This window comes from Pseudomonas sp. GNP012, from assembly GCF_054343835.1.
In genome coordinates this window covers 2,957,703-3,013,682 of sequence record NZ_JBTGUU010000001.1, presented here as the reverse complement: position 1 = coordinate 3,013,682, position 55,980 = coordinate 2,957,703, and the positions used below count along the sequence as shown (strand labels likewise).

General features: G+C 61.7%; 51 protein-coding genes and 1 pseudogene (2 of these 52 running past the window's edge). 24 read left to right on the top strand and 28 right to left on the bottom strand.

Annotated elements, in window-relative coordinates:
- The 5 genes from ACXX83_RS13420 to ACXX83_RS13400 all read right to left on the bottom strand — a co-directional run.
- Window positions 1-981: the 5' portion of an NAD-dependent succinate-semialdehyde dehydrogenase gene (locus ACXX83_RS13420; RefSeq protein WP_458548728.1), read on the bottom strand. Its footprint begins 471 nt before the window's first position; the window shows 981 of its 1,452 coding nt (coding positions 1-981); its start codon is at window positions 979-981; the stop codon falls past the left edge of the window.
- 163 nt (window positions 982-1,144) lie between these two features.
- Window positions 1,145-1,630 carry a flavin reductase family protein gene (locus tag ACXX83_RS13415; protein WP_458548727.1) on the bottom strand — a complete coding sequence of 162 codons (486 nt, stop codon included), beginning with the start codon at window positions 1,628-1,630 and terminating at the stop codon, window positions 1,145-1,147.
- Between the two features lie 12 nt (window positions 1,631-1,642).
- Window positions 1,643-3,124 carry an aldehyde dehydrogenase gene (locus tag ACXX83_RS13410; RefSeq protein WP_458548726.1) on the bottom strand — a complete coding sequence of 494 codons (1,482 nt, stop codon included), beginning with the start codon at window positions 3,122-3,124 and terminating at the stop codon, window positions 1,643-1,645.
- A complete protein-coding gene (locus ACXX83_RS13405; RefSeq protein ID WP_015095663.1) occupies window positions 3,121-3,954 on the bottom strand; it encodes an alpha/beta fold hydrolase in 834 nt (277 codons plus the stop codon). Before ACXX83_RS13405 ends, ACXX83_RS13410 begins: the two co-directional genes overlap by 4 nt.
- A 44-nt stretch (window positions 3,955-3,998) precedes the next feature.
- Window positions 3,999-4,589 carry an amino acid synthesis family protein gene (locus ACXX83_RS13400; RefSeq protein ID WP_007978708.1) on the bottom strand — a complete coding sequence of 197 codons (591 nt, stop codon included), beginning with the start codon at window positions 4,587-4,589 and terminating at the stop codon, window positions 3,999-4,001.
- 509 nt (window positions 4,590-5,098) lie between these two features.
- Between ACXX83_RS13400 and ACXX83_RS13395 the strand changes: the two genes are divergently transcribed.
- Window positions 5,099-5,608, top strand: a complete 510-nt coding sequence (locus ACXX83_RS13395; protein WP_458548725.1) for a hypothetical protein — start codon at window positions 5,099-5,101, stop codon at window positions 5,606-5,608.
- A gap of 123 nt (window positions 5,609-5,731) precedes the next feature.
- On the opposite strand, the gene ACXX83_RS13390 is transcribed toward ACXX83_RS13395, so the two are convergent.
- The 5 genes from ACXX83_RS13390 to ACXX83_RS13370 form a co-directional block, all read right to left on the bottom strand.
- The gene (locus ACXX83_RS13390; RefSeq protein ID WP_162130295.1) at window positions 5,732-6,322 is read right to left on the bottom strand and encodes a helix-turn-helix domain-containing protein; all 591 of its coding nucleotides are present in this window, start codon (window positions 6,320-6,322) and stop codon (window positions 5,732-5,734) included.
- Window positions 6,323-6,375: 53 nt separating this feature from the next.
- A complete protein-coding gene (locus ACXX83_RS13385) occupies window positions 6,376-6,537 on the bottom strand; it encodes a hypothetical protein (RefSeq protein WP_217835582.1) in 162 nt (53 codons plus the stop codon).
- A gap of 863 nt (window positions 6,538-7,400) precedes the next feature.
- On the bottom strand, window positions 7,401-7,841 hold the full coding sequence (locus ACXX83_RS13380; protein ID WP_458548724.1) for a phage infection protein: 441 nt from the start codon (window positions 7,839-7,841) through the stop codon (window positions 7,401-7,403).
- A 242-nt stretch (window positions 7,842-8,083) separates the two neighbouring features.
- Entirely contained in the window at window positions 8,084-8,716 is a 633-nt protein-coding gene (locus tag ACXX83_RS13375) for a response regulator (RefSeq protein ID WP_458548723.1), read from the bottom strand.
- A gap of 34 nt (window positions 8,717-8,750) precedes the next feature.
- A complete protein-coding gene (locus tag ACXX83_RS13370; RefSeq protein ID WP_458548722.1) occupies window positions 8,751-10,115 on the bottom strand; it encodes a cache domain-containing protein in 1,365 nt (454 codons plus the stop codon).
- Between the two features lie 357 nt (window positions 10,116-10,472).
- Between ACXX83_RS13370 and ACXX83_RS13365 the strand changes: the two genes are divergently transcribed.
- Together ACXX83_RS13365 and ACXX83_RS13360 are read left to right on the top strand one after the other, a co-directional pair.
- Complete coding sequence (locus tag ACXX83_RS13365) at window positions 10,473-12,530, top strand: carbon starvation CstA family protein (protein ID WP_015095657.1); 2,058 nt, start codon at window positions 10,473-10,475, stop codon at window positions 12,528-12,530.
- Between the two features lie 14 nt (window positions 12,531-12,544).
- Complete coding sequence (locus ACXX83_RS13360) at window positions 12,545-12,742, top strand: YbdD/YjiX family protein (protein WP_007976534.1); 198 nt, start codon at window positions 12,545-12,547, stop codon at window positions 12,740-12,742.
- A 124-nt stretch (window positions 12,743-12,866) separates the two neighbouring features.
- Here the strand turns inward: ACXX83_RS13360 and ACXX83_RS13355 are convergent, their stop codons facing one another.
- Entirely contained in the window at window positions 12,867-13,025 is a 159-nt protein-coding gene (locus tag ACXX83_RS13355; RefSeq protein ID WP_217835579.1) for a hypothetical protein, read from the bottom strand.
- A 310-nt stretch (window positions 13,026-13,335) separates the two neighbouring features.
- Here ACXX83_RS13355 and katG point away from each other — a divergent pair, with 310 nt between their 5' ends.
- From katG to ACXX83_RS13340, 3 genes are all read left to right on the top strand, one after another.
- Window positions 13,336-15,591, top strand: a complete 2,256-nt coding sequence (katG, locus tag ACXX83_RS13350; protein ID WP_217835578.1) for a catalase/peroxidase HPI — start codon at window positions 13,336-13,338, stop codon at window positions 15,589-15,591.
- Window positions 15,592-15,850: 259 nt separating this feature from the next.
- Entirely contained in the window at window positions 15,851-16,153 is a 303-nt protein-coding gene (locus ACXX83_RS13345) for a transposase (RefSeq protein ID WP_458548453.1), read from the top strand.
- Complete coding sequence (locus ACXX83_RS13340; protein WP_371916226.1) at window positions 16,150-16,986, top strand: IS3 family transposase; 837 nt, start codon at window positions 16,150-16,152, stop codon at window positions 16,984-16,986. Before ACXX83_RS13345 ends, ACXX83_RS13340 begins: the two co-directional genes overlap by 4 nt.
- A gap of 68 nt (window positions 16,987-17,054) precedes the next feature.
- On the opposite strand, the gene ACXX83_RS13335 is transcribed toward ACXX83_RS13340, so the two are convergent.
- The gene (locus ACXX83_RS13335; RefSeq protein WP_458550200.1) at window positions 17,055-18,620 is read right to left on the bottom strand and encodes an aldehyde dehydrogenase (NADP(+)); all 1,566 of its coding nucleotides are present in this window, start codon (window positions 18,618-18,620) and stop codon (window positions 17,055-17,057) included.
- On the bottom strand, window positions 18,620-19,252 hold the full coding sequence (locus ACXX83_RS13330; RefSeq protein WP_458548721.1) for a cysteine hydrolase family protein: 633 nt from the start codon (window positions 19,250-19,252) through the stop codon (window positions 18,620-18,622). The genes ACXX83_RS13335 and ACXX83_RS13330 overlap by 1 nt, the downstream gene beginning before the upstream one ends.
- 99 nt (window positions 19,253-19,351) lie before the next feature.
- On the opposite strand from ACXX83_RS13330, the gene ACXX83_RS13325 reads away from it, so the two are divergent.
- Together ACXX83_RS13325 and ACXX83_RS13320 are read left to right on the top strand one after the other, a co-directional pair.
- Window positions 19,352-19,846, top strand: coding sequence for a winged helix-turn-helix transcriptional regulator (locus ACXX83_RS13325; RefSeq protein WP_458548720.1), 495 nt, complete (start codon window positions 19,352-19,354; stop codon window positions 19,844-19,846).
- 163 nt (window positions 19,847-20,009) lie between these two features.
- The gene (locus ACXX83_RS13320) at window positions 20,010-20,462 is read left to right on the top strand and encodes a cupin domain-containing protein (protein ID WP_015095650.1); all 453 of its coding nucleotides are present in this window, start codon (window positions 20,010-20,012) and stop codon (window positions 20,460-20,462) included.
- A gap of 140 nt (window positions 20,463-20,602) precedes the next feature.
- On the opposite strand, the gene ACXX83_RS13315 is transcribed toward ACXX83_RS13320, so the two are convergent.
- Together ACXX83_RS13315 and ACXX83_RS13310 are read right to left on the bottom strand one after the other, a co-directional pair.
- On the bottom strand, window positions 20,603-21,022 hold the full coding sequence (locus ACXX83_RS13315; protein WP_015095649.1) for an organic hydroperoxide resistance protein: 420 nt from the start codon (window positions 21,020-21,022) through the stop codon (window positions 20,603-20,605).
- Window positions 21,023-21,207: 185 nt separating this feature from the next.
- Complete coding sequence (locus ACXX83_RS13310) at window positions 21,208-22,092, bottom strand: LysR family transcriptional regulator (protein ID WP_458548719.1); 885 nt, start codon at window positions 22,090-22,092, stop codon at window positions 21,208-21,210.
- 214 nt (window positions 22,093-22,306) lie between these two features.
- Here ACXX83_RS13310 and ACXX83_RS13305 point away from each other — a divergent pair, with 214 nt between their 5' ends.
- The 6 genes from ACXX83_RS13305 (at window position 22,307) to ACXX83_RS13280 (ending at window position 29,254) form a co-directional block, all read left to right on the top strand.
- Window positions 22,307-23,707, top strand: coding sequence for an MFS transporter (locus ACXX83_RS13305; protein ID WP_458548718.1), 1,401 nt, complete (start codon window positions 22,307-22,309; stop codon window positions 23,705-23,707).
- A gap of 157 nt (window positions 23,708-23,864) precedes the next feature.
- The gene (locus ACXX83_RS13300; RefSeq protein ID WP_458548717.1) at window positions 23,865-25,868 is read left to right on the top strand and encodes an aminotransferase class I/II-fold pyridoxal phosphate-dependent enzyme; all 2,004 of its coding nucleotides are present in this window, start codon (window positions 23,865-23,867) and stop codon (window positions 25,866-25,868) included.
- A 27-nt stretch (window positions 25,869-25,895) separates the two neighbouring features.
- Window positions 25,896-26,678, top strand: a complete 783-nt coding sequence (locus ACXX83_RS13295) for a transporter substrate-binding domain-containing protein (RefSeq protein ID WP_458548716.1) — start codon at window positions 25,896-25,898, stop codon at window positions 26,676-26,678.
- A gap of 141 nt (window positions 26,679-26,819) precedes the next feature.
- Entirely contained in the window at window positions 26,820-27,533 is a 714-nt protein-coding gene (locus tag ACXX83_RS13290) for an ABC transporter permease (protein WP_007977785.1), read from the top strand.
- Window positions 27,534-27,551: 18 nt separating this feature from the next.
- Window positions 27,552-28,250, top strand: coding sequence for an ABC transporter permease subunit (locus ACXX83_RS13285; RefSeq protein WP_458548715.1), 699 nt, complete (start codon window positions 27,552-27,554; stop codon window positions 28,248-28,250).
- Window positions 28,250-29,254: a DMT family transporter gene (locus ACXX83_RS13280; RefSeq protein WP_458548714.1), complete on the top strand. Its 1,005-nt coding sequence runs from the start codon at window positions 28,250-28,252 to the stop codon at window positions 29,252-29,254. The genes ACXX83_RS13285 and ACXX83_RS13280 overlap by 1 nt, the downstream gene beginning before the upstream one ends.
- On the opposite strand, the pseudogene ACXX83_RS13275 reads toward ACXX83_RS13280, so the two are convergent.
- Window positions 29,210-29,695, bottom strand: a pseudogene (locus tag ACXX83_RS13275) (TetR family transcriptional regulator C-terminal domain-containing protein); the annotation flags it as partial. The gene ACXX83_RS13280 and the pseudogene ACXX83_RS13275 overlap by 45 nt on opposite strands.
- 171 nt (window positions 29,696-29,866) lie before the next feature.
- Here ACXX83_RS13275 and ACXX83_RS13270 point away from each other — a divergent pair.
- Window positions 29,867-30,883: a M14 family metallopeptidase gene (locus ACXX83_RS13270; protein ID WP_458548713.1), complete on the top strand. Its 1,017-nt coding sequence runs from the start codon at window positions 29,867-29,869 to the stop codon at window positions 30,881-30,883.
- Between the two features lie 191 nt (window positions 30,884-31,074).
- Here ACXX83_RS13270 and ACXX83_RS13265 read toward each other — a convergent pair whose 3' ends face one another.
- A complete protein-coding gene (locus ACXX83_RS13265; protein ID WP_458548712.1) occupies window positions 31,075-31,428 on the bottom strand; it encodes a DUF6124 family protein in 354 nt (117 codons plus the stop codon).
- Window positions 31,429-32,043: 615 nt separating this feature from the next.
- On the opposite strand from ACXX83_RS13265, the gene ACXX83_RS13260 reads away from it, so the two are divergent.
- Window positions 32,044-32,520, top strand: coding sequence for an HvfA family oxazolone/thioamide-modified RiPP metallophore (locus tag ACXX83_RS13260; protein WP_217835569.1), 477 nt, complete (start codon window positions 32,044-32,046; stop codon window positions 32,518-32,520).
- 116 nt (window positions 32,521-32,636) lie between these two features.
- Here the strand turns inward: ACXX83_RS13260 and ACXX83_RS13255 are convergent, their stop codons facing one another.
- The 6 genes from ACXX83_RS13255 to ACXX83_RS13230 form a co-directional block, all read right to left on the bottom strand.
- A complete protein-coding gene (locus ACXX83_RS13255) occupies window positions 32,637-36,356 on the bottom strand; it encodes a beta strand repeat-containing protein (protein WP_217835568.1) in 3,720 nt (1,239 codons plus the stop codon).
- Between the two features lie 130 nt (window positions 36,357-36,486).
- The gene (locus tag ACXX83_RS13250; protein ID WP_217835567.1) at window positions 36,487-37,845 is read right to left on the bottom strand and encodes a Wzz/FepE/Etk N-terminal domain-containing protein; all 1,359 of its coding nucleotides are present in this window, start codon (window positions 37,843-37,845) and stop codon (window positions 36,487-36,489) included.
- 162 nt (window positions 37,846-38,007) lie between these two features.
- Window positions 38,008-38,775 (bottom strand): phosphonate ABC transporter, permease protein PhnE, encoded by a 768-nt coding sequence (gene phnE, locus ACXX83_RS13245; protein WP_458548711.1) that lies wholly within the window; start codon window positions 38,773-38,775, stop codon window positions 38,008-38,010.
- Complete coding sequence (locus ACXX83_RS13240) at window positions 38,772-39,599, bottom strand: PhnE/PtxC family ABC transporter permease (RefSeq protein ID WP_458548710.1); 828 nt, start codon at window positions 39,597-39,599, stop codon at window positions 38,772-38,774. The genes phnE and ACXX83_RS13240 overlap by 4 nt, the downstream gene beginning before the upstream one ends.
- On the bottom strand, window positions 39,593-40,390 hold the full coding sequence (locus ACXX83_RS13235) for a phosphonate ABC transporter ATP-binding protein (RefSeq protein WP_458548709.1): 798 nt from the start codon (window positions 40,388-40,390) through the stop codon (window positions 39,593-39,595). The genes ACXX83_RS13240 and ACXX83_RS13235 overlap by 7 nt, the downstream gene beginning before the upstream one ends.
- Window positions 40,387-41,238, bottom strand: coding sequence for a putative selenate ABC transporter substrate-binding protein (locus ACXX83_RS13230; RefSeq protein ID WP_458548708.1), 852 nt, complete (start codon window positions 41,236-41,238; stop codon window positions 40,387-40,389). Before ACXX83_RS13230 ends, ACXX83_RS13235 begins: the two co-directional genes overlap by 4 nt.
- 406 nt (window positions 41,239-41,644) lie before the next feature.
- On the opposite strand from ACXX83_RS13230, the gene ACXX83_RS13225 reads away from it, so the two are divergent.
- Together ACXX83_RS13225 and ACXX83_RS13220 are read left to right on the top strand one after the other, a co-directional pair.
- Complete coding sequence (locus ACXX83_RS13225) at window positions 41,645-43,105, top strand: PAAR domain-containing protein (RefSeq protein WP_458548707.1); 1,461 nt, start codon at window positions 41,645-41,647, stop codon at window positions 43,103-43,105.
- Window positions 43,102-43,716 carry a hypothetical protein gene (locus ACXX83_RS13220; protein ID WP_458548706.1) on the top strand — a complete coding sequence of 205 codons (615 nt, stop codon included), beginning with the start codon at window positions 43,102-43,104 and terminating at the stop codon, window positions 43,714-43,716. The genes ACXX83_RS13225 and ACXX83_RS13220 overlap by 4 nt, the downstream gene beginning before the upstream one ends.
- Window positions 43,717-44,043: 327 nt before the next feature.
- Here the strand turns inward: ACXX83_RS13220 and ACXX83_RS13215 are convergent, their stop codons facing one another.
- Both ACXX83_RS13215 and ACXX83_RS13210 read right to left on the bottom strand, forming a co-directional pair.
- Complete coding sequence (locus ACXX83_RS13215) at window positions 44,044-45,222, bottom strand: trans-sulfuration enzyme family protein (protein WP_102675830.1); 1,179 nt, start codon at window positions 45,220-45,222, stop codon at window positions 44,044-44,046.
- Window positions 45,219-46,595: a pyridoxal-phosphate dependent enzyme gene (locus tag ACXX83_RS13210; protein ID WP_015095633.1), complete on the bottom strand. Its 1,377-nt coding sequence runs from the start codon at window positions 46,593-46,595 to the stop codon at window positions 45,219-45,221. The genes ACXX83_RS13215 and ACXX83_RS13210 overlap by 4 nt, the downstream gene beginning before the upstream one ends.
- Before the next feature lie 274 nt (window positions 46,596-46,869).
- On the opposite strand from ACXX83_RS13210, the gene ACXX83_RS13205 reads away from it, so the two are divergent.
- The 6 genes from ACXX83_RS13205 to ACXX83_RS13180 all read left to right on the top strand — a co-directional run bounded on the left by ACXX83_RS13205 (window position 46,870) and on the right by ACXX83_RS13180 (window position 54,010).
- Window positions 46,870-48,231: a flavin-containing monooxygenase gene (locus ACXX83_RS13205; RefSeq protein ID WP_458548705.1), complete on the top strand. Its 1,362-nt coding sequence runs from the start codon at window positions 46,870-46,872 to the stop codon at window positions 48,229-48,231.
- Window positions 48,231-48,641: a RidA family protein gene (locus ACXX83_RS13200; RefSeq protein ID WP_003201555.1), complete on the top strand. Its 411-nt coding sequence runs from the start codon at window positions 48,231-48,233 to the stop codon at window positions 48,639-48,641. Before ACXX83_RS13205 ends, ACXX83_RS13200 begins: the two co-directional genes overlap by 1 nt.
- Window positions 48,642-48,651: 10 nt before the next feature.
- A complete protein-coding gene (locus tag ACXX83_RS13195) occupies window positions 48,652-49,326 on the top strand; it encodes a DUF1028 domain-containing protein (protein ID WP_458548704.1) in 675 nt (224 codons plus the stop codon).
- On the top strand, window positions 49,319-50,488 hold the full coding sequence (gene argE / locus ACXX83_RS13190) for an acetylornithine deacetylase (RefSeq protein WP_458548703.1): 1,170 nt from the start codon (window positions 49,319-49,321) through the stop codon (window positions 50,486-50,488). The genes ACXX83_RS13195 and argE overlap by 8 nt, the downstream gene beginning before the upstream one ends.
- 35 nt (window positions 50,489-50,523) lie before the next feature.
- On the top strand, window positions 50,524-51,564 hold the full coding sequence (locus tag ACXX83_RS13185; protein WP_102675832.1) for a gamma-aminobutyric acid-binding protein: 1,041 nt from the start codon (window positions 50,524-50,526) through the stop codon (window positions 51,562-51,564).
- A 1,405-nt stretch (window positions 51,565-52,969) separates the two neighbouring features.
- Window positions 52,970-54,010 (top strand): GGDEF domain-containing protein, encoded by a 1,041-nt coding sequence (locus ACXX83_RS13180; protein ID WP_458548702.1) that lies wholly within the window; start codon window positions 52,970-52,972, stop codon window positions 54,008-54,010.
- Window positions 54,011-54,097: 87 nt separating this feature from the next.
- Here the strand turns inward: ACXX83_RS13180 and ACXX83_RS13175 are convergent, their stop codons facing one another.
- The 3 genes from ACXX83_RS13175 to ACXX83_RS13165 all read right to left on the bottom strand — a co-directional run.
- Entirely contained in the window at window positions 54,098-54,457 is a 360-nt protein-coding gene (locus ACXX83_RS13175; RefSeq protein ID WP_015095627.1) for a cupin domain-containing protein, read from the bottom strand.
- Window positions 54,458-54,470: 13 nt separating this feature from the next.
- Window positions 54,471-55,868 carry an NAD(P)/FAD-dependent oxidoreductase gene (locus ACXX83_RS13170; RefSeq protein ID WP_458548701.1) on the bottom strand — a complete coding sequence of 466 codons (1,398 nt, stop codon included), beginning with the start codon at window positions 55,866-55,868 and terminating at the stop codon, window positions 54,471-54,473.
- Window positions 55,869-55,938: 70 nt separating this feature from the next.
- Window positions 55,939-55,980, bottom strand: the 3' end of a protein-coding gene (locus ACXX83_RS13165) for a nucleotide disphospho-sugar-binding domain-containing protein (protein WP_458548700.1). 1,233 nt of this gene lie beyond the right edge of the window; 42 of the gene's 1,275 nt are visible here — the last part of the coding sequence; its start codon lies off the right edge, out of view; its stop codon occupies window positions 55,939-55,941.

Genomic DNA, 55,980 nt, shown 5'->3' with positions numbered 1-55,980 from the left:
GGTGACACCTTCTTCGAAACCGCTGCCGACCTTGAGCTGCGAAACCCGTTCGGCCAGTCGAGCGACAAAGGCATCGTGGATGCCGGCCTGCACCAGGAAGCGATTGACGCAGACGCAGGTCTGCCCGGCGTTGCGGAATTTGGCGATCAGCGCACCGTCGACTGCGCGCTCCAGATCGGCGTCGTCGAAGACAATGAATGGCGCGTTGCCGCCCAGTTCCAGCGAGACCTTTTTAAGCGTCGGCGCGCACTGGGCCATCAGCAGTTTGCCGATGGCGGTGGAGCCGGTGAACGACAATTTGCGCACCTGCGCACTGGCGGTCAGCTCGGCGCCGATGGCGATGGCGTCGCCGGTGATCACGTTGAAAATACCCGCTGGAATGCCGGCCTGTTCCGCCAGCGCAGCCATGGCCAGTGCCGAGAAAGGTGTTTCCGGAGCCGGCTTTACGATGCACGGGCAGCCGGCGGCCAGCGCCGGGCCGGCCTTGCGGGTGATCATCGCCGCCGGGAAATTCCACGGCGTGATGGCCGCGACCACACCAATCGGCTCCTTGCTGACCACGATGCGCGCATCGCCCTTGTGGCTGGGAATGGTGTCGCCGTAGATGCGCTTGGCTTCCTCGGCGAACCACTCGATGAAGCTCGCGGCGTAGAGGATTTCGCCTTTGGCCTCGGCCAGTGGCTTGCCTTGTTCGAGGGTGAGAATGTGTGCCAGGGCGTCGGCATTTTCCAGCATCAGGGCATGCCAGCGCTTGATCGTATTGCTGCGCTCTTTGGCGGTCAGCGCGCGCCAGGCCGGCCAGGCCTTGTTGGCGGCCTCGATAGCCAGGCGCGCATGCTCGGCACCGAGGTTCGGCACCTGGCCGATCAACTCGCCGGTGGCCGGGTTGAAGATGTCCTGTTGCGCACCATCGGGTGCATCCAGCCATTGGCCATTGATGTAGGCCTGCTGGCGGAACAGTAACGAGGCTGCTGGGCTCATGCCGGCTCCTGAATAAATAAAGAAAGTGGCTGCTCTGCTTTACCTGTAGGAGCGAGCCTGCTCGCGAAAAACCCGAGAACGCCAAGGGCTGTCAGGCAGCACGCGTTATCGTTCACGACCATCGCGAGCAAGCTCGCTCCTACAGGGGGATTGTGTAGATCCATCAGGCCAGGGCAGGCAGCGGGCCCAGCTTGCCTTTGTGGTAGATCATCGGCGTCACCGGTTGCTCGGGCAGGATCAGGTTCTTCACCGCGCCGACGATGATCGCGTGATCACCGCCGTCGTATTCGCGCCATAGTTCGCACTCGATGATGGCCGTGGCCTTGCCCAGGATCGGGTTGCCCCGTTCGCTCAGGTGCCACTTGATGCCTTTGGCCTTGTCCTTGCCTTTACCGGCGAAGGCATAGGCTTCGGCGGTCTGCTCGGCGGACAGCAAATGGATCGCGAACTGCTTGCTGTCGCGCAGCACCGGGTAGGTGTCGGAGCCGTAGTTGGGGCAGAACAGCACCAGTGCCGGGTCGATCGACAACGCACTGAAGGCGCTGGCGGTGATGCCGACGATGCCGCCGTCCGGGTCCAGGGTGGTGACCACCGTGACCCCGGAGGGGAACGAGCTCATCACGTCTTTGTAAATGCCGGGTTCGATCATTTTCCAGGACTCCTAGCGCATCACGAAGGGATCAGGCATCGGTGCCTGGGACAGGTTGATCCACACCGTTTTCAGCTCGGTGTAGGCCAGCACCGAATCGATGCCGCTTTCGCGTCCATAGCCGCTGTTCTTGAAACCGCCGATCGGCGCCATGGCCGAGACCGCGCGGTAGGTGTTGACCCAGATGATCCCGGAGCGCACGTCCCGGGCCAGGCGGTGGGCACGGCCCAGGTCGCGGGTCCAGATGCCGGCGGCGAGGCCGAACTGCGAGTCGTTGGCGATCGCCAGGGCTTCGGCTTCGTCCTTGAAACGGATGACCGAAGCCACCGGGCCAAAGACTTCTTCCTGCATGATCTTCATCGAGTTGCGGTCGCACTCGAACAGCGTCGGTTCGTAGAACCAGCCATCGCCCAGGTTCTGCGGACGCTTGCCGCCCAGGCGCAGGCGCGCACCTTCGGCGATGGCATCGGCCACCAGGCCTTCGACCACGGCCAGTTGCTGCGCGGTGGCCATCGGGCCCATTTCGCTGCTGTCTTCCTGGGGATTGCCGATGCGAATGCGCTGGGCGCGCTCCACCAGACGACCGACGAAATCGTCGTAGATTTCATCCTGCACCAGCAGGCGCGAACCGGAGACACAGCTCTGCCCGGAGGCAGCGTAGATCCCGGCGATGGCGCCGTTGATCGCGCTGTCGAGGTCGGCGTCGGCGAAGATGATGTTCGGCGATTTGCCGCCCAGTTCCAGCGACAGCTTGGCGAAGTTCTCCGCGCTGCTGCGCACCACATGCCGCGCCGTGGCCGCGCCGCCGGTGAAGGCGATCTTGCGCACCAGCGGATGGCGGGTGAGGGCGGCACCGGTGCTCGGGCCATAACCGGTGACGACGTTGACCACCCCCGGCGGAATCCCGGCTTGCAGGGCCAGGCGCGCCAGTTCGAGGATGGTCGCCGAGGCGTGCTCCGACGGCTTGATCACGATGGTGTTGCCCGCGGCGAGGGCCGGAGCGAGTTTGATCGCGGTCAGGTACAGCGGGCTGTTCCACGGGATGATCGCGGCAACCACACCCATGGCTTCGTGCACGGTGTAGGCAAACAGGTCCGGCTTGTCCAGCGGCAGGGTGCCGCCTTCGAGCTTGTCCGCCAGGCCTGCGGTGTAGTGGAAGAACTCCGGCAGATAACCGACCTGGCCACGGGTTTCGCGGATCAGCTTGCCGTTGTCGCGGCTTTCCAGCTGCGCCAGTTGTTCCTTGTTTTCGGCGATCAGGTCGCCCAGGCGTCGCAGCAATTTGCCGCGCGCGGTGGCGGTCAAGCCGCGCCAGGCTGGGCTGTCGAAAGCGGTTTGCGCGGCTTGTACGGCGCGCTCGACATCGGCTTCGTCGGCATCGGGCAATTCGGCCCAAGGCTCGGCCAGCGCCGGGTTGAGGCTTTCGAAGGTCTTGCCGGACAGGGCATCGACCCATTCACCACCGATGCACATCTGGAAGCGTGCGAGTGTCATGCAACGATCCCCTTGATCTGGTTTTGTTGGGAGTGCGCGGCCTGCAGAAACTCCAGCAACAGCTGGTTGACCAAGCGCGGCGATTCTACGGGCATCATATGCCGTTGCTCGGCGAGCACGGCAACGCTCGCGCCGGGAATGCGTTCGGCCAGTTGCCGGGCCATTTCCGGGGTCGAACCGGGGTCCAGTTCGCCGGTGGCGATCAGCGTCGGCACGCGGATGCTGCCCAGGTCGTCGGCGCGGTACATGTCCTGGGTGGCGAACAGTTCATAAGTGGTCAGGTAACCCTGAGGGTCATTGCCGGCCAGGGTCTGGCGAATCGCGGCGATCTGCGCCGGGTTCGCCGCCTGGTATTCGCGGCTGAACCAGCGAGACAGCGCCGCTTCGGCATTGGCGTCCGGCCCGTGTTCGGCAGCCTGGCTGGTGCGGGCGATGACCCCCGCGCGCTGTTCGGCGCTGCGGTTGAACACACTGTTGAGCACCACCAGGCCTTCCAGGCGTTGCGCGTAGTGCAGGGCAAACGCCCGCGCCACCAGCCCGCCCATGGAAAAGCCGATCACCGTTGCCTTGGGCAATTGCAGGTGGTCGAGCAGCTCCAGCAACTGGTCGGCATAGCCGAGCAGCGGTGTGCCACTCTCTGGCCGCGGACTGGCGCCATGGCCGAGCATGTCGTAGGCGATGACGCGGTACTTCGTGGCCAGGCCAACGATCTGACCGCCCCACATTTCTTTGTTCAGGCCCACGCCGTGGATCAAGACCACGGGCTGGCCTTGGCCGGTCGCCAGGTAACTGGTGCCAGCCGGGGTGAGTTCAGCGGTGAGCCGAATCATGGAGCGCTCCTGCAATGCCTTCTTGTTGTCGTTCTGCTGGCCGGTTACTGGGCTTTTTCGGCGGCCAGTTCTTCCAGGTCGATGTAGCGGTTGCCGATGCGCGGGTGCAGGCGGCCGCCGTCGGCGCAACCCAGGACCACGACGATTTCGTCGGCACGCGGGGCGTCTTCGATCTGCATTTCCAGGGTGATGTAGTGCGAACGCAAGCCTTCGTCGTCCTTGTGCATCATCGGGATCTGGATCGAAGTGCCCGGGCCGCCGCGCTTGTTGGTGAAGCTCAGGTAGCTCTTGGCCTTGACCGCTTCGCGGTAGTGGTTGCCGAAGCGCAGGGTGTGGATCACCGCCGAAGCGTGCTCGATTTCGCCATCGGCACCGACCACCGCAGCCTTGCCGTAAGCCTCGATCTTCTCGGCGCCGCCGATGATGCCCACCAGGCGCTCAACCATCAGTGCGCCGAGGTCGGAGCAGTTGGCGCGGATCTGTGGTTTCAGGTCTTCGACGAAACCGTTGCCCAGCCAGGGGTTTTTCATCACCACGGCCAGACCGACCATGGTCACGGGCTTATCGGTGGCTTTGCCGCCTTCAATAAAGGTTTCTTCGACATAGCTGACGATCTTGCGAATTTCGAAACTCATGAGCTGCTCCGTAGAGGTTTTGGGTGTCTGTGCGTCTGATGGTATACCATAATACCGATAGCACAAGTCCCCGAACGGAGTTTCTGGCTGGATGGCGTGCAAAAGTGTGCGCCACCGGTCGCAGCGGACAAACGGCAGGCACGGGGTTGCTTCGGGCACAGGCCCAACATCGGGAGAGAAAGGCAGAAGGGGATCAGCGGTGAAGCGGCGTGTCGGTGCACCTGGAGAGAAAGATTGTGGCACCGGTTAGAACGATTATTTCTTTCCGCTATTTATATAGATGCAATCTGCATATCCATAACCGAATAATCAGCGTCATGGTTTTCATCTTGTCCGTGATCGAATCCGATTGTTTGTCACAGCAGAAACAATCGTCCTGCCTGCCTCGTTAAGCCTGCCCTGACATCGACTTTGGCTGTTCGATCGCCAGCTTGTTGCGCTCGGCCGATTCCCTAGAATCGGCCTCCATCAGCTTCGCCCAACTATCCAGTCCTTCAGGGAGCAACACCATGATGAATGCCATGCAGATGCAAATGCCGATGAACGCCACCATGCCAATGATGCCGATGATGGGCATGCCGATGATGATGGCGACCATGTCCTGCGACCTGATGGACGACGGGATGATGTGCAAGATGATGCCGGCCGCTGGCATGGACATGGCCATGTTCAAGAACAGCGCTGAAATGATGCAGATGATGATGAACTGCGGCATGCCGATGATGATGCACTGCGGCAACATGAGCATGATGTGCATGTCCCGGGCGAGCATGGCCATGCCGATGATGAACATGATGATGCCAATGCCGATGATGGGCATGCCGATGCCGTCGATGAAGTGCGTGATGGAATGCACCATGATGGCTGACGGCATGATGTGCAAAATCATGCCGATGGCCGGCATGAACATGGACATGATGAAAAACTGCTGCGCCCTGATGATGAAAATGATGAACGACTGCAGCATGCCGATGATGATGAGCTGCAACGGCATGCCGCTGATGTGCTGCACCTGCTAAATCCTGCAACGTACCTGTAGGAGCGAGCTTGCTCGCGATGGACTCAAGGCTGACGCGTTTTTTCAGGAAGCCCGCGTTATCGTTGACGTCCATCGCGAGCAGGCTCGCTCCTACAAGGTCGTTTCAGTCCAGGCGTTCTGGGTAGGTCACTACAAGATAAGCCACCGCTTCACTGTCGGCGGGGTTGCGATAGCGGTGGGGCTGGTCGGCATAAAACAGGATCGAATCCCCCGTGGACAGCAGGTAACGCTCGTCGTTGACGCTGATTTCCAGTACACCCTGCGCCACTACCAGGTTTTCCTGGACGCCTGGGCCATGGCCCTGCGAATGGTCTTCTCCCAACGGGCTCAGGCGCAGCTCGTAGAATTCCGATTGGCGCGCCACGTCAAAGGGGAACAGGGCGCGGCTGACAAAAGCGCCGTTGGCACTGACCAGGCGTTTGCTCTGGCTCGCCGACAGCACGGCCACACCTTCGAAGGCCCGATGCTCCAGAAACGCAGCCACCGATACCTTCAAGCCTTTGGCGATTTTGCACAGCACCTTGATGGACGGCACACTACGCCCCGATTCGATTTGCGCCAGCATGGCACGGCTCACGCCGCACTGTCGGGCCAGGGCATCGAGGGACAGATGGCGCTTGCCCCGCAGGCGCAGCAGGTTTTGAGCTACCCGTTCGCAGATCGGGTCCTCTTCAGGGGCATCCGGATTGTTCAGGTCCAGCACAGGCTCGCCCGCGCTTATCAGAAAGCGCGAGGGTTCGTGCGCGTTCACGCCTGACGTGTCTCGGCAGACCGAGACGCTTGAACCCACTGGAATGCCTGAAATCCGGCGTTGCGTGCGTACATCTCCCACATGGCCCGTGCCCGTTGCTGAGCTTGTTTGCGTTTGCGGTAGCTGGTGAAATCGATGAGGTTGTCAGTCGGATTCATGGGGCACTTCACTGTGGTGATCAATGACGGGATGACTGGAGAGTACGCTTCTACTTTTATAACTATAAATACTTAATTTTTATTTGTTAATTCCTTTTAGTTCTTTATGCGGGTGGTTTCACAAGGGGCCGTGCCCACGCGGAAACTGTAGGAGCCAGCCTGCTGGCGATGGACTCCAGTGCACCGCGTTTATCCGGTTCACACGCGTTATCGTTAACGACCATCGCAGGCAAGCCAGCTCCCACAAAGGAACGTGCCCACGCTAAAACTGTAGGAGCCAACCTGCTGGCGATGGACTCCAGTGCACCGCGTTTATCCGGTTCACACGCGTTATCGTTAACGACCATCGCAGGCAAGCCAGCTCCCACAAGGGGCCATGCCCACCGGGAAATTGTAGGAGCCAGCTTGCTGGCGATGGACTCCAGTGCACCGCGTTTATCCGGTTCACACGCGTTATCGTTAACGACCATCGCTGGCAGGCCAGCTCCCACAAGGGACCGTGCCCACGCAGAAATTGTAGGAGCCAGCCTGCTGGCGATGGACTCCAGTGCACCGCGTTTATCCGGTTCACACGCGTCATCGTTAACGACCATCGCTGGCAGGCCAGCTCCCACAAGGGAACGTGCCCACGCAGAAACTGTAGGAGCCAGCCTGCTGGCGATGGACTCCAGTGCGCCGCGTTCATCCAGTTCACACGCGTTATCGTTAACGACCATCGCTGGCAGGCCAGCTCCCACAAGGGAACGTGCCCACGCAGAAAATGAAGTGACCTCCAAGCCAGTGAAAGCCCCCCCAAAAAAACCATGAAAAAACCCGGCTGATCAGGCCGGGTTTTTTGTTGGGCGTTGTGGTGCAGCGATTAGTTATGCCGCACGGTTCTGGATCAGACGATCCGAGCCACCTTCGGCAACGCGGTTCTGCATCAACTTGTCAGAGCCACCTTCAGCCACGCGGTTCTGCAGCAATTTGTCAGAGCCACCTTCAGCCACGCGGTTCTGCATCAACTTGTCCGAGCCACCTTCAGCAACGCGGTTCTGCATCAACTTGTCAGAGCCACCTTCAGCCACGCGGTTCTGCAGCAATTTGTCGGAGCCACCTTCAGCCACGCGGTTCTGCATCAACTTGTCGGAACCATCGGCTGCAACACGGTTTTCGATCAGACGATCGGAACCACCTTCAGCCACACGGCTTTCAATCAGACGATCCGAGCCGCCTTCAGCGACCACAGGTTGAGCAGAAGTAGCGGCAAAAGCGTTAACTGCGAAAACCGAGAAAGCGATGCTGAGGAGGGTCTGGCGTTTCATGATCGTGTGCTCCGGGGTGCTTATGGGTTGGTATGGAGCAGATGTTACGCCGTGGATTTTTTAAGAGAACTTCATTGAGTTGATGGTGACTATTGATGCAGTCAATGGTGGGGAGCGGGCTTGCTCCGGGCGGCGTTCCGACGAAAGCGTTGTGTCAGTCGACAGCATTGCTGGCAATGCCGACGCCTTCGCGAGCAAGCCCGCTCCCACAGGTTTTTGCAGTGGCCACAGTGGGCGGGGGGTTAGCGGGAAATGAGGCCGTGATCGATGGCGTATTTGACCAGCGCCGCCGGTTTGTCGATGTTGAGCTTGCGCCGGATGCTCAGGCGGTGTGTTTCCACCGTGCGCACGCTGATGTCCAGTTCCCGGGCCATTTCCTTGTTGTTCAGCCCTTGCGCCATCTTCGACAGCACCTGACTTTCCCTCGGGGTCAGTTCGTTGTCGGTGTTCCTGTCGGCGATCAGCCGTTGGGCGATGTCGGCGCTGTAGAAGGTTCCGCCGCTGGTGATGGCTTCGATGGCGGCGATGATTTCCCGTGACGGGGCGTTTTTCAGTACGTAGCCGCTGGCGCCGGAGCGCACCGACTCACTGACGTATTCGTAATTGTCGTACATGCTCAGCACCAGCACCTTGAGCGACGGGTACTGGCTGCGCAGCACGCGGGTCAGTTCCAGGCCGTTCATGTCCGGCAGGCTGATGTCGACCAGCAGCAGGTCCGGCTGGCAGCGCCCGACCATTTCGATGGCGTCGGCGCCGTTTTCCGCTTCGCCGACCATTTCCAGCGGCGACATCACGGCCAGCAGCGCCTTGATGCCGTCACGCACCAGGGAGTGATCGTCGACCAGGGCGATGCGGATCGGGGAGGGCAGGTTCATCGCAGCTATTCACTCTTGTAGTTGTGGGGCCGGCTCAGCGTTTTGCGCCAGGTTTCATCGGCAGTCGTACGTCCAGCTCACTTCTGCCCGGCATCGAGATCAAATCGAAGCGCCCGCCATAATGTTCGACGCGTTCGCGGATGTTACGCAAGCCAATGCCGGCCTGACGACGTTCGACCTGGGCGACGTTGAAACCGATGCCGTCATCGACCAGCGTCAGCCGCACGGACTCGTCGCAGCCGCGCAGTGTAATGGACACGTGCTTCGCCTGGGCGTGGCGTTCGATATTGGTCAGGCCTTCCTGGACGATGCGAAACAGCGACACCGCCGCGCCGTCGACCAGTTGGCAGTCGAATTCATTTTCGTCATAGGTCACGGTCAGCCCGCTGCGCTGCTCGAATTCGGCCGCCAATTGACCGATGGCCGCCGGCAGGCCGAGGGTGTCGAGCAAGGATGAGCGCAGGTCATGGGAGAGGCTGCGCACTTCACCGATGGCATCGCCCAGACGTTCGGTGGCGTCCTTCAGGGTGTTCAGGCCCTTGTCTTGGGCTTGTCCGCTTTCCAGCAGATGGCTGGCCAGTTCGAACTGGAACTTGATCGAGACCAACACCTGGCTGACGCCATCGTGCAACTCGCGGGACACCCGGGATCGTTCCTCTTCCTGCAGGCTGACGATGCGCTGGGTCAGGCGCTGCAGTTTCTTGTCCGCCAGGCGATGCTCGCTGACGTTGAGGGTCATGCCCGTGGCGAAGACAAACAGCACCGCGACCAGTGCAACCACGGCAATCGCCATCATGGTCTTGCGGATGCCCATGGCCACTTCAGCACGGGCCTGCTGGGTGGCGCGCTCGACGTCTTCGAGGTAGATGCCGGTGCCGAGCATCCAGCCCCAGCGGTCGAGCATCACCACGTAGGCGAGCTTGTCGGTCACCTGGCCGGAGGATGGCTTGTTCCAGGCATAGCGTTGGAAGCCTTCACCGGACTGCGCGCTTTTGAGCAACGCCTGAATCACCGGCAGGCCATGGGGATCCTTCATGTCCCACAGGTACTGGCCCACCAGGTCCGACTGGCGCGCATGCATCAGGCTGCGGCCTTCGTGGTCGTAGACGAAGAAGTAGCCGTTGATGCCGAAGCTGAGCTTGCGCAGTTCCTCCAACACTTGCTGCTGGGCACGGGCGTCGCCATGGCCGTCGTCGTACAGCGGGGCGATCAGGCTCTGGGCCATTTCCACGTAGTTTTTCAGTTCCGCACGCTTGCTCGCCAGAATGCTGTCTTCGATCAGTTGCGCCTGTTGATCGCCCAATTGGCGGTTGAGGGAAATCACCAGCGCGCAGATGACGGCAATGGCCAGCACCAGCGGCAGAATCCCGAGGGCGACGATCTTGTGTTTGAGCTGCATGTTGACTCCTGCCCGCGCGAAGGCTGGGGATCATATGCCAAAGAGGCGCTCGACCTGTAGCGCGGCTGGACGGAATGACTGGTGGCCGGGATGAAATGCAAAACCAGTGTGGGAGCGGGCTTGCTCGCGAAAGCGGTGGTTCAGTTGACATCAATATTGACTGATCCACCGCCTTCGCGAGCAAGCCCGCTCCCACAGGGGATCTATGGCGTCTACGTAGAACTACGTAGACGCCACGTACGTAGTAACGCGGATTTATTTGTGGACGGCATGCGCAGATATTGGGCCAGCTCCGCACCGCGGACACAATTATAAAAATTACCGCCGCAGTCACTGGCTGTCGGCAGGAGACACGCTATGCCCCGTCTGGCTAAACACCTCGCCTGGTTTGCCGTGGCTGTCCTGGGAGCGATTGCGCTGAGTGTCGTGGCCCTGCGCCGCGGCGAAGCGATCAACGCCCTGTGGATCGTAGTCGCAGCCGTCGCCATCTACCTCGTTGCCTACCGCTACTACAGCCTGTTCATCGCCAACAAAGTGATGCAGCTCGATCCCACTCGGGCCACACCGGCTGTGCTCAATAATGATGGTCTGGACTATGTTCCGACCAACAAACACGTACTGTTCGGTCACCACTTCGCGGCCATTGCCGGTGCCGGTCCGCTGGTCGGTCCGGTACTGGCGGCGCAGATGGGCTACCTGCCCGGCACGCTGTGGCTGATCGCCGGCGTAGTGCTGGCCGGTGCCGTGCAGGACTTCATGGTCCTGTTCATGTCCACCCGCCGCAACGGCCGCTCCCTGGGCGACATGGTCCGTGAAGAAATGGGCCGCATCCCCGGCACCATCGCGCTGTTCGGTTGCTTCCTGATCATGATCATCATCCTCGCGGTGCTGGCGCTGATCGTGGTCAAGGCCCTGGCCGAGAGCCCTTGGGGGATCTTCACGGTGATGGCGACCATCCCGATCGCGATGTTTATGGGCATCTACATGCGCTACATCCGCCCGGGCCGCATCGGTGAGATCTCGGTGATCGGCGTGCTGTTGCTGCTCGGCTCGATCTGGCTTGGCGGGCAGATTGCCGCGGATCCGGTGTGGGCCAAGGCCTTTACCTTTACCGGTATCCAGATCACCTGGATGCTGATCGGCTACGGTTTCGTTGCCGCCGTGTTGCCGGTGTGGCTGATCCTGGCGCCCCGTGACTACCTGTCGACCTTCCTGAAAATCGGTACCATCGTGGCCCTGGCCATCGGCATCCTGGTGACCATGCCCGAGCTGAAAATGCCGGCCCTGACACAGTTCATCGACGGCACCGGCCCGGTCTGGAAGGGCGGCCTGTTCCCGTTCCTGTTCATCACCATCGCCTGTGGCGCGGTGTCGGGTTTCCACGCGCTGATCTCTTCCGGTACCACGCCGAAGTTGCTTGCCAATGAGGGGCATGCCCGTTACATCGGTTACGGCGGCATGCTGATGGAATCCTTCGTGGCCATCATGGCCATGGTCGCGGCCTCGGTGATCGATCCGGGCGTGTACTTCGCCATGAACAGTCCGGCGGCCGTGGTCGGCGCCGATGCGGTGGCCGTTGCGCAAACCGTCAGCAGCTGGGGCTTTGCGATCACGCCGGAAGCGTTGCAAGCGGTGGCCCACGACATCGGGGAAACCACCATCCTGGCCCGTGCCGGCGGTGCGCCGACCCTGGCGGTGGGGATCGCGCAGATCCTGCACCAGCTGTTGCCGGGCGAGAACACCATGGCGTTCTGGTACCACTTCGCGATCCTGTTCGAAGCACTGTTCATCCTGACCGCAGTCGACGCTGGTACCCGTGCCGGGCGCTTCATGCTCCAGGACCTGCTCGGCTCGTTCGTGCCGGCCCTGCGCCGCACCGAGTCCTGGACCGCCAACCTGATCGCCACCGCCGGTTGCGTGGCCATGTGGGGTTATCTGTTGTACCAGGGCGTGATCGACCCGCTGGGCGGCATCAACACCTTGTGGCCGTTGTTCGGTATCTCCAACCAGATGCTGGCCGGTATTGCGCTGATGCTCGGCACCGTGGTGCTGATCAAGATGAAACGCCAGCGTTATGCCTGGGTCACCTTGCTTCCGGCTGTGTGGTTGCTGATTTGCACCACCACCGCCGGATTCATCAAGCTGTTCGATGCCAACCCGGCGATCGGCTTCCTCGCCCTGGCGAAGAAGTACAGCGATGCCCTGGCCAATGGTCAGGTGCTGGCCCCGGCCAAGAGCATCGAGCAGATGCAACACGTGATCTTCAACGCCTACACCAACGCCACGCTGACCGCACTGTTCCTGTTCGTGGTGTTCAGCATCCTGTTCTTCGCGCTCAAGGTCGGTATCGCCGCCTGGGGCAACAAAGAGCGTACGGATAAAGAAGCGCCATTCCAGGCTCTGCCGAATGCATAGGCGAGGAGGGCAGCATGTTCAATGACCTGAGTCGCCTCGGTAAATACCTCGGTCAGGCCGCGCGCCTGATGGTCGGCATGCCCGACTACGACAACTACGTCGAGCACATGCAGACCAAGCACCCGGACAAACCGGTGATGGACTACGAGGCGTTCTTCCGCGAGCGCCAGGAAGCCCGTTACGGCAGTAAAGCCGGACCCAAGTGCTGTTGAGTGAACAATAAAAAACCGGCTGAAAAGCCGGTTTTTTATTGCGTGCAGCAAAGTCTCGAGTGATTGAGGCCGCGCGGCGATCCGAATCGTCGCCGCCCCTGTTGTCCTTGTTGCCCCGGATCAGTCATGGGGCCTTGTCATTCTTTCTCCCGTGAGGCTGATGATCCGGCTTGGCGATCTTGAGCGCCCGGTCGGCGACCTTGGCGTTATGCACCAGGCGACAGAGCACGGCAACAACGATGATCGCCAGTAATACCCAGATGACAATGGCTTTGAGGTACATGGCGCAACCTCTCGCGGCAAACAATCCTTCCTGTCGCCAACGTCCTTGTAGCAAATGGTATTAATCCATTGTGGCAGGTGTTGATGATATTGCATCGCATGACTGATTTGCGCTGTTTATCAGCTATCTCCCCCGGATGAAGCGACAGTTTCCCGGACCGGTACTTTAATGGATGTTCTGGAGCGACTGATCGCGGGGCTGTCATAGCCTCAAGGCTATGGATCCCATACCGAAAAGCTATTTCATCAATCGGTGATCCGGATCCACGCTCAAGGGTGGTTAGCTGAAAACAAAATCAAGAGGAGATGCCATGTCAACTGAATCGAAATGCCCGTTCAATCACGCCGCTGGCGGTGGCACGACGAACCGCGACTGGTGGCCGAACCAACTGAACCTGAAGATCCTGAGTCAACACTCGCCCAAGTCTGACCCGTTGGGGGGCGACTTCAACTACGCCGAAGCCTTCAAGAGCCTTGACTTCCAGGCGCTGAAAAAAGACCTGACTGCGCTGATGACCGATTCCCAGGACTGGTGGCCGGCGGACTTCGGTCACTATGGGCCGCTCTTTATCCGCATGTCCTGGCACGCCGCAGGCACCTATCGCACCGGTGACGGCCGGGGCGGCGCCGGTTCCGGCCAGCAACGCTTTGCACCGCTCAACAGCTGGCCGGACAACGTCAGCCTCGACAAGGCCCGCCGGCTGCTGTGGCCGATCAAGCAAAAGTACGGCAACAAGATCTCCTGGGCCGACCTGATCGTCCTCACCGGCAACGTCGCCCTGGAATCCATGGGCTTCAAGACGTTTGGTTTTTCCGGTGGACGCGCGGATGTCTGGGAGCCGGATGAAGACGTTTACTGGGGTTCTGAAAGCAAATGGCTGGGCGGTGACTCGCGTTACGGAAAAGAAGACAAACCGGTGCAGAAACCCGGCGATGTGCCCTTGGTGGCTGAGCCCGGCAGAAACGAGGACAGTCGTACCGAAAATGGCCGCAATCTGGAAAACCCCCTCGCCGCGGTGCAGATGGGCCTGATCTATGTGAACCCGGAAGGCCCGGAAGGCGAACCGGACCCGGTCGCCTCGGCCAAGGACATCCGCGAAACCTTCGGCCGCATGGCGATGAACGATGAGGAAACCGTGGCGTTGATCGCCGGTGGCCACGCCTTCGGCAAGACCCACGGCGCCGGGCCTGCCGACAACGTCGGGCCGGAACCTGAAGCCGCCGGCCTGGAGCTGCAAGGCCTGGGCTGGAAGAGCACATTCGGCACCGGCAAAGGGGCCGATGCCATCACCAGCGGCCTGGAAGTGACCTGGACCACCACGCCCACCAAATGGAGCAACAACTACCTGGAAAACCTGTTCGGTTTCGACTGGGAACTGACCAAGAGCCCGGCCGGCGCCCATCAGTGGAAACCGAAGAACGGTGCCGGTGCCGGGATCATTCCGGATGCCTTTGATCCGTCCAAACGTCGTGATCCGACCATGCTGACCTCGGACCTGGCCCTGCGTTTCGACCCGATCTACGAACCGATTGCCCGGCGCTTCCTGGCCAACCCCGATCAACTGGCCGATGCCTTCGCGCGCGCCTGGTACAAACTCATTCACCGTGACATGGGCCCGCTCTCGCGCTACCTCGGCCCGGAAATGCCGGGCGAAGAACTGCTGTGGCAAGACCCGATCCCTGCCGTCGATCATCCGCTGGTCAACGACAGCGATGTGGCGGGCCTGAAAAGCAAGGTGCTGGCGTCCGGCCTGTCGGTCTCGCAGCTGGTATCGACGGCGTGGGCCGCCGCGTCCAGCTTCCGTGGCTCCGACAAACGCGGCGGTGCCAATGGCGGGCGCCTGCGCCTGGCGCCGCAGAAGTCCTGGCCGGCCAACCAGCCGGAGCAACTGGCCAACGTGCTGGCCAAACTTGAAGGCATCCAGAAGGAGTTCAACAGCGGCGGCAAGAAAATCTCCCTGGCCGACCTGATCGTGCTCGCCGGTGGTGCGGGTGTCGAACAGGCGGCGAAAAACGCCGGTCACAGTGTGACGGTGCCGTTCACCCCGGGACGCACGGACGCCAGCCAGGAACAGACCGATGTCGAGTCCTTCGGTTTCCTTGAACCGATTGCCGACGGCTTCCGTAACTACCTGAAAACCCAGTACCGCGTGCCCGCCGAATCCTTGCTGATCGACAAGGCACAATTGCTGACGCTCAGCGCACCGGAAATGACGGTACTGCTGGGTGGCCTGCGGGTGTTGAACACCAACGTCGGCCAGAGCAAACACGGTGTGTTCACCCAGCGTCCGGAAGCGCTGACCAATGACTTCTTCACCAACCTGCTGGACATGGGGGTGGAGTGGAAGCCGGTGTCGGATGCCCAGCAGGAGTTCGAAGGGCGTGATCGCAAAACCGGTGCGGTGAAGTGGACGGGCACCCGGGTTGACCTGGTCTTCGGTTCGAACGCGCAGCTGCGTGCGCTGGCTGAAGTCTATGCCAGCGCCGATGCGCAGCAGAAATTCGTCAAGGACTTCGTGGCTGCGTGGACAAAAGTGATGAACCTGGATCGCTTCGATCTGGCGTAATCAAAAGGCCTGAACTTGCCGCGACCTGCTGGGACCCGGTCGCGGCAAGCCCTTCTACTGTTGTTCCCCCAGCTCCTCATCTGAAAATCTCTCGCCACCTGTAGGAGCGAGCTTGCTCGCGATGGACTCAAGTGCGCCGCGTTTAGCCAGCGAGCACGCGTATTCGTTAACGACCATCGCGAGCAAGCTGAACTGGCCTAATGATTTTGGACACTTCAATCGGGCGCTATGATGGCGCCCAAATCTGAGGTGTTTGGATATGCGTAAATCTTATTCCAGTGAGTTCAAACTCAAGGCCGCCAGCATGGTGCTGGACGAGGGCCAGTCAGTTCCCGATGTTTGTGCCAGTTTGGATATTGGCCCTACGGCCTTGCGCCGTTGGGTCGACCAGGTTCGCAAAGAACGCTTGGGTTCGACCCCGTTGGGGGCCAAGGCAATCACCGCCGATCAGCGGGAGATTCAGCAGCTCAAAGCGTTGCTCAGGCAAAAAGACCTGGACATTGAAATCCTAAAAAAGGCCAGTGCTCTCCTGCTTTTGGACTCCAAAGATCATTCTCGCTGATCAATGAGCTGGACGAGCAGTACGGCGTTAACAATTGCTGTCGGGCGTTTGGAGTCACCCGCAGCAGCTTTTACGCCTGGCGTCAGCGCCAGGGCAAGGTGAATCCTGAACGGGAGAAACTTAAGGCCGTGCTGGTCAAGCATCATAAGGAATCCAGAGCGTCCGCCGGGTCTCGCACCCTGTCCAAGGAACTGCAAGCCAAGGGGCACCGTGTCGGGCGCCATATGGCTCGTAGCTTGATGCGCGAAGCCGGTGTTGCCAGTCATCAACGGCGGCGGCACAAGTACAAATCTTCCGGCGTTGAGGCGCTGGTGGCGCCGCATGTGCTCAAGCGCAAGTTTGATGTCACGGCGGTTAACCAAGTGTGGTGCGGCGATGTGACCTACATCAAAGTCGGCACGCGCTGGATGTATTTCGCGGCGGTGCTGGATCTGTTTGCCCGCAGGATCGTGGGCTGGTCGTTTTCGATGATTTCCGATGCCACGCTGACCTGCGAAGCGTTGCGGATGGCGGTCGACCTGCGAGGCCGGCCAAAAGAGGTGCTGTTTCACTCTGACCAGGGCTGCCAATACACCAGTCATAAATTCAGGAAAGAAATGCGCAAACATGGCCTCCTGCAAAGCATGAGTCGCAAAGGTGAGTGCTGGGACAACGCTCCGATGGAGCGTTTCTTTGGAAGCCTCAAGTCAGAGTGGGTACCAGAAGATGGCTACCGCTCGGAACATGAGGCGCGGGTGGATGTGCAGCGTTATGTGATGCGTTACAACAACGTCAGGCTCCATAGCTACAACGACTACCGGTCGCCGGTAGCTATGGAGAAGCTGGCGGCATGAAACCGTAACTGGTGTCCAAAATTAGTTGACCAGTTCAAGCTCGCTCCTACAGGGTTGACGGTATGGCATTAATGACCGTCGACAAGACGCGGCAACCCCAAGGGATTCCCTTCACGCAAACCTACAGGCAGCAAGGCATCCGGAAACCCCTGGTAAGCCACCGGGCGCAGGAAACGTTCGATGGCGGTCATGCCCACCGAGGTAAAGCGACTGTCCGAGGTGGCCGGAAACGGCCCGCCATGCACGGTGGCAAAACACACTTCCTGCGGATGGGCGAAGGCGTTGACCACGATGCGCCCGGTGCGTCGTTCCAGGGTTGGCAGCATGCGACGGGCCAGTGGCAAGTCGTCCTGTTCAAGGTGCAGGGTCGCGCTGAGTTGCCCCTTGAATGAGCGCGCTACCCGCAACAGCTCTGCTTCATCCCGGACCTTCACCAGCAGCGCGGACGGGCCGAATACCTCCTGGGAAAGCACTGGCTCGGCGAGAAAATGTTCGCCATCGACTTCGAACAGCGCCGAGCGGCCATCGACTTCAGCGGTGGATGTCGAGCCCACAGCGACGAGGCGGGCGCCGGCGTTTTCCAGGGTGCGCAGCCCGTTCAGATAGGCCCCATGGATGCCCGGTGTCAGCATCGTGCGCGCCGGTGCTGCGCTCACGCGACTGCTCATGGCGTGGCGCAGCGCTGCAAATCCTGCGTCTTCGACGGCCAGCAGGATCGCCGGCTTGAGGCAGGCTTGCCCGACGTTGACCAGCATGCGCTCGACGAAGCCATCGCCAATCGCCGCGCCGCGTTCGGCCAGTGCCCGCGGCAGGATGAAGGTCGGGTTGACGCTGGTCATTTCGGCGAAGACCGGAATCGGCTCGGGGCGCAATTGCGCACGCCGATACAGCGCCATGCCACCCTGTTCGGAACCGGTGAAGGTCACGGCCTTGATCAGCGGATGATCGACCAGCGCTTCGCCGATGGCATTGCCGCCGCCACGCACCATGGAGAACACGCCTTCGGGCAATCCGCAGTCTTGCACCGCCTGGCGGATCGCCCGGGCCTGGATTTCCGAGGCGCCGGGATGCGCGTTGTGCGCCTTGAGAATGACGGTCGAGCCCGCCGCCAGCGCCGACGCGGTATCGCCACCAGCCACCGAATAGGCGATGGGGAAGTTGCTTGCGCCGAAAATCGCTACCGGGCCGATGGCAACTTTTTGCAGGCGATGATCCATGCGCGGGCGAGGCTGGCGCTCGGATTGCGCCGGGTCGATGGCCAGTTGCAGGAAACGCCCCTTGCGCACCACATCGGCGAACTGGCGGAACTGAGTGGCCGCCTTGATTGCCTCGCCTTCCAGTTGCGCCTCGGGCACGCCGGTTTCCAGGGCGGCCCGTGCCGCGAGCGCCGTGCGAACGCGGTCGAGGTTGTCGGCGATGCGTTCGAGAAACGCCGCCCGCACGGCGAGCGAGGTATGGCTGTACACATCGAACGCTTCATCGGCCAGGGTCGCCGCCCGGTCGACATCGGCCACGCTACCCAGCGCAAACACCGGTTCAATCGGCTGGTTGGTCGCGGGATTGAGCGCCTTAAGGGTGCCTTCGCTGGCGCCGACATCGCTGGCGCCGATCAGCAGCTTGCCGGTCAACTGCATCACGCACCTGCCTGTGCCAGTGCGGCAACCAGTTCATCGGTGGTCAGGATGGCGTGAGCGAAAGTCGGACCGTTCAGCTCATGGGCCGAATGCATCATCTCCGGTTTGAAGGCCGCGGTCGCGTCGCGTACCAGGGTGACGTGATAGCCGAGTTCCTGAGCGTAACGGGCGGTGGCCTCGATGCAGGTATTGGCCAGCAGGCCGACGATGATCACGTGGGTGATACCCTTTTGCTTGAGGCGAAAATCAAGGTCGGTATTGGCAAAGCCGCTGGAACCCCAATGTTCCTGAACGATGATGTCGCCGTCCTGCGGCGCGAAGTCGGGGTGCCATTCACCGCCCCATTCCCCGCGTGCGAAGTGGTGCATGTGCATGATCTTGCACTGGGTGGGGCTTGGGTGATCCCAGTTTTCGTAGTCGCCTTTTTCCCAGCGGTGGTGCGGTACGATGACCACCGGAATGTTGAGCCCGCGAACGGTGCGATCAAGCGTACGCAGGTTGTCGAGCAGGCCGACTCGCGTGGCAATGGGCTCGATCAAGGGGTAGATCTTTCCGCCTTCCGACAGAAAATCGTTGTAGGGGTCGACCAGCAGGTAGGCCGTCCGATCAAGAGGGTAGGTGGCGTTGGACATGGCGGTGCTCCGCAAGATAATCCGTGGATGATGAAGTGTAGTTGCCAGCAATTCACGTAGATATGATAATCATAGTAACTAGGCGAGAGGCAATACCGCATGTCGGTGAAAGCAACCGTTTCTGAAACCCTGTGCCCGATTTCCCGGGCCGAAGCCGTCGTGGGCGACCGCTGGACGGTGCTGGTGCTGCGTGAGTTGTTCATGGGCAGTCATCGCTTCGATGAAATCCAGGCGCAGACCGGCGGTACGCCGCAAATGGTCGCGGCGCGCTTGAAGAGCATGGAGGCCGACGGGCTCCTGGAGCGACGTGCCTACAGCGAACGGCCCAAACGCTACGAATACCACCTCACGGAAAAGGGCGATGCGTTCCATTCGGTGGTGCTGGCGCTGCGGGCCTGGGGCGAAACCTGGTGCAAATCGCCCGGGGAAGGCTTGGCGGTGATCTATACCCACCGCAGTTGCGGCGAGCCGGCCGGGCTCGGACCGCTGTGCGCCCATTGCGGACAGCCCCTGCGCCGCGCAGACCTGATCAGTGAACCGAGTGCCGCCTATGTCGCCGAACGCAGTGCCCGGCGCGAAGCGTTCAAGGGCTAGCGGCGGGTTTGTATCGGCAGGTATCGGCAACGTCCGCCGTTACCCAGGCATACAAAACCGGGGTTTCCAGACACTCGGGCGATACACGGCGGCCTTCTAATGCAACCACCGGCACCGTGTCATTTTCGGCGCGGCTGGCCAGGGTTCAACTGGAGGAAAGGCAATGTTGCGTATCAACACCCGTCACACCATTGGCAAGCTTGGTCTGGTTCTGACCGCTGCAGGGCTCGCTGCCTTCGCGAGTCTCTCTCAAGCCCAGGAAACACAGCCGGCTCCGGCGATGAAAAGCTGGCAGCAGGGCCTGCATCGCACCGATCTGGTACGCGAAGACCTGGGCGCCGCCGACCGCGAAGTCACTCAGGTGCTCGTGGACTTCGACCCGGGCGTGACATCACCCAAACACGCTCACCCCGGCGTAGAAGTGGCGCACGTGATCAGCGGTACCTTCGAGTATCAGCTGGAAGGGCGGGCACCGGTGACGCTCAAGGCCGGTGATTCGTTGTACATCCCCGAAGGCGTCGCGCATGTGGCGAAGAACGTGGGCCAGGACAAGGCCTCGGAGCTGGCAACCTACATCGTCAAGAAAGGCCAGCCGCTACTGATCCTCAAGGAGTAGGTCAACTGTAGGAGCGAGCCTGCTCGCGATGGTCGTTAACGATAACGCGTGTTTTCTGGCTAAACGCGGCGCTCTCTAGACCATCGCGAGCAAGCTCGCTCCCACAACAACAACAAAAACGATTGCGGTGTCCGCGTCGGTCAAACCAGATTGATTTCGACGTCGATATTGCCGCGGGTCGCTTTGGAGTACGGGCAAGTCTGGTGCGCCAGTTCCACCACGTTGCGTGCGATGGCCGGGTCCAGGCCCGGCAGGCTGACATTCAGGCGGGCTTGCAGGAAGAAAGCATTTTCGGACTTGCCCAGATCGATTTCGGCATCCACCGCAACATCGCTCGGCAATGCCACCTTCAGCGCGACGCACGCCTTGCCCATCGCCCCGATGAAACAGGCTGACCAACCCGCCGCCAGCAGTTGCTCAGGATTGGTGCCGGCGCCCGAAGAGCCGGGAGGCGAAAGCTGGATGTCCAGGCGTCCATCGGTGCTGCGCGCCTGACCGTCGCGGCCGCCGGTGGTGTGGGTCTTGCCGGTGTACAGCACGGTCTCTATTGCATTGATCATGGTGTTTTTCCTGTCAGTGGGTTGCTGGAATGCTCGGAAAGCCTGCGCTTTGCGATGCGCGCCACTGTTTCATTTCCATGTACTGCACATATGTCCTGAACCTGGCGGATGTGTATCGCTGTGTAAGGTGGCCGGGGGGACATACAGTTCGATACAAACCGCTGGAGTGCGCGCGGCGCCGGAGGTTATTGACTGCAAACCTCCCACACGCAACCGCGTAGCCAGCGATGCGCCGGGTCGGCGTCCATGCGCGGGTGCCAGAGCATCGACACCGTGATCGGCGGCGTGGGGAAGGGCAACGCAAAGCAATGCATGCCCTGGCACAGGTTGCCGACGTGCCGCTGCGGCACGCTGGCGACCAGGTCTGAAGCCCGCGCCAATGCAATCGCGGACGAAAAGCCGGCGACGATGGTGATGATCTCCCGCTTCAGTCCCAACTCAGTCAAGGCGTCGTCCATCACGCCTTTTTCGTGGCCCCGGCGTGAAACCAGGATGTGCCGGGCGTCGGCATAACGCACCGGTGTGACTTCGCCGTGAGCCAGTGGATGGCCCTCGCGCACCACGCCAATGAAGCGGTCGCGAAACAGCATCCGGGTCCGCACTTCCGGGCTGGTGGATTCGCCGATCACGCCGGTTTCCAGGTCTACCGAACCGTCGCGCAGCAGGGTGCTGTCCTTGTTCAGCTTCTGCACGAAATTCAGGCGGACACCGGGCGCCTCGCGGTGGATGCGGGCGATCAGTGGCGCGCCGAAATTTTCCACGAAGCCGTCGCTGGTGCGCAGGGTGAAGGTGCGTGCCAGTTGAGCGAGGTCAAGTGCCTCGGCGGGGCGCAGGACGGCTTCGGCGTCCTGCACGAGCACGCCGACGCGCTCACGCAACTCCAGCGCCCGGGGCGTGGGAACAAGTCCGCGTCCGGCCCGCACCAGCAACGGATCGCCCGTGGTTTCGCGCAATCGCGCCAGCGCCCGGCTCATGGCCGACGGGCTCAGGCGCAAACGCTGCGCGGCCCGGGCCACGCTGCCTTCTTCGAGCAACACATTCAGGGTGATCAGCAGATTCAGATCGGGCATTGGAAATACCTGTGGGAGCGGGCTTGCTCGCGAAGGGGCCATCAGCCTCAACATCAACGTTGGCTGACACACCGCTTTCGCGAGCAAGCCCGCTCCCACACTGTGTTGTGGGTGAGTGGCGTTTAGTGCATGTATTCAGTGCAAACGCTGCGTCTTCCGCCATGTTATGGCCGGGCTTAGGCTCCAGACAACCTGTTTGCGGAGTCGCGAGAAAATGAAGTCCATATCGATTCGGGGCGCGCTGGCCAGCCTGTCGCTGTCCATGTTGCTGTCATCCCTGGGCACGAGCATTGCCAATGTCGGTTTGCCGACACTGGCCGCCGCGTTCTCGGCCTCCTTCCAGCAAGTGCAATGGGTGGTGCTCGCTTACCTGCTGGCGATCACGGCGTTGATCGTCAGTGCCGGGCGGCTCGGCGACATCATTGGCCGTCGGCGTTTGTTGTTGATCGGGATGGCTGTGTTTACCGCCGCTTCAGTCCTGTGCGCCGTCTCATCCAGTCTCGGATTGCTGATTGCCGCCCGGGCCCTGCAGGGCATCGGCGCGGCCATCATGATGGCGTTGACCCTGGCCCTGGTGAGCGGGGCGGTGCCCAAGGCAAAACTGGGCAGTGCGATGGGCCTGCTCGGCACGATGTCGGCGATCGGCACCTCGCTCGGCCCGACCCTTGGCGGATTTCTGATTGCCAATTTCGGGTGGCAGGCGATTTTTTTGCTCAATGTGCCGCTGGGTGTTTTGGCGATAGGCTTCGCGCTTCGTTTTCTACCGAAAGATGACCCTGAGAAAAGGGCGGACCGAGCGGGTTTCGACGTCCTCGGCACCCTGGTACTGGTGTTGACGCTGCTGGCCTATGCGCTGGCGATGACCCTCGGGCGCGGCAGTTTTGCTCCGCTGAACGCGGCACTGCTGCTGGTGGCCGTGGTGGGGTCGGGCGTGTTTGTGTTCGTCGAGCGCAGCGCCGAGTCGCCGCTGGTTCGACCGGCGATGTTCCGTAATTTGCAGCTGAGCGCAGGTTTCGCCATGAGCCTGCTGGTGACGACCGTGGTCATGGCCACCCTGGTGGTGGGGCCGTTTTATCTCACCGGCGCACTGGCGCTGAATGCAGCGAGCGTTGGCCTGGCGATGTCGATGGGGCCGCTGGTCGCCGCACTGGTCGGGGTCCCGGCGGGTCGATGGGTCGACAGATTGGGCGCACATCGATCCGGCACGCTCGGATTGCTGGCCATGCTGACCGGCGCTTGCCTCCTGCCCGCCGTGCCGACGGGCTTCGGTACGCTCGGCTACATCGTGCCACTGGCGGTCATGACCGCCGGTTATGCGCTGTTCCTGGCGGCCAACAATACTGCCGTGCTGGCGGACATCACGCCGCAAGAGCGCGGCGTGGTCTCCGGTCTGCTCGGGTTGTCGCGCAATCTGGGCTTGATCACCGGCGCTGGCGTGATGGGCGCCGTGTTCGCCTTTGGCACCGCCAGCCACGATGTTTTGCAGGCGCCACCTGAGGCCATCGCGCAGGGGATGCGCTTGACGTTTGCGGTTGCGGCGGGGCTGATCTGCATCGCCCTGGCGATTGGCGCGGTCAGCAAAATCCTTTCACGTCGCTTGATCGCGTCGTGCTGAAAAACGGCGCGACTGTCGTGAAAACGACCTGTTTGCGCTGAACGCGAAGCCTTGTGAGTTTTCTGTTGAACGAGTGTTCAGTCTGGACTATGTTGAGGGCCACCTTCCCCCGGCTGGTTGCGGGCTTGCGTTTCTTCAATTCGAACGAGGCACTGGCATGCGGTTTTCACCCTTTGTAGAGCGGATCAGTGGCCAAGGCGTTGCCGCCTGGGATATTCACTACGCGGCCAACGCGGCACAGCGCAACGGCGAGGACGTGATCATCCTCAGCGTCGGCGACCCGGATTTTCCCACCCCGGATTTCATCACCGATGCCGCCATCCACGCCTTGCGCGAAGGGGATACCCACTACACCGAAATCGCCGGCCGCCAGGCCCTGCGTGAGGCCATCGCCGGCCGCTACAGCCAGTTGATCGACCGCGAACTGCAGGCGTCGAACATCATTCTCACCGCTGGCGCGCAGAACGCCTTGTTCGCCACCTCAATGTGCCTGCTCGGTGCCGGCGACGAAGTGATCGCCTTCGACCCGATGTACGTCACCTACGAAGCCACGCTCAAGGCGTCCGGCGCCACGCTGGTGCGGGTGCCCTGTGCGGCGGATTCGGGTTTCCGCCTCGATGCCGCCGTGTTGGCCAAGGCCATCACCCCGCGCACCCGGGCGATTTTCTTCTCCAACCCGAACAACCCCACCGGTGTGGTACTGGGTCGCGAAGAGCTGCAAGCCATCGCCGACCTCGCCATCGCCCATGACCTGTGGGTCGTGGTGGACGAGGTCTACGAGAGCCTCGCCTACGAGCGCGAACACCTGAGCCTGGCGGCGTTGCCGGGCATGGCCGAGCGCTGCGTGGTGATCGGCAGCCTGTCGAAATCCCATGCCATGACCGGTTGGCGCATCGGCTGGGTCGTGGCCAACGAAGCCTTGGTCAACCATGTCGAAACCCTGGTGCTGAGCATGCTGTACGGCTTGCCCGGTTTCGTCATGGAAGCGGCGCTCAAGGCCGTGCAGTCCCACGATGAAGTCACCCACGGCATGCGCGAGATCTATCGCCGGCGCCGCGATCTGGTGGTGTCCGGGCTGGCCGATTGCCCGGGCATCAGCGTGCTCAACCCCGATGCTGGCATGTTCGTGCTGGTGGACGTGCGTGGCACCGGCCTGACCTCTCTGGAGTTCGCCTGGCGCCTGCTGCGTGAAGCCGGTGTCTCGGTCCTGGATGCCGCGGCATTCGGTGAGCCTGCCCAGGGTTTTGTACGGCTTTCGTTCACCCTCAGTGAAGAGCGACTGGCCCAGGCCTGCCAGCGTATTCGCGGTTTTGTCCAGGTACTCAACGGTGAAGCGCCGAGGCCGGTGATCGGCACGGTGACCAGTACCGCAACCGTCGAACCGACTGCGGCCAGGACCATGATCGAGGTCGATCGCCTGCACAAACGCTTCGGCAATATCGAAGTGCTCAAGGGCGTATCCCTGACCGCCCGCGAGGGCGAAGTGATCTCCCTGATCGGTGCCAGCGGCTCGGGCAAAAGTACCTTGCTGCGCTGCATCAACATGCTCGAAGTGCCGGACCAGGGCCGCATCCTGGTCGATGGCGAAAGCATTCACCTCAACCAGAATCGCCCCGGCGCACCGCTGGTGTCGGACGCCAAACAGCTGGTGCGCATAAGGTCGAGCCTGGGCATGGTGTTCCAGAACTTCAACCTCTGGCCCCATCGCACGGTGCTGGAAAACCTCATCGAAGCGCCGACCCAGGTCCTGCGTGAAAGCCGTGCGGAGGCCACCGAACGGGCCGAAGCCCTGCTCGAACGCGTAGGCCTTGCGGCCAAGCGCAACGAGTACCCGGCGTTTCTCTCCGGGGGACAGCAACAACGGGTGGCCATCGCCCGGGCCCTGGCCATGCGGCCCAAGGTCATGCTGTTCGATGAACCCACCTCGGCACTCGACCCGGAACTGGTCGGGGAAGTGCTGCGGGTGATCCGCTCCCTCGCCGAAGAAGGCCGGACCATGATCCTGGTGACCCATGAAATGGCTTTTGCACGCGATGTCTCTTCCAAAGTCGCCTTCCTGCATCAAGGGCTGATCGAGGAAACCGGTTCGCCGGACGAAGTGTTCGTACACCCACGCAGCGAGCGTTGCCGGCAATTCGTCAACGCTCATCAGACTCGCTAACTCATCATAAAAAGACGGGAAAACAACATGGGAAATCGACGTTTTGCAAACTGGTTGACCGGTGCGGCCTGCGTAATGCTGGCCGGCATGAGCGCGGCACAGGCACAGCCCATCCGTTTCGCGGTGGCCGCCGAACCCTATCCGCCGTACACCGAAAAGCAGGCCAACGGTGAGTGGAAGGGCTTTGAAGTCGACCTGATCCACAAGCTGTGCAGCGAAATGAAAGCCGATTGCGAGATCAAGGAAGTGGCGTGGGACGGCATCATTCCGTCGCTGCTGGCGAAGAAGATCGACGTGATCTTTTCCTCGATGTCGGTGACCGAAGAACGGGAAAAACAGATCGCCTTCAGCAAGGCCTACTACGATTCGGCGATTGCCGTCGTCGGCCCGAAAGAGACGTCGGTGAAGAAGTACCCGGATGACCTCAAGGGCAAGATTATCGGCGTGCAGAACTCGACCGTGAGCGCCAGCTACCTGAAGACCTACTACGAAAAAATCGCCGAGGTTAAGTACTACGACACCCAGGACTCGGCCAACGCCGACCTGATTGCCGGGCGCATCGACCTGATGATGGCCGACGGCACCGCCATGGCCGCCTTCGTCAAGACCCCGGATGCCAAGGACCTGGCCTACCTCGGCACCGTGCCCTATGACCCGATCTTCGGCAAAGGCGTAGGCGCCGGCCTGCGCAAGGACGACACCGAGCTCAAGGCGAAACTCGACAAGGCCATCCAGGAATTGCTGGCGAGCAAGGACTACGACGACCTGTCCCAGAGCTACTTCGGCACCAGCGTGAAGCCGGCGTTCTGACCTGAACACAGGTCCTGAAGTCAATGCAAAACCTGTGGGAGCGAGCCTGCTCGCGAAGAGGGCATGACAGTCAATATCCATGTTGACTGAACCACCGCTTTCGCGAGCAGGCTCGCTCCCACAGGATCAGGGGAGACTGAAATGCCGGCAATGTTCGATCTGATCAATTTCACCGAACAGGGATGGGGCAGTGCGCTGTTGAAGGGGCTCTGGATGACCCTGCAGATTTCCGCCGGGGCCTTTGTGCTCGGGCTGGCCATCGGACTGGTGGTGGCGTGCCTCAAGCTCGGCGCGCCGAAGCCGATTGCAGCGCTGATGCGCGGCTACACCACCTTGTTCCGCGCGGTGCCGGAGTTGCTGCTGATTCTGTTGCTGTACTACGTCGGCTCCATGCTTCTCAATTCGCTGATGACCAAACTCGGCTACGGCGTGGTGAACGTCAGCGGTCCGCTGGCGGCCATCGTCGTGCTGGGGCTGGTGCAGGGCGCCTACGCCTCGGAGATTTTCCGCGCGGCGATCCAGGCGATTCCCTTCGGCCAGATCGAAGCGGCCAAGGCGTTCGGCCTCAACGGTTTCGGTCTGTTCCGCCGGGTCACGCTGCCGATCATGGCGCCTTACGCCATGGCCGGGATGGCCAACCTGTGGATCAACCTGATCAAGGACAGCGCGCTGATCAGCGTGGTCGGCACCAACGAGCTGCTGTACACCGCCAAGCAAGGCGCGGGTTCGACGCGCCACTATCTGTTGTTCTACCTCACGGCTGCCGCGCTGTATTACGCGGTGACCTTGGCGTCGAACTATCTTTCGGGACGGTTGGAGCGACGCATTCGTCGCTGGATGCCTCTTGTTGACTGAACCGGCAGAGAGAATGAAATGATTCCAGCGTGGATAGTTGAATACGGGGCGCTGTTGGGCCGGGGGCTGCAAACCACCCTCATCATTCTGTTGGTCTCCAGTGTGTTCGGTTACCTGCTGGCGGTGCTGGTGGCGCTGGCGCGGATCTCGAAAAACAAGGTGATCGCCAAGGTCAGCCTGTTCTACACCAGCGTCACGCGCGGCACGCCGTTGCTGATCCAGATCTACATCTACTACTACGGGCTGGGCAGCCTGTTTGCCCAGTTCCCGCTGATTCGCGCCAGCTTCCTCTGGCCGTACCTGCGCGACGGCTACTGGTACATCGTGTTCGCCCTGGTGGTGTCGATGGGGGCCTACGTCGGCGAAGTGATTCGCGGTGGCCTGCTGGCGGTGCCCAAGGGCGAGATGGAAGCTGCGTCGGCCTTTGGCATGACCGCGCGCCAGTCGTTGCTGCGGGTGCGCTTGCCCCGGGCCCTGCGCCTGCTGTTGCCGACCCTGGCGGGGGAGACCGTGATGCTGCTCAAGTCCACGGCACTGGCCTCGACCATCGCCGTGATCGACCTGCTCGGCGCCGCCAACGTGGTCCGCGCGCAAACCCTGCAAGTGTACGAACCCCTGTTGCTGGTGGCCGGTGTCTACGTCTGCCTGACCTTCCTGATCGAAGCGCTGTTTGCCTTCGCCGAGCGGCGCGGAACGCCTGTGCGCAGGTCGGCCTGATGAACTCGTCGAAAGTCGACCGCTCGCTGCAGGGCATCGGCCTGTGCACCCTGGGCTATGCGTTCCTGTCGTTGCAGGATGCTGTCATCAAGTGGCTGGTGGCCGATTATTCGGTGGTCACCATTCTGTTCTGGCGCGCCGCCGTGGTGGTCGTGGCCGTGCTGCTGGCGGGGCGCTCGCGCGTTATCCAGCGGGCCTGGCATTCACCGAGCCGGCGCCTGCTGGTGGTGCGCGGCTTGCTGTCGATAGTGGCCTGGGTGTTGTACTACACGGCGGCCCGGGACTTGACCCTGGCCGAGATGACCACCCTGTATTTTTCCGCGCCGATCATGGTCACGGTGCTGGCGGCGGTGATCCTCAAGGAGCGCGCCAGCGGCTGGCAATGGTTCAGCCTGATCGTCGGATTCGTCGGGGTGGTCATTGCCTGTCGCCCCGACCACATGACCGAGCCGTTGCCCATCGTCCTGACCCTGCTGGCGGCGATGTGCTGGGCGTTCACCTACATCCAGCTGCGACAGGTGGATGACCAGACCTCCGTGCTGGAACAGATGCTGATCACCAACGTGGTGTTTGTGATGTGCATGGCGGTGGCCCTGCCGTGGACTTACACACCCTCGCCGACACCGGCCTGGCTGGGCATGCTCGGCGCCGGGCTGGTGGGCGGCATCGGCCAGTTCCTGCTGTTCGCCAGTTTCCGCCGCGCCACCGCGACCTTGCTCGCACCGTTCGAATACACCGGCTTGATCTGGGCATTTGCCCTGTCGAGCCTGGTCTGGGGCACGCTGATGGACACGTCACTGATGATCGGCGCCGGGCTGATCGCCGTCAGTGGCACCCTGGCGATGATCTTCGGCCGGCACCCGTCACAGGACGTCGTCGGTGCTGAATGCTCCGTGACGCAGCCCCTTTATCCAGCAACGGCAGATATGCAGTCCGTTGGCGGCGCTGAAGGTCTCGGGGTTCAGGCACCACTCGAGCCAGAGACCGTCGAGCATCGCCGATAGGCCGATGGCGGCCAGGCGCGTGTCGTGAATCACAAAGCCTTCACTGGCCGCCAGGCCGTCGAGCAACTGGCGGATCAGATCGAGGTAGGCGCGGTAGCTTTTTTCGTGGGACTGGCTGACGTGTTCGGAGTGACGGATCAGGCTCCAGAACACCACCCATACCCCGAGCAGTTTCGGGTCCATGACCCTGGGCGAGAACGAGCCTTCGAGAAAGGCATCGATCTTCTGCGCAGGTGTCTGTGCCTGTTCGATTTCCTGGAGCAGGGCCGTGGTCAATTCGCTCGCGAGTCGCTGGTAGGTGTCGGCGATCAATGCCTCGATGCTGCCGAAGTGATGGTTGAGCAAACCCACGGACACCCCGGCCTCGGTGGCGATGCGCCGCACGGAGATCCCGGCGTGACCGTCGCGGCCCAGGCAGCGCAGGGTGGCCGCCACCAGCATTTCGCGGCGGTCTTCGGGTTCGGCGCGACGGTTTTTCTGGGCATCGGTTGTCACAAGGCTGTCCCTGGATGAGCTTCCACGCTGTCGAGCTTAGTTGAACACCCGTTCAATCACCAGCCTCGACAGCCGCGATACAGCGTTTTTCAACGGTCATGACAGGAGGGAAAACCAATGCCGCAGGATATTTCGTTCAGTGTCAGCAACAACAACGGCGATGCCGTGCGGGTCGGTGCCTGGCGCTATGCCGGCGATGGCAGCGGGCCGAACGTGCACCTGCAGGCCGGAGTGCATGCCGATGAAATCGCCGGGATGCTGGTCCTGCATGTGCTGATGCAACGGCTACAGATCGCCGAAGCACAGGGCCGGCTCAAGGGCCAGGTGACCGTGGTGCCACAGGCCAATCCGCTGGGCATCGGCCAGTTTCGCCAGGGCCGGATACTCGGGCGTTACCACGACGCGACCGGGCACAACTTCAATCGCGCGTTCGACCAGTCGGCGGCCATGGCGCGACCTTCGACCTGCGTCCAGCAATGGCAAAAGCAACTGGTGCAACTGGCCGCCCCGGCCGACGTGATGCTCGACCTGCACACCGACGACGAAGCCCTGCCGTACCTCTACGTGCACCGCAGTTTCTGGCCCCGCGGCCGCGAACTGGCGGCGGCGATGAAGATGGACGTGGCGATCATCTGGGATGACGGCGGCGACGGCTCCTTCGAAGAAACCATCATCGCCCCGTGGCTACGCGACGGCGTCACAGCAGGGCGCATGGCCGCGACCCTGGAGCTGCGCGGGCAGGGCGATGTCAACGACCGCTTCGCCGAGTCGGATGCCGAAGGGTTGTACCACTGGCTGTGCGCGTTCGGCGTCATCGATGAGTCCGTGGCGCCCGCTGACTGGCCCGTCGAAGCCGTGGAAATGGGCCACATGGAAACCCTCATCGCCCCGCAACCCGGCGTGTTGATCTTCGAAAAAGAGCTGGGAGATTTCGTCGAAGAAGGGCAGCGCTTTGCCCGGATCCTCAGAACCCCGGGTGACCCGACTTCCGAAGTGGTCCTGCATGCCGAACAAGCGGGACGCCTGGTCACGCGCTATCGCGACCGACTGATCGCCCAGGGCATGGGCGTAGCGAAATTCACCGGCAGCCGGGTGTCGCGTCACTGGAGCGGTGGCTTACTCGACCCGAACTAGCCATCACCGAACATCAAACACACAACCCCTGTGGCGAGGGGGCTTGCCCCCGTTGGGCTGCGAAGCGGCCCCCGCTTTTCTCCAGTCAGATGGTGCAGTCAGGTTTTACGACGGCTTCGCCGCCGAGCGGGGCGGTGCGGCGATCCGACAAGCCCCCTCACCACAAAAGCAGTTAGTCACAGGTTCGGTATCTATTCACGCGGATCAATCTGATCCAACACCCGATTCGCCGTAATCTCCGCCAGCATCACACTATTGGAAATCCCCAACAGGGCATTGCGCGACCCACCATCCAGATGATCCACCAACTGATGCACCATCACATCGACCGAGGCCAGCGTCTCGACCAGATACACCATCAGCGTTTCGGTATCGGCCTCGGGGTCGACGGTAAACAGAGTGCCAGGCGTGCGCGGTGTGGCCTTGATGTCGGCGGTGGAGGGGACGTGGAAGGCGGATTCGGCGGCTTCATTGAGCCTGTTTGAATCGGATTCGCAGGGGGATGTCGGATCGGTGTCCGGCGGGTTGGGGGTGACTTTGAACATATGCTTGCTTCTCTGATTGGGTGCCAACCCTCTTGCTGCTAAACGAGAAGGAGGCAGCTGTGCGCAGGTTAGCAGACCGGGGAAGCTAGCAAAGCCGGCGCGCCCGAAGGCGCCCTGCGCACAGCCACCATCAAATGCAGGCATAGGAATACCTGACTGACAGGAGCATGTGCAGCTTGCTTACAACCCCGGGCTGCTAAACCCGACCACTGATGGGCAGTGGCGCAGAAACGATAGAGACCAGGGGCAAGGCGCACAAGCCGGCGGATTCTGGCGTACCCGTAGGCAACGACGCAAGGTCTTGTAGCCCACCGGAAATACCCTACAACCTTTTTAAACAAGCGCTCTTGGGCAATGTCGAGCGCCCCCCCCCCCGCGCAAGCAAAAAACATCCCCATCACTGAATACCGGCTTTCGTGTATCGCTGTGTATCAGCGCACGAAATCCGACTACAACCCTACAAAACCCACTCACCACGGATACAGCCCGGATACACCACTGGGGCCAAATAGACCGGCCAAAGCGAGAAGCACAACGCAGCTCGCCACCAGGTTCATCAACCCTTGTGGTACGACCAATAGTGGTCCCGCCACGTCATTGATCCGGAGTATCAACATGTCTCGTATCCAGTCGAACAAAACCCGTATTGGCCTGATCGCTGTTGCACTGGTCGGCGGTATCAACTTCGCGTCCTCCGCCTTTTCCGCCGAAGCCCTGCCTCAGGGCTATCAACTGGCCTCCGCGGAAAAGACCAGCGAAGGCAAGTGTGGCGAGGGCAAGTGTGGCGAAGGCAAGTGCGGTGCCAGCGAAGCCAGCGCGCAAAAGACCCAGGCCGAAGGCAAGTGCGGTGAAGGCAAGTGCGGCGATGCGTCTTTCGCCCGCACAGACACCGATGATGACGGACGCGTGTCGCTCAAGGAACTGCTGGCCGTGGCGCCCAAGGGCACAGAGGAATTCAAGGCGATGGACGCCAACGGCGACGGCTTCCTGTCCGAGGGTGAGGTGTACAAGTTCCGCACCAACCAGTACACCTCCAACGGCAAGAAAGTGCCGACCGAGTTGTTCACCAAGTTGAGCCAGGCTAAAGAGTGATCAGCCGCTAACAAAAAACCCTTCCTGCGTTGATGCGCAGGAAGGGTTTTTGGTATGGGCTAGTAAATCAAGGGCGATTCACCACGCGCCACGATGTCAGGTGCCAGATCCGCAAGTCAAAGTATAAAGTCTGCCGTGGTCGCGGTGTTGAGACCGACGATCTGGATGGCGAACTCGGCGGCGCCGTCGGCATCGGTGTTGCCATAGAGCACGCCCCCTGAAACTTTCAACTGGCCGGCCGCACTGAAGGCTGCGGTACTACCGATGATCGAATTGAAGGCTTCATTGGTTACCGTCGCCGTGTTGGCGTCCAGCGTCGACAGGTCAATCTTGTCGGTCCCTCGGGTGAAGTCACTGATGATGTCCCAGGTGGAGCTGGTCAGCCCCGTTTCAGCGACGACGTTGAAGTCGAAGATGTCGTTGCCGGCGCCGCCGGTGAGAACATCCTTGCCCATCCCGCCGATCAGGATGTCGTTCCCGCTTCCACCGTTCAGCAGGTTGGCGGCGGCGTTGCCCGTGAGCCTGTCGTTGTAGTTGGAACCGGTGAGGTTTTCGATGGCTAGCAGGATGTCGGAGCCTGATCCACCGGTGGCCTGGGCCGTGGTCACGGCCAGGCTGGCGCTGACGGCGCTGGCGGCATAGAGGTAGGAGGCGGTGTCGACGCCGGTGCTGCCATCGAGCAGGTTGCTGCCGGCCCCGGAATAGAGCGTGTTGTCGAGACTGTTGCCCGTAAGGGTGGCGGCCCCGGTCGTGAGGAGGCGCCCGTTCTCGACATTGGCGCCCAGGGTGTAGACGCTGATAAAGCTGTAGACCGTGTCGCTGCCGCCAATGCTTGCCGTGGCATTGGTTTCCATCACGACGTCGAGAATGTTGTCGACGTAATAGGAGTCAGAACCATCACCGCCCGTCATCCTGTCGAGGCCTGCGCCGCCATTCAAAACGTCATTGCCGGCGCCACCAATGAGCAGGTTGGCTGCGCCGTTACCCGTGAGCGTGTCGTTGTAGTTGGAGCCCGTGAGGTTTTCGATGGCGATCAGGGTGTCCGAGCCTGATCCAGCTGTGGCCTGGGCCGTGGCCACAGCCAGGTTGACGGTGACTGCGCTGCCGGCATAGACGTAAGAGGCCGTGTCGACGCCGATGCCGCCATTGAGGACGTTGTTGCCGGCCGCGGCAAACAGGGTGTTGTCGAGGCTATTGCCTGTGAGAGCGGCAATCCCGGTGGCGAGGAGGCGACCGTTCTCGACATTGGTGCCGAGGGTGTAGGCGCCGAGATAGCTGTAGACCGTGTCGCTGCCGCCGGAACTGGCCGTCGAATTGGTTTCAATCACGACGTCGCCGGCGCTGCTGACGTAGTAGGTGTCAGAACCCTCACCGCCTGTCATTCGGTCGAGGCCTGCGCCGCCATTCAAAACGTCATTACCGGCACCACCATCGAGCAGGTTGGCGGCGGCGTTGCCCGTGAGCGTGTCGTTGTAGTTGGAGCCGGTGAGGTTTTCGATGGCGATCAGGGTGTCGGAGCCTGATCCGCCGGTGGCCTGGGCCGTGGTCACGGCCAGGCTGACGGTGACTGCGCTGCCGGCATAGGCGTAAGAGGCTGTGTCGACACCGGTGCTGCCATTGAGGACGTTGCTACCGGCCGCGGCAAACAGGGTGTTGTCGAGGCTATTGCCCGTGAGAGTGGCAACCCCGGTGGCGAGGAGGCGACCGTTCTCGACATTGGCGCCGAGGGTGTAGGTGTCGAGGTAGCTATAGACCGTGTCGCTGCCGCCGGTGCTGGCTATCGCATTGGTTTCAACCACGACGTCGTCGGCGCTGCTGACGTAGTAGGTGTCAGAACCCTCACCGCCCGTCATTCTGTCGAGGCCTGCGCCGCCATTCAAAACGTCATTGCCGGCGCCACCGTTCAGCAGGTTGGCGGCGGCGTTGCCCGTGAGCGTGTCGTCGTAGTTGGAGCCCGTGAGGTTTTCGATGGCGATCAGGGTGTCGGTGCCTGATCCGCCGGTTGCCTGGGCCGTGGTCATTGCCAGGCTGGCGGTAACTGCACTGCCGGCATAGACGTAGGAGACCGCGTCGACGCCGGTCATGCCATTGAGGACATTGTTGCCGGTCCCGGAAAAGAGGGTGTTATTGAGGCTGTTGCCTGTGAGGGCGGCAACCCCGGTGGCGGTGAGGCGCCCGTTCTCGACATTGGCGCCGAGGGTGTAGGCGTTGAGCGCGCTATGGACGGTATCGCTACCGCCGCTGCTGAGCGTCGCATCGGTTTCGGTAACGACGTCGCCGATGTTGTCGACATAGTAGGTGTCGTTGCCGAGTCCGCCGATCAAAGTGTCGGCACCCGACTTGCCGCTGAGGATATTGGCCGCATTATCGCCGGTCAGAACATCATTGAAACTACTGCCGATGATGTTCTCGATACTCCACAACTGGTCGGCAAAGTCTGAGATGGCTTGTTCCACGTCGTTGATGAAATTCCCTATGCCGGTCTCCGGAGCAGGCCTGCTGTTAAGCAGGGCAATGGCACCCGTTGCATACCCAAAGCCGCTGGTCAGGTTCACCACCACGCTCGATTGGGCATTGGCATAACTGACGAAATCGTTGCCGGTGCCACCGTCGAGGGTTTCGCCGTGGTAGAACCAGAATTCAAAGCCGCTAATCTGATTGCCAAATTCATCGTATGTCGTCTCGTAATCAATCGACTCCAGCGTCGCCGAATATCCCCCTTCAGCCATCAGGGTATCGTTGCCGCCTTCTCCCTTGACAAGATCACGACCGACACTGCCATCGAGGGTATTGTCTTGCGAGTTACCGATCAGGGTGTCGTTGAACCGGCTTCCGATCACCGCCTCGATGCTTCCCAGGGCGTCCGTGCCGGAGCCGCCCGTGACTTGCGATACGGAGCCCAGATTGATGGTGACAGCAGCGTCCGCGTACTCATATGAAACGGTATCGAAGCCCGTATTACCGTAGAGACTATTATTGCCGCTACCAGAGTAGAGTACGTTGTCGAGAGCGTTGCCGCCCAGGTTGGAGGTCCCGGTCGAGAGAATGCGGCCACTCTCGATATTGGCACCGAGCACGTAATTGGCGAGGGAGTTGGCGACCAGGTCAACGCCGCCGGTGCCGGTTTCGCTGACCACATCGGCGAGATTGTCGACGTAATAGGTGTCGCCTCCATCGCCGCCCTGCATCAAGTCGGCACCCGCGCCTCCGTCCAGGATATCGTCGCCACCGTAGCCCATCAGGGTGTTCTTGCCACTGTTGCCGGTCAGCCGGTTGTTCAGGTCGTTACCGTCACCATTGATATTTTCGCTGCCTGTCAGTTCCAGGTTTTCCAGGGTGCTGCCCAGGGTGTAGCTGGCCAGGCTGGACTTGACCAGATCGGTACCACCGCTGTCCACTATTTGGTCTTGGTCTACGTGGTAGTTGTAGAAGAAGCTTTCGCCGACGTTATGCGGGGAGGCTAATCCCCCCGCAGACTCAAAGGAAACCCAGTGGGTGATAATAATACCCCTGCCACGGTCGTCGTAGCTGGCTTGGCCCCAATACAGTCCGGATGATTCGGAAAGGAATATAGCGTCGATTGGCGGTGGAGTAGCGCCCCATACATACTTGGGGTCCATGACGCCGGTAATCAAAAGCCCGGATACATTTGTGAAGTCAGACTTCAGCTCGGGGATTTTATCGAGAATGTAGGTGTCATCCCCGCTGCCGCCGTCCAACGTGTCCAGACCTACACCGCCGTCGAGAATGTCATCCCCCGCCAGGCCGATAATGCTGTCGGGCTGACTTGTCCCGAACAGTTCATCGCTGTTCGTTGTGCCTGTAATCACGGCCATGTGTGATTTCCTTTATTCAGGGCAGCAAATGGAAACCCACGCGGCCGTATGGTTCATTGTCATCAGTGACCGGCAGCTTGAAATCGCCAGGCAATTCATCGAAATTCGTCGAGGCCACGCAGGCCAACACTCATGATATGCGGCTATTTGCCATCGTGCTTGTTGATTGCCCTAAAAGCACTTTCTCTGTGCTCACCGCGTAACGGCTGGCAGAGCGCCTAAGTACAATGCCGCGTATCAGTGCGACGAATATTCCGAGCACACAGCCTCCGAACATCCCGAGAATCAGGATCAGCAACTTGTTAGGCTTTATCGGGTTGTTTGGCTTGACAGCCTGCTGGTCAATCTTGACCAGCGCCAGGTCACTCAGATCGCGATTGATATGTTCCAATCTTGTTTTTTCTGCCCGCATATCAACCAGCGTGTTCAGGAATAGATCATCATTTTTGCGCGATTTAAGTCGTTCAATCTGTCGATTTTGTTCCAGCAGCTGAAGCTCTTTTTTGATCTCGGAGATCCGGGGGCTGGCATGGTCGTCAGACTTTCGTGCCAGCAGGGCATTTCGCTCGGCCCCAAGCGCTTCAGTGCCCATGAAGTGCAGCGGGAACTGCTCGTTGAAAACTTCCGCACGAAAAACATTGCCCTGAGTTACACCGTTGCTTTGCCCCATCGCCGTGGGGGTAGTCGGTTTCACGATCCCCAACTCACGGGCGATGTTGATTGACTCGTTCAACTGGGCGATACGACTTTCCCGACGGTCGCGCAGCTCTGTACGAAGTGCACGCAACTCATCCTGCAACTGTGCGCGCCGGAGAAAGTCACTTTCGCTGATTTTGGCAATGGTTGAGTCCTTGTCGGCCTCATAACTGGCGCGGGCAATACCCATCTTGCGTTCCAAGGTGTTGAGACTGTTGTCAATCACACTGTTCAAGTCGTCCTGGATCTGCTTGCGTTCGCTTTTGATGGCCTCTTGCACGATCCCGTTAAGAATGACATGACCTTCGACTGTTCCCGGAAAAGTGATTTCCAGTCCGACGAAGTTGGTAAGGTTGTCGCCACCCTTGTTACTTGGCTGAGTAATCCTGAATGCATCGCTGTTGAAGCGTTCGAAGGCTTGTGTCAAGTCACCTGAGTCAATACCGGAGAATTGCTCTTGGTGCTGATCGAAGTAGGATTTACGCACTTCATAGGAGTTGAGTGCAGCACCGACGCGTTTGAGTGATTCTTCGGGATTGAGTGCGTAAACTCCTGTCTGATTGAGTGCATCAAGATCTTTAATAGACGGAGGACGAAGAAATGTCTTCGTCCGGTATTGAGGTGTCGCTGTAAAGGCGTAGACCGCTGCCAGCGTTGTGACTGCCAGGGCTATGCCTGCGATCAGGTACTTTTGATGCCACAGGGTGGTGAAAAAATCACCCAAGTCAATTTCTTGAGTATTGAACGGAATCGTGATGGGGCGGGGCGGTGGTAACGATTCAGCGTGACTCATACAAACTCCATTGCAAAATTAACTCCGTTTAAAGTTGAACTATTCTACACGCCAGCTGTCCCGGTCGGAGCGTTTATTTCCGCTCTATACATTCCGAGGACTGCTGCTTAGTTCCTACTTATCTTATCGGAGCCATAAAGCGCGGCACTCAACTCCATCTCATTACGCCTTAACCCACCGCTGCCGACTCCAACTACTCAACCCATCAACAGCAAACACCAACACCAACATTGCCAAAATCACCGTGCTCGCCTGAGCCTCCTGAAACAGACTAAGGCTCACATAGAGCATCTGCCCCAACCCCCCAGCCCCAACAAACCCCAGCACGCTGGCCATCCGAATATTGTTCTCCCAGCGGTACAGAATGTACGCCAGCAGCTGCGGAAACAGGTTGGGCAGGGTGCCGTAGCAGAAGGCCCAGACCGCGTTGCCGCCCTGCAAACGAATGGCTTCGGCAGGTTGTGGCGGGGTGTTTTCCAGCGCTTCGGCGAACAGGCGGCCGAGTACGCCGGTGGTGTGCATGGCCAGTGCCAGGGTGCCGGCGTTCGGGCCGAGGCCGGCGGCCAGTACCATCAGCGCGGCCCACACCAGTTCGGGAATGGCGCGCAGGCCATTGAGTACAAGTCGCGACGCGCTCTGCAGCAGCCAGCCGAAGCGCCCGGCCGCCGGTAGCGCTAGCAGCAGGCCAAACACCGCTGCGAGCAGGGTGCCGAGGGCGGACATCGCCAGGGTTTCCACGGCGCCACGGCCGATGGCTTGCAGGTGGCCGGGGCTCAGGTCCGGGCTGAGAAAGCGCAGCACGTAGGCGCCCATCTGCTTCAGGTTGCCGCTGCCCGTCAGTTCGCCGAGGTCGATGCCCAGATAGCGGAACGAGGCGACGACCGCGGCGCCGATGCACAGGATCAGCAGCAGGTTGATCAGGCGATTCATGCGAACCTCCAGCGCAGCAGGCGGCTGATCTGGTCGGCGAACAGCACCAGGACGAAGAAGGTCAGCAGCATGCTCGCCACTTCACCGCCGGCGAACATGCGCAGCGACAGGTCGATCTGCTGGCCCAGCCCGCCGGCGCCGACGAAGCCCATCACCACGGACGCACGGATCGCGCATTCCCAGCGGTACACGGTGTACGACAGCAGCTCCGCCGCGACATTGGGCAGGATGCCGTAGCAGAACGCCGCCAACCGGCCACTGCCGGCTTGCAGCAGTGAGTGGGCGGGGCGCTGGTCGACCGACTCGAAGATTTCCGCGTAGACCTTGCCCAGCATGCCGCTGTAGGTGATGGCGATGGCCAGCACCCCGGCCGTCGGGCCAAGGCCGACGGCGCGCACGAACAGCAAGGCCCAGACGATTTCCGGCACGCTGCGCAGGAAGATCAGCAAGCCGCGCACCGGCCAACGCAGCAACCGGCCCAGGGCGCTCGGGCGGCCGCTGCGCGAAGCCGCCGACAGCGACAGCGCGCGGCTGGCGAGCAGGCTGGCGGGCACGGCCAGCAGCAAGGCCAGGGCCATGCCGGCGGTGGCGATGGCCAGGGTCTGCAAGGTGGCTTGCCACAGCAGCTGGAGGAACTCTTCGCCATGGGCCGGTGGCCAGAAGGCCGAAACGAAACGGCCCATTTCACTCTGGCTGTCGGCCTTGAGCAGCACGCCCAGGTCCAGTTCGCTGAAGTGGATGCCGGGCCACAGCAGGGCCAGCGCCAACAGACTGAGCAGCAGGCGGGGCAGGGTGGCCGGGTCTCGGGTATCGCGCGTCAGCATCGGGGAATCTGCAGGCTCAAGGGCGCCACCGGAGCGGGCGGGGATTGCAGTTGCTCGTTGGCGTAGAGCCGGTCGAGCAAATCTTGGTCGATGTCGGCAGAGGGAAGATCGAAGAGGATCTGGCCGTCGCGCAAACCGATGATGCGCGAGAAGTTGCTCAACGCCAGATCCACCGCATGCAGGCTGGCGACCAGGGTCACCTTGTGTTCCCGGGCGTGGCGGCAAAGGATCGACAGGGTGTGCCCGGCCAGCACCGGGTCCATCGCCGACACCGGCTCATCGGCCAGCAGCACGTCGGGGGCCTGGTACAGCACGCGGGCAATGCCCACGCGCTGCAGTTGGCCACCGGACAATTGCTGGCACTGGGCGAACAGCTTGTCGCCCAGATCGAGTTTAACCAGGGCCGCGCGTGCGCCGGGCACATCCACCGGATGCAACAGGCTCAGCAGGCTTTTGGCAAAACCCCACTGCCCCAGTTTGCCGGCCAGCACTGCCGTGACCACGCGCTGGCGCGGTGGCAGCGGCGGCGCCTGATGCACCAGGCCGATGCGCGCGCGCAGGCGTTGGCGCTGTCGGGCGCCGAGCTGCCAGGCTTGCTCGCCGAGCACCTCGACCGTGCCGCTGCCGGGGCGCAGGGCGGTGGCGAGCAGGTTCAGCAGGCTCGACTTGCCGGCGCCGGACGGGCCGATGATCGCCACCTGCTCACCGGCGCTGATGTGCAGGTCGACCTCATGCAGCGCCCGCACGCCCGTGTCGTGGGTGAGGCTGACCCGGTTCAGATGCAAGGTCATTTCAGCAGGTCGGCAGCGCGCGCGGCTTCCTCGATGCCCTTGTAGTTCTCAGGCTTGGTCTCGATGAAGTGGCTGGCGGCCTGCAGGTCGAGGATCGCCTTTTGCTCCGGGTTGGCCGGGTCGAGCGCGAGGAAGGCGACCTTGATTTTCTCGGCCAGGGCCGGGTCGAGGGTGCCGCGCACGGTCCAGTTGTAGTCGAAGTAGGCCGGCGTGGTGGCGAAGACCTTGACCTTGTCGGTGTCGACCTTGCCGGCCTTGACCAGTTTTTCCCAGACGCTGGCGTTGAGTACGCCGGCGTCCACTTTGCCCGCCTGGACCCAGGCGACCGTGGCGTCGTGGGCGCCGGAGTAACCGACGCGGCTGAAATAGGTTTCCGGCTTGATGCCGTCCTGCAGCATGAAATAACGCGGCATCAGGCTGCCGGACGTCGACGAGACCGAGCCGAAGGCGAACGATTTGCCCTTGAGGTCGGCCAAGGATTTGACGGCCGGGTCGGCGGTGATGAATTTGCTGGTGAACTGCGCATCCTGCTCACGCTGTACCAAGGGAATGGCATTACCGGTTTTCAACCGCGCCTGCACGAAGGTGAAACCGCCCAGCCAGGCCATGTCGATACGGTCCGTGGCCAGCGCCTCGACCACCGCCGGGTAGTCGGATACCGGTACGAACTCGACCTTCATGCCCAGTTGCTTCTCGAGGTATTCGCCCAGTGGCTTGAACTTGCGCAGCAATTCGGTGGGGGCTTCGTCGGGAATGGCGCTGACCTTGAGGGTCTCGGCAGCCTGTGCCAGCAGGGTGGAAAGGGACAGGGTCAGGCCGACGGCCATAGCCAGGGTACGTTTGAGCATGGAAGTTCTCCGGTTCAATAGCGGAAAAATGTCGATGCGCCCCGCACAAGCTGATTGCTGCACGACGCTTCGTGAGGGTAGACGAAAACGGCGCGATTATAGGGAGTCCTGCGTGCTTGACCAGCCTTGTGTAGGAGCGAGCTTGCTCGCGATGCACGCTAACGATTACGCGTGCCGGCTGGAAAAACACACTTCCCCTCATACCTATCGCCGGAAGACCGTAGCAAAAAGCCATTGATTTTCCCTTTTCCTACATGCACCCCGGAAACGTCCCATTTACGTTTGTTTCCCCTGCGTTAACCCTGTGCGGCGCACTTTGCCAAGCCCTGACGGGCTGGGGTTAGAACTACTTAATCAGCAGCGGAGCGCTTTCCGTTGGGACGCCAGTTGAAAGGGAGATCAAGATATGGCTACGGGGTATTACATTGGTCCAGGTGACAAAACCACCTGTGGTGGCGAGGTTCTGGAAGGGGACCACAGCTTCAGTTTGTTCGGCCTCATCCATGCTCGCGAAGGTGATTTGGTCAGTTGCGGAAAAGATAAAAAGAGCTACCGGATCCTGGGTGGGGTTTCTCACGTCATCACTGAGGGCAGGCGGGTGGCCGGTACACTCGACAGCCTCAGTGGCTGTCCCTGTGAAGCCCGACTGATTCCCTCGAACTTCGAGGGCAGTTATGTGAATGAACCTTCCGCGCCGCCTGCTGCCAGGAAACCCGCTCAGCCGGCCACACCAACTTCCCCCCGTCCTCCGGCCGCGCCTCGCCCATCCGGGTTCACTTCAGCACCGAAGACTGCCACGCCTTCCTTCAGCCAACTGCCGGGAACGCTCTGCGAGAACCTCTGGCGCGGCTACCAGCAACGGGTCGAAAACGTCGTGGCGCCGGGTGGCAAGCTGATTACCGACCCCAAGGCACGCAACAAGGCGATCAATGCCGCCTACGCGCAGCTGTGGCGCCACGACCGGCGTTTCCAGTGGGCCGGCCTTGCCGCTTTCGCCTCGAAACAGGTGGGCTGCGGCCTGCTGCACGCGGCTGAGTCGGTCGAGAAGATGCAGGCTGAAACAGAGACGATGCAGCAGTTGAGGGACAGCGCCAGGCAAGGGTTGGTGGGCTTGCTCAGGCCCAGTGAGAGGGAAAAGCGGGCGACGATAAAGGAGTTTGAGCAGCGCCAACGCGACTACGAACAGGCCAACCGCGACAATCCGGTGTGGGGCTTCACCCATTGGGGTGTCGACAGTGCGTTGCCCCTCGCGCAACGGATGTACCGGTTCGTGCACGAGATGCTGGCTATGGGCAATACCACGCTGTTCCTGGATGTGTATCCGTTGCATGTGTTTTATGCGGAGCGGGGGTTGGCGGCGTTGAAGGATTGTTTGGCTTCACGGAAGGACATCTATGGGAGTGGTGAGCATCCGGTACTGTGGCCGGTCGGACAGGAAACGCTGAGGTTCGGGACTGACCACAAGGAAATCCTCCTGGCCTTCGAGGCGATTGACGCTGGGAACATCGCTAAAAGTGTTGAGCATCTGGCTTGGCACGAACAACAGAATATTCTGCAACCAGCGATGTACAGCGATAGTGGCCTGCAATGGTTGCTGCGCGGCAACCATGCCTCCTACGTCACCAATATTCCCTCCGGAGCCGCTCAGGCCATCGAACTGACCCTGGCCAGTCAGTGCCGTCCCGTCGAGGACGGACGAACCATTGGTTTTGGCAACAACCCCATTGCCAACTTGGCCGATATCAAGCAGCGCATGGCCTTCGTGCTCAAGGCGGCACAGCAGTTTGATGATTTGCTACTTAGCGACAAGCGCGAGCAGCTTGAGCAGTCGATTCGGGAGATTGCCGTCAGTGGGGGCGTACGATGAATTTGATGCACCGCTTGGGCTGGCGCCGTGTCGTGTTGGCACTAACCGTCACGACCCTCCTGATAGTCGCAGCAATTGAAGTCCTGTCGGATGAGCCAGAAATTGCGTTGGTGATTGGAGAGCCTTGGGAAGATATGCGACAGCGCTCCAGTGCGTCGATTGATCCAGCCATTCCCGGACATTATTGGGGTCAGATGCCCAAGTCTGATGCTCGCCTGCGCTTCGCAGACCCTCAATACGGGTTCGTAACCCCATTGGCGCGCTTCTTTAGCGTGAGTTTCGATGATGAGCGGGTCAGCAATGTCCGCATGTCCCCGCAAATCGAGCCGCTATTACTCGACGATACCCTCAAGGTCGTATTGGATCTGCAGGAGCAATGGCGCAACGCCGGTTGGACCCCCATCCGGGTCAATGAAGATCCCCCATTCGCCGATACGCCAGAATGGCGAGCCCGATTGCGTGACGTGAACAAAGGCGGCACCTCCTATTGGCATGCGGGTAACCAGTATCAAGTGATGCTGGTAGTCGGACGTTTCAAGGACAAAAAACGCCCAAAGGAAGAGCGCTACCTCATCACGCTGGCACTGGCCAAGCCATGGACGAACCCTTGACTGTGCATGGCCAGCCGTTGCCGATGGAGGATTTCCAAAAACTCCCGAGACACCACCACCCCCTACCAGCGAGCCTGCTTTGGGTGGTGTTCCGACGATAGCGGAGTACCAGTCTGCATCCTTACCGACAGACACACGTGCCAGACCAAAGTCAAAAGATCGCAGCCTGCGGCATCTCCTACGGAGGGTGTGCGTTCCGATAAAAACGGCGCGATATTTGGACTCTTGGGTGCCAGACCAAACTCAAAAAAGATCGCAGCCTGCGGCAGCTCCTACAGGGTACGCATTCCCATGTAGGAGCTGCCGCAGGCTGCGATCTTTTGACCTTTACATCCGCGCCAACGCTTGCGCCAGATCCGCACGCAGATCCTCCACATCCTCAACCCCCACCGACAACCGCACCAGCCCATCGCCAATCCCCAACTCTGCGCGGGTATCGGGCGGGATGGTGGCGTGGGTCATGATCGCCGGGTGTTCGATCAGGCTTTCCACGCCGCCCAGGCTCTCGGCCAGGGCGAAGATCTGCACGTTCTCGAGGAAGCGTTTGGCGCCCGCCAGGTCGCTGTTGAGGTCGAGGGAGATCATCCCGCCGAATCCGCGCATTTGCCGCTGGGCCAGTTCGTGCTGCGGGTGCGAGGGCAGGCCGGGGTAGTAGACCCGTGAGACTTGCGGCTGACGCTCCAGCCACTGCGCCAGTTCCAGTGCGTTGCTGCAATGCCGTTCCATGCGCAGGGCCAGGGTCTTCACCCCGCGCAGGGTGAGGAAGGCGTCGAACGGGCCGGCGATGGCGCCGACGGCGTTTTGCAAAAAGCCCAGGCGCTCGGCCAGTTCGGGGTTCTGCCCGACCACGGCGATGCCGCCGATCACGTCGGAGTGGCCGTTGAGGTATTTGGTGGTCGAGTGCAGCACGATGTCGAAACCCAGCTCCAGCGGGCGCTGGATCCACGGGCTGGCGAAGGTGTTGTCGGCCACGCAGATGATGCCGCGCGCGCGGCAGGTGCGGGCGATGGCGGCGAGGTCGGTGAGGCGCAGCAGCGGATTGCTCGGGGTCTCGACCATGACCATGCGGGTGTCGTCCTGCAGGGACGCTTCGAACGCCGCCAGGTCGGTCAGGTCGACGAAGCTGAAGCGGTGCCCGGCGCTGCGCTGGCGCACCTTGTCGAACAGGCGGAAGGTGCCGCCGTACAGGTCGTTGCCGGAGACGACGTGCGAACCGGCATCGAGCAGTTCGAGCACCGTGGAAATGGTCGCCAGGCCCGAGGCGAAGGCAAAGCCCCGGGTGCCGCCTTCGAGGTCGGCCACGCAGCGCTCCAGGGCCCAGCGCGTCGGGTTGTGCGAGCGTCCGTAGTCCAGGCCCTTGTGTACGCCGGGGCTCTGTTGCAGGTAGGTGGAGTTGGCGTAGATCGGCGGCATCAAGGCCCCGGTGGAGGGGTCCGGCGTTTGCCCGGCATGGATCACCCGGGTGGCGAAGCCCTGAGGCGGGGCGTTTTTGTCCTGTTGACTCATGGCAGGGATCTCCGCAAATGGTTGAGCATGTCGGTTCGGGTAATCAGGCCGTGGAAGCCCGAGGCATCCTGGATGATCGCCACCAGCCCACGGCCCAGCTCTGCCTCCAGTTCCGCCAGGGTGGCAGCGGGGGACAGGGTTTGCAGTTTGTCGGTCATGGCGCTGGCCACGGTTTTACGGAAGTGCGCAACGTCTTCATGCACCCCCAGCAGGATGTCGGACTCGTCGATCACGCCGACCAGTTGCTGACCCTTTACCAGCACCGGCAATTGCGACACGTCCGCCAGACGCATGCGCTGGAACGCGGTGAGCAGGGTGTCGTCGGGGCCGACGCTGATCACCCGGCCATCCTCGAAACGCCGCGCGATCAGGTCGCGCAGGTCGCCGTAGTGCTTGCGTTGCAGCAGGCCCTGATCGTTCATCCACTGGTCGTTGTAGACCTTCGACAGGTATCGCGTACCGGTGTCGCAGACGAAGCTCACCACCCGTTTCGGCTGGGTCTGTTCGCGGCAGTAACGCAGCGCCGCCGCCAGCAGGGTACCGGTCGATGAGCCGCCGAGAATGCCTTCGGCGCGCAGCAACTGGCGGGCATGGTCGAAGCTTTCTTCGTCGCTGATCGAATAGGCGTGGCGCACGCTGGACAGGTCGGCAATCGACGGGATGAAGTCTTCGCCGATGCCTTCCACCGCCCAGGAACCGGGGGTGGGGAGGGTGCCACCGCGGCTGTATTCGGCCATCACCGAACCGACCGGGTCGGCCAGGACCATTTCCAGGTCCGGCTGCACGCGTTTGAAGAAGCGGGTCAGCCCGGTGAGGGTGCCGGCCGATCCGACGCCGACGACGATGGCGTCCAGATCATGCTGGGTTTGCGCCCAGATCTCCGGCGCGGTGCTGCATTCGTGGGCCAGCGGGTTGGCCGGGTTGTTGAACTGGTCGGCGAAGAACGCATCGGGAATTTCCGCCGCCAACCGCGCGGCGACGTCCTGGTAGTACTCGGGATGGCCCTTGCCGACATCGGAGCGGGTGATGTGCACCTCGGCGCCCATGGCCTTGAGGTGCAAGACCTTCTCGGTGGACATCTTGTCCGGCACCACCAGCACGACGCGATAGCCCTTGGCGCGGCCGACCAGGGCCAGGCCCAGGCCAGTGTTGCCGGCGGTGGCTTCGACGATGGTGCCGCCGGGCCTGAGGCGGCCATCACGTTCGGCGGTGTCGATCATGGCCAGACCGATGCGGTCCTTGATCGAACCGCCGGGGTTCTGTGATTCGAGCTTGAGAAACAGCGTGCAGGGACCGGTATCGAACCGGCTGACACGTACCAGCGGGGTATTGCCAATCAGTTCGAGTACGGCAGGACGGGAATAGTCGGGCATGTCATCACTCCTTGCGTGAATCCGCACTGGATGGACAGCAATCCGCGCCGGGTCTTCGCGCCGGTCGCGGGCAATGCATCGCTTGGACCATAGGCCGGGATCGGGTCGACCGCAACCTCGCACGGCCAGCCGGTCACCTCGACGCTTTTTCCTCGCCAGCAACCACAAAAAACATAATTTCGCTATTTCCCGGCTCCGAACAGAATGCGGCCAACACCCTGATACCGATAGCCGCAGCAGAAGAACAACAGTGATCAGCATCGAGGCGGCAGCCATGACCGACCTGAATCAAACCACCTTTCAGAAGTGCACAGCCATGACAGTTGATAAAACCGCAATTGATACGCTTGTTGTTGGCGCCGGCCAGGCCGGCGTGGCCATGAGTGAACACCTGAGCAAACTCGGTGTGCCCCACCTCGTGCTGGAGCGCAACCGTATCGCCGAAGCCTGGCGCACCGGCCGCTGGGATTCGCTGGTGGCCAACGGTCCTGCCTGGCACGACCGCTTCCCGGGCCTGGAATTCGACGGCCTGGACCCGGACGCCTTCGCCGGCAAAGAGCAGGTGGCCGAGTACTTCGAAGCCTATGCCCGCAAGTTCAACGCGCCGATCCGCACTGGTGTTGAAGTCAGGAAAGTGGAACGTAATGCCGACCGTCCGGGTTTCACCGTTGAAACCTCTGACGGCGTGATCGAGGCCCGCCACGTGGTGGTCGCCACTGGCCCGTTCCAGCGTCCGGCCATTCCGCCGATTGCCCCGTCAATGCCCGGCATCAGCCAGATTCACTCCGCCCAGTACTACAACCCGCAGCAACTGGCCGAAGGCGCGGTGCTGGTGGTGGGCGCCGGTTCCTCGGGCGTGCAGATCGCCGATGAGCTGCAACTTTCCGGCAAACAGGTCTACCTCTCGGTCGGCGCCCACGACCGTCCGCCGCGTGCCTATCGCAACCGCGATTTCTGCTGGTGGCTGGGGGTGCTGGGCGAGTGGGATGCCGAGGCCATGCAACCGGGCAAGGAACACGTGACCATCGCCGTCAGCGGTGCCCGTGGCGGCCACACCGTCGACTTCCGCCGCCTGGCGCATCAGGGCATGACCCTGGTCGGCCTGACTCAATCGTTCAATGGCGCCGTGGTCAGTTTCGAAAACAACCTCGCCGACAACATCCGCCGCGGTGATGAAAACTACCTCGCGCTGCTCGACAAGGCCGACGCCTATATCGAGCGCAACGGCCTCGACCTGCCGCTGGAGCCGGAAGCCCGGGCCATGCTGGCCGATCCGGATTGCGTGACAAATCCAATCCTGGAACTGGACCTGCTCAAGGCCGGCGTGACCACGATCATCTGGGCCACCGGTTACTCCACCGACTACAGCTGGCTGAAGGTCGATGCCTTCAAGGAAAACGGCAAGCCGCAGCACCAGCGCGGTGTGTCGGCCGAGCCGGGGGTGTATTTCGTCGGGTTGCCGTGGCAGTCCCGTCGTGGCTCCGCGTTCATCTGGGGCGTTTGGCACGACGCCAAGCACATCGCCGATCACATCGTTAAGCAGCACACCTATTTCAACTATCGGGATGCGACCCAGCGTCAAGCCGACGCCGCCCGCGCACCCGTTCAGAAAGCCAGCCTCATGGGAGTTCGTTAATGCCTACTCATACCCGCATCCGCATGTTCAACACCAAAGACACCTACCCGAACCAGACGCTGGACAACGATTTGTGCCAGGCCGTGCGCGCCGGCAACACCGTGTATGTCCGTGGCCAGGTCGGCACCGATTTCAACGGCCAACTGGTGGGCCTCGGTGATCCGCGCGCCCAGGCCGAACAGGCCATGCGCAACGTCAAGCAGTTGCTGGAAGAGGCGGGCAGCGACCTGAGCCACATCGTCAAGACCACCACCTACCTGATCGACCCGCGCTATCGCGAGCCGGTGTACCAGGAGGTCGGCAAGTGGCTCAAGGGTGTGTTCCCGATTTCCACCGGGCTGGTGGTCAGCGCCCTCGGCCAGCCGCAGTGGCTGATGGAAATCGACGTGATTGCCGTTATCCCTGAATAAGGACTTCGCCATGACTTTTTCCATCGTGGGTCGCTGCGCCGAGACCGGCCAGCTGGGCATTGCCATCAGTTCTTCGAGCATCGCCGTCGGTGCGCGCTGCCCCTGGCTGCGGGCCGGGGTCGGTGCGGTGTCCAGCCAGAACATCACGCTGCCGGCCCTCGGCCCGCAGATCCTCGATGAACTGGCCAACGGCTCGGCGCCGCCCCAGGCACTGGACCACTCGTTGACCCGCAACGGCTACAGCCAATATCGCCAGGTGGCGGTGGTGGATGCCCACGGGCGCACAGCGGTGTTCAGCGGCAACCATGCGCTGGGCATCAACAACGCGGTGGCCGGTGATCAGTGCGTGGCGGCCGGCAACCTGCTGGCCAACAGTGGGGTGATCGAGGCGATGGTCGCGGCCTTCGAAAGCAGCGAAGGCTGCCTCGCCACTCGCCTGATGAACGCCTTGCAGGCCGGGCAGGACGCTGGCGGCGAAGCGGGCGCGGTGCACTCGGCGGCGATGTCGGTGGTCGGTGACCTGACCTGGCCGATTGTCGACCTGCGGGTGGATTGGGCCGATGAAAACCCGATCGGCGAGCTGGGCAAACTGTGGACGGCCTACGAACCGCAATTGCAGGACTACCTGACCCGCGCCCTCAATCCGACCCTGGCCCCCGCCTATGGAGTGCCCGGCGATGAGTGAGTTGCGCAGCCGCGCCATGCTCGCGCGATTGATCGGGTTCGCCACGGTCAGCCGCGATTCGAACCTCGAGTTGATCGAGTTCGTGCGTGACTACCTGCACGGACTGGGCGTGGCGTGCGAACTGATCTACAACGCCGAGCGGACCAAGGCCAATCTGTTGGCCACGGTCGGCCCGAGCGTGGCCGGCGGCATCGTGCTGTCCGGTCACACCGATGTGGTGCCGGTGGACGGCCAGGCCTGGACGGTCGAGCCGTTCAGTCTGAGCGAGGCGGGCGGCAAGCTTTACGGTCGTGGCACCGCGGACATGAAAGGCTATCTGGCCTCGGTGCTGGCCGCCGTGCCGGTGTTTCTCGCCAGCCCTTTGAAGCGCCCGGTGCATTTGGCGTTTTCCTATGACGAAGAGGTCGGCTGCCTTGGTGTGCGCGGTTTGCTGGAGGTGTTGCCCCAACGCATCCCGGCCCCGGCGTTGTGTTTGATCGGCGAGCCAACCGAGCTCAAACCGGTGCTTGGCCACAAGGGCAAGCTGGCGATGCGTTGCCACGTGCGCGGGGCGGCCTGTCATTCGGCCTACGCACCTTATGGGGTCAATGCCATCGAGCAGGCCGCACGCCTGATCGGTCGGCTGGGCGACATCGGCGCCACCCTGGCCCGGCCGCCGTTGCACGACAAGCGCTTCGATCCGGCGTTCTCGACCGTGCAGGTCGGCGTGATCCAGGGCGGTACGGCGCTGAACATCGTGCCAGCGGACTGCCGTTTCGATTTCGAGATCCGCGCCTTGCCGGACTTCGCTCCGCAAGTGGTCGTCGATGAGCTGCGGGACTACGCCGAGCAGACGTTGCTGCCGGCCATGCAGGCCGTGGACACCGATACCGCGATCCGCTTTGAAAAAATCTCGGCCTATCCGGGCCTGGCGACACCCGCCGACAGCGCCGCCGCCCGGCTGATTGCCCAGCTGTGCGGCAGCGATGATTTCGGCACCGTGGCCTTTGGCACCGAAGGCGGGCTGTTCAATCAGGCCGGGATTGCGACCGTGGTTTGCGGTCCCGGCAGCATGGACCAGGGGCACAAGCCCGATGAATTTGTCAGCGTCGACCAGATGGCGGCCTGTGACCGCCTGATGGATCGCCTGGCGGCTTACTTGAGTGAATCCGAACACCCATAACAACAGCGGGCCGACCAGCCCCGAGGAAGCGATCCATGTCCAGATCCTTGCGTTGCAGTGTTCCGTTTGCCCTGGCGTTGTTGAGTGCCAGTGTGTGGGCGGCCCCCCAGGACCTCACCGTGATTTCCTTCGGTGGTGCTACCAAACAGGCTCAGGAGAAAGCCTACTTCCAGCCGTTCAATGCCAGCGGCGCGGGCAACATCATCGCCGGTGAGTACAACGGCGAGCTGTCGAAGATCAAGGCCATGGTCTCGGCCGGTCACACCAGCTGGGACGTGGTGGAAGTCGAAAGCCCCGAGCTGTTGCGCGGCTGCGAGGAGGGCCTGTTCGAGAAGCTCGACGCCGGGCGCTTCGGTGACTCGGCGAACTTCGTGCCCGGTGCACTGACCGAATGCGGGGTGGCCACTTACGTCTGGTCGATGGTCATGGCCTATGACCAGAGCAAGCAGGCCAAGGCGCCGCAATCCTGGGCGGACTTCTGGAACGTCGCCGACTTCCCGGGCAAGCGCGGCCTGCGCAAGAGCGCCAAGTACACCCTGGAAATCGCCTTGCTCGCCGACGGTGTCAAGGCGGACGACGTGTACAAGGTCTTGAAAACCCCACAAGGCGTGACCCGGGCCTTTGCCAAGCTCGACCAGATCAAGCCGAACATCCAGTGGTGGGAAGCGGGCGCGCAGCCGGCGCAATGGCTGGTGGCCGGCGACGTAGTGATGAGCGCGGCCTACAACGGCCGGATCGCCTCGGCGCAAAAGGAAGGCATGAAACTGAGCATCGTCTGGCCGCAAAGCCTGTACGACCCGGAATACTGGGCAGTGGTCAAAGGTACGCCGAACAAGGCGCTGGCGGAAAACTTCATCGCGTTCGCCAGCCAGCCGCAGACGCAAAAAGTCTTCTCGGAAAACATCCCCTACGGGCCGGTGCATCGCCAGACCTTGCCATTGCTGCCCAAGGACGTACAGGAACAACTCCCAACCGCCGAGGCCAACCTGGCCGGCGCACGGGCGGTGGACGCAGAGTTCTGGGTCGACCATGGCGAAGAGCTGGAACAGCGCTTCAACGCCTGGGCTGCACGCTGATACAGGCACCGCATAACCCCTGTGGGAGCGGGCTTGCTCGCGAAAGCGGTATATCAGTCACATCGATGCTGGATGTGCCGCCGTCTTCGCGAGCAGGCTCGCTCCCACAAAAACCAGTGCGATACCTCGGGTTGGCTCAGTGGTAATGGTAGTCAGGTAAAGCACCGCCCCCTGTGGGAGCGAGCCTGCTCGCGAAAGCGGTATATCAGTCACATCGATGCTGGATGGGCCGCCGTCTTCGCGAGCAGGCTCGCTCCCACAAAAAAGCTTGGTGCAATACCTCAGGCTCAAGCCTTGCCGCCTTCGCGCAGTGGTGACGTTAGTCAGGTCAAGCACAGAACCCTGTGGGAGCGAGCCTGCTCGCGAAAGCGGTATATCAGTCACATCGATGCTGGATGTGCCGCCGTCTTCGCGAGCAAGCCCGCTCCCACAAAAAGCCTGGTGCAATACTTCAGGCTCAAGCGTTGCCGCCTTCGCGCCGTGGTGATGGTAGTCAGGTCAAGCACAGAACCCTGTGGGAGCGAGCCTGCTCGCGAAAGCGGTATATCCGTCACATCGATGCTGGATGTGCCGCCGCCTTCGCGAGCAAGCCCGCTCCCACAAAAAGCCTGGTGCAATACTTCAGGCTCAAGCGTTGCCGCCTTCGCGCCGTGGTGATGGTAGTCAGGTCAAGCACAGAACCCTGTGGGAGCGAGCCTGCTCGCGAAAGCGGTATATCCGTCACATCGATGCTGGATGTGCCGCCGCCTTCGCGAGCAAGCCCGCTCCCACAAAAAGCCTGGTGCAATACTTCAGGCTCAAGCGTTGCCGCCTTCGCGCCGTGCTGATGTTAGGCAGGTAAAGCACAGGACCCTGTGGGAGCGGGCTTGCTCGCGAAAGCGGTATGTCAGTCACATCGATACTGGATGTGCCGCCGCTTTCGCGAGCAAGCCCGCTCCCACAAAAAGCCTGGTGCAATACTTCAGGCTCAAGCGTTGCCGCCTTCGCGCCGTGGTGATGTTAGGCAGGTAAAGCACAGGACCCTGTGGGAGCGGGCTTGCTCGCGAAAGCGGTATATCAGTCACATCGATACTGGATGTGCCGCCGCCTTCGCGAGCAAGCCCGCTCCCACAAAAAGCCTGGTGCAATACTTCAGGCTCAAGCGTTGCCGCCTTCGCGCCGTGGTGATGTTAGGCAGGTAAAGCACAGGACCCTGTGGGAGCGGGCTTGCTCGCGAAAGCGGTATATCAGTCACATCGATACTGGATGTGCCGCCGTCTTCGCGAGCAAGCCCGCTCCCACAAAAACCAGTGCGATACCTCGGCCGGGTTGAAATACGGCTGTAATTCGGGATAGCCGTTTGTCGGGCGTATGGTTATGCTCAGCGAGCCTGCCAATCGCCAATGATAACAACCACAGTGAAGCCATGAGCCAATCCGACACGCGTGCGACTGTTCTAGCGCTGTATCCAGAAGATTCCCGTGAGGCAGCGGCATTGCTCAAGCAGGCAGTGCCGCTGATGGTTCGTCACAATATCCCGCCCAATCCGGTGCACTACGCGCTCTGGTACACCTACAGCAAAGGCCAGGAGCCGGAACTCAATCGGCACCTGGACCGGGTGGTCAACGATTTCGACTCTTTCCCGCCGGAGTCGGCCGCCAAGCTGTTTCGCGAATACATCATCCGCGACGAACTGGCGGACGCCCGTTCCGGGCAGCAGGACGCGATCAACCTGGTCGACGACATGGAACGCGATGTTTCGCGCAGCGTGAAGGGTAACCAGAACTTCCAGGCCAGCCTTGGCCAGTACTTGCAGATGCTCGAGGAACCGGCCACTGAACGCTTGCCGAGCATCCTGATCCAACTGCAACAGAGCACCCAGCTGATGCAGAGCCAGCAGGAACATTTCCTCTCCCAGTTGCAGTCCGCGCAGCATGAAATCAAAAGCCTGCGCGACAAGCTGGAACGTGCCCAACTGGCCGCGACCCTCGATGGCCTGACCGAATTGCTCAACCGCAGCACCTTCAACCGCAAGTTTGAACAGGCGATGAATGACGCAGCGTCCGGCCTGGCGCTGGTGATGCTGGATATCGACCACTTCAAGCAATTCAACGATCAGTACGGCCATCCGTTGGGGGACCGTGTTCTCCAGCATGTTGCCCGGGTGTTGCGTGAATCGCTGTCTGGCGAGGCGTTTGCGGCGCGCTACGGCGGCGAGGAGTTCTGCGTGGTGCTCAAGGATTGCCCGGATCTGGCGGCGGCGGGTGCGTTTGCCGAGCGCCTTCGCTTGAAAATCCAGTCGCTGCGGGTCAAGGCCCGGGGCACCGATACTGTGCTGGACACCATCACCGCGTCGTTCGGCGTGGCCCATGCCCAACCCGGCGACACGCCGGAAAGCCTGCTGACCCGCGCCGACGACGCGCTGTACCAGGCCAAGCGCAACGGGCGCAACCAGGTACGGCAGTAACCCCTTAAAGGACGATCCCCCAGCACCTGTGGCGAGGGAGCAAGCACCCTCGCCACAGGTGTTTTGTTGCTCCTTCCATCCGCCCGGTTAGCCGAGGATGAAGTAGACCTTGCGCACCGGGGTGAGGTTTTCCCAGGTGCCCTGGAATCCGCTGGCGACCACGAAGGAATCGCCGGGGCCGAACGTGCGCGCGACGCCTTCGGCATCGGTCAGGCGCACCGTGCCCTCGAGAATGTGGCACAGCTCATCGTAATCGCACTGGCAACGCTCCCGGTGCGGTCCTGCCTCCCAGATGCCGGCCACGGCGTTTTTCCCGGGCGCCACAAAGTGCCGCCAACTCTTGCTGCGATAAGGCGCGTCGACCACGGCCGGGTCGTCGATTTCGGTTTCACGGGGGGCAAGCTCACTGGCGAAGTCGATGACGTGCCGGGGCAGGGCTGTGGACATGGTGGTCTCCGGATCAGGAATCGAAACCGATGCCAAAGGCATCGAAGGTCTTGAGCAGCAGGTCGCGGTGACCGTCGCGGTCCTCCCGCGCCAGAGAGCGCTGGGCCAGTTTCACGCCGACATAACGCAACGGCTCGGGCGGAAAGCGGAACGGCGCCTTGGAGGTCATCAACAGCTCTGTGCGCTCGGTGCGTTCCCCGGCCAGCAGGTCGAGCATGTTCAGCGCAGCGAAGCGACTGGCCGATACCCCTTGCCCGGTGAAGCCCAAGGCATAGGCGACCCGGCCCTGATGTTCGCAACCGGTGAACATCGTGGTGCGTGCCGAGGTGTCGATGATGCCGCCCCAGGCATGGCTGAAACGCACTTTGCCCAGGGCCGGGAAAGTCTGGTGAAACTGTTCGGCCAGGCGCTGGAAGCTTTGCGGGCGTTGGGTCAGGGCTTCGTCGCGGCGCCCGCCGAAATGGTAGATGGCATCAAAGCCGGCCCAGAGAATGCGGTTGTCGGCGGTCTTGCGCAGGTAGTGGAATTGATTGCCGGAATCGGCGATGCCGTAACGCTCGGTCCAGCCGATGGCTGCCAGTTGTTCATCGCGCAGAGGTTCCGTGACCAGTGAGTAGTCGTAGACCGGGATCACGCTCGAGGCCAGATGGCCGAGCAGCGGTGGAGCGATGTTGGTGGCGAGGGCGATCTGCCCGGCGATGATTTCGCCATCGGCTGTGCGCAGGCGCAGGCTGTCGTTGCGGGCATCCAGTTGCAGCACCGGGCTGTTTTCGAACAGCTGGATCCCTTGTTCAAGGCAGACACGGCGCAGCTCGGCGGCCATTTTTGCCGGGTTGAGCAGCGCGTAGTTGGGCTCGAACAGGCCGGCCGCGTAGGCTGGGGAGTCGAGTTTCTGTGCCAGCTGAGGGCCTTCCAGCCACTCGCAGTCAATGCCGAACCGCGCGTAGTTGCGTTGCATGGCGCGCAGTCCGTCGACTTGCCAGGGCTGGCTGGCGACGTTGAGTTTGCCCTGGCGTTCGAACTCGACCTGCATGCCGAAGTGATCCAGATCGGCGGCCAGTTCATCGAGGTTCTGCCGGCCCAGGCGGATCAGTTGCTGCGCTTCATCCGGCCAACGCTTGAGGGCGTTGGACACGCCATGGGAAATGCTCGGCGCGCAGAACCCGCCATTACGCCCGCTGGCCTCACCGCCACAACGACGGGCCTCGATGATCGCGATGCTCAGCTTGGGGTTGCGCTGGCGTGCCAGTAGCGCCGTCCACAATCCGGTGAATCCGCCACCGACCACGGCCAGGTCGCATTGCACGGTTGCGCTGACGGAAGGTGCGGCGGGCGGTGGGGTGACGGTGTCCTGCCAGAAGGGATGGGGCAGGACGTGGTCGAGCGCATCGAGACGCGGTGGGGCATTCATGCTGAAACTCCGGCATTGTGTCGGGCAGCGACGATAGCGTTCGGTTGCCCGACGGTTTTTGTTGTTATGGCTAGAGGTCTAGGATCGCGCGGGCGGCAATGTCGGTGCCGCG

Bases quoted from the DNA above. Each gene is read 5' to 3' on its own strand.
- ACXX83_RS13415 (WP_458548727.1), bottom strand. From the start codon at position 1,630: ATGATCGAACCCGGCATTTACAAAGACGTGATGAGCTCGTTCCCCTCC.
- ACXX83_RS13410 (WP_458548726.1), bottom strand. From the start codon at position 3,124: ATGACACTCGCACGCTTCCAGATGTGCATCGGTGGTGAATGGGTCGAT.
- ACXX83_RS13405 (WP_015095663.1), bottom strand. From the start codon at position 3,954: ATGATTCGGCTCACCGCTGAACTCACCCCGGCTGGCACCAGTTACCTG.
- ACXX83_RS13400 (WP_007978708.1), bottom strand. From the start codon at position 4,589: ATGAGTTTCGAAATTCGCAAGATCGTCAGCTATGTCGAAGAAACCTTT.
- ACXX83_RS13395 (WP_458548725.1), top strand. From the start codon at position 5,099: ATGATGAATGCCATGCAGATGCAAATGCCGATGAACGCCACCATGCCA.
- ACXX83_RS13385 (WP_217835582.1), bottom strand. From the start codon at position 6,537: ATGAATCCGACTGACAACCTCATCGATTTCACCAGCTACCGCAAACGC.
- ACXX83_RS13380 (WP_458548724.1), bottom strand. From the start codon at position 7,841: ATGAAACGCCAGACCCTCCTCAGCATCGCTTTCTCGGTTTTCGCAGTT.
- ACXX83_RS13375 (WP_458548723.1), bottom strand. From the start codon at position 8,716: ATGAACCTGCCCTCCCCGATCCGCATCGCCCTGGTCGACGATCACTCC.
- ACXX83_RS13370 (WP_458548722.1), bottom strand. From the start codon at position 10,115: ATGCAGCTCAAACACAAGATCGTCGCCCTCGGGATTCTGCCGCTGGTG.
- ACXX83_RS13365 (WP_015095657.1), top strand. From the start codon at position 10,473: ATGCCCCGTCTGGCTAAACACCTCGCCTGGTTTGCCGTGGCTGTCCTG.
- ACXX83_RS13360 (WP_007976534.1), top strand. From the start codon at position 12,545: ATGTTCAATGACCTGAGTCGCCTCGGTAAATACCTCGGTCAGGCCGCG.
- ACXX83_RS13355 (WP_217835579.1), bottom strand. From the start codon at position 13,025: ATGTACCTCAAAGCCATTGTCATCTGGGTATTACTGGCGATCATCGTT.
- katG (WP_217835578.1), top strand. From the start codon at position 13,336: ATGTCAACTGAATCGAAATGCCCGTTCAATCACGCCGCTGGCGGTGGC.
- ACXX83_RS13345 (WP_458548453.1), top strand. From the start codon at position 15,851: ATGCGTAAATCTTATTCCAGTGAGTTCAAACTCAAGGCCGCCAGCATG.
- ACXX83_RS13335 (WP_458550200.1), bottom strand. From the start codon at position 18,620: ATGCAGTTGACCGGCAAGCTGCTGATCGGCGCCAGCGATGTCGGCGCC.
- ACXX83_RS13330 (WP_458548721.1), bottom strand. From the start codon at position 19,252: ATGTCCAACGCCACCTACCCTCTTGATCGGACGGCCTACCTGCTGGTC.
- ACXX83_RS13325 (WP_458548720.1), top strand. From the start codon at position 19,352: ATGTCGGTGAAAGCAACCGTTTCTGAAACCCTGTGCCCGATTTCCCGG.
- ACXX83_RS13320 (WP_015095650.1), top strand. From the start codon at position 20,010: ATGTTGCGTATCAACACCCGTCACACCATTGGCAAGCTTGGTCTGGTT.
- ACXX83_RS13315 (WP_015095649.1), bottom strand. From the start codon at position 21,022: ATGATCAATGCAATAGAGACCGTGCTGTACACCGGCAAGACCCACACC.
- ACXX83_RS13310 (WP_458548719.1), bottom strand. From the start codon at position 22,092: ATGCCCGATCTGAATCTGCTGATCACCCTGAATGTGTTGCTCGAAGAA.
- ACXX83_RS13305 (WP_458548718.1), top strand. From the start codon at position 22,307: ATGAAGTCCATATCGATTCGGGGCGCGCTGGCCAGCCTGTCGCTGTCC.
- ACXX83_RS13300 (WP_458548717.1), top strand. From the start codon at position 23,865: ATGCGGTTTTCACCCTTTGTAGAGCGGATCAGTGGCCAAGGCGTTGCC.
- ACXX83_RS13295 (WP_458548716.1), top strand. From the start codon at position 25,896: ATGGGAAATCGACGTTTTGCAAACTGGTTGACCGGTGCGGCCTGCGTA.
- ACXX83_RS13290 (WP_007977785.1), top strand. From the start codon at position 26,820: ATGCCGGCAATGTTCGATCTGATCAATTTCACCGAACAGGGATGGGGC.
- ACXX83_RS13285 (WP_458548715.1), top strand. From the start codon at position 27,552: ATGATTCCAGCGTGGATAGTTGAATACGGGGCGCTGTTGGGCCGGGGG.
- ACXX83_RS13280 (WP_458548714.1), top strand. From the start codon at position 28,250: ATGAACTCGTCGAAAGTCGACCGCTCGCTGCAGGGCATCGGCCTGTGC.
- ACXX83_RS13270 (WP_458548713.1), top strand. From the start codon at position 29,867: ATGCCGCAGGATATTTCGTTCAGTGTCAGCAACAACAACGGCGATGCC.
- ACXX83_RS13265 (WP_458548712.1), bottom strand. From the start codon at position 31,428: ATGTTCAAAGTCACCCCCAACCCGCCGGACACCGATCCGACATCCCCC.
- ACXX83_RS13260 (WP_217835569.1), top strand. From the start codon at position 32,044: ATGTCTCGTATCCAGTCGAACAAAACCCGTATTGGCCTGATCGCTGTT.
- ACXX83_RS13255 (WP_217835568.1), bottom strand. From the start codon at position 36,356: ATGGCCGTGATTACAGGCACAACGAACAGCGATGAACTGTTCGGGACA.
- ACXX83_RS13250 (WP_217835567.1), bottom strand. From the start codon at position 37,845: ATGAGTCACGCTGAATCGTTACCACCGCCCCGCCCCATCACGATTCCG.
- phnE (WP_458548711.1), bottom strand. From the start codon at position 38,775: ATGAATCGCCTGATCAACCTGCTGCTGATCCTGTGCATCGGCGCCGCG.
- ACXX83_RS13240 (WP_458548710.1), bottom strand. From the start codon at position 39,599: ATGCTGACGCGCGATACCCGAGACCCGGCCACCCTGCCCCGCCTGCTG.
- ACXX83_RS13235 (WP_458548709.1), bottom strand. From the start codon at position 40,390: ATGACCTTGCATCTGAACCGGGTCAGCCTCACCCACGACACGGGCGTG.
- ACXX83_RS13230 (WP_458548708.1), bottom strand. From the start codon at position 41,238: ATGCTCAAACGTACCCTGGCTATGGCCGTCGGCCTGACCCTGTCCCTT.
- ACXX83_RS13225 (WP_458548707.1), top strand. From the start codon at position 41,645: ATGGCTACGGGGTATTACATTGGTCCAGGTGACAAAACCACCTGTGGT.
- ACXX83_RS13220 (WP_458548706.1), top strand. From the start codon at position 43,102: ATGAATTTGATGCACCGCTTGGGCTGGCGCCGTGTCGTGTTGGCACTA.
- ACXX83_RS13215 (WP_102675830.1), bottom strand. From the start codon at position 45,222: ATGAGTCAACAGGACAAAAACGCCCCGCCTCAGGGCTTCGCCACCCGG.
- ACXX83_RS13210 (WP_015095633.1), bottom strand. From the start codon at position 46,595: ATGCCCGACTATTCCCGTCCTGCCGTACTCGAACTGATTGGCAATACC.
- ACXX83_RS13205 (WP_458548705.1), top strand. From the start codon at position 46,870: ATGACCGACCTGAATCAAACCACCTTTCAGAAGTGCACAGCCATGACA.
- ACXX83_RS13200 (WP_003201555.1), top strand. From the start codon at position 48,231: ATGCCTACTCATACCCGCATCCGCATGTTCAACACCAAAGACACCTAC.
- ACXX83_RS13195 (WP_458548704.1), top strand. From the start codon at position 48,652: ATGACTTTTTCCATCGTGGGTCGCTGCGCCGAGACCGGCCAGCTGGGC.
- argE (WP_458548703.1), top strand. From the start codon at position 49,319: ATGAGTGAGTTGCGCAGCCGCGCCATGCTCGCGCGATTGATCGGGTTC.
- ACXX83_RS13185 (WP_102675832.1), top strand. From the start codon at position 50,524: ATGTCCAGATCCTTGCGTTGCAGTGTTCCGTTTGCCCTGGCGTTGTTG.
- ACXX83_RS13180 (WP_458548702.1), top strand. From the start codon at position 52,970: ATGAGCCAATCCGACACGCGTGCGACTGTTCTAGCGCTGTATCCAGAA.
- ACXX83_RS13175 (WP_015095627.1), bottom strand. From the start codon at position 54,457: ATGTCCACAGCCCTGCCCCGGCACGTCATCGACTTCGCCAGTGAGCTT.
- ACXX83_RS13170 (WP_458548701.1), bottom strand. From the start codon at position 55,868: ATGAATGCCCCACCGCGTCTCGATGCGCTCGACCACGTCCTGCCCCAT.